Source organism: Streptomyces sp. NPDC057428, assembly GCF_042803195.1.
GTDB lineage: Bacteria > Actinomycetota > Actinomycetes > Streptomycetales > Streptomycetaceae > Streptomyces.
This window is the reverse complement of record NZ_JBHVCT010000058.1, coordinates 1-45,006: the sequence shown is the minus strand read 5'-3', so window position 1 is coordinate 45,006 and position 45,006 is coordinate 1. Positions and strand designations below refer to the sequence as shown.

Annotated in this window: 36 protein-coding genes and 1 riboswitch; of the genes, 13 read left to right on the top strand and 23 right to left on the bottom strand. The window is 72.1% G+C overall.

What is annotated here, in order from left to right; genetic code table 11:
• Nucleotides 1-50: 50 nt before the first annotated feature.
• The 4 genes from ACFU5K_RS21720 to ACFU5K_RS21705 all read right to left on the bottom strand — a co-directional run bounded on the left by ACFU5K_RS21720 (nucleotide 51) and on the right by ACFU5K_RS21705 (nucleotide 4,510).
• Complete coding sequence (locus ACFU5K_RS21720; RefSeq protein ID WP_384064153.1) at nucleotides 51-1,040, bottom strand: malate dehydrogenase; 990 nt, start codon at nucleotides 1,038-1,040, stop codon at nucleotides 51-53.
• Nucleotides 1,041-1,206: 166 nt separating this feature from the next.
• Nucleotides 1,207-2,307 carry a DUF2690 domain-containing protein gene (locus ACFU5K_RS21715; RefSeq protein ID WP_384064151.1) on the bottom strand — a complete coding sequence of 367 codons (1,101 nt, stop codon included), beginning with the start codon at nucleotides 2,305-2,307 and terminating at the stop codon, nucleotides 1,207-1,209.
• Nucleotides 2,308-2,757: 450 nt separating this feature from the next.
• Nucleotides 2,758-3,612 (bottom strand): DUF3017 domain-containing protein, encoded by an 855-nt coding sequence (locus ACFU5K_RS21710; protein ID WP_384064148.1) that lies wholly within the window; start codon nucleotides 3,610-3,612, stop codon nucleotides 2,758-2,760.
• Nucleotides 3,613-3,631: 19 nt separating this feature from the next.
• Nucleotides 3,632-4,510, bottom strand: coding sequence for a bifunctional methylenetetrahydrofolate dehydrogenase/methenyltetrahydrofolate cyclohydrolase (locus tag ACFU5K_RS21705; RefSeq protein WP_384064145.1), 879 nt, complete (start codon nucleotides 4,508-4,510; stop codon nucleotides 3,632-3,634).
• 232 nt (nucleotides 4,511-4,742) lie between these two features.
• Between ACFU5K_RS21705 and ACFU5K_RS21700 the strand changes: the two genes are divergently transcribed.
• Entirely contained in the window at nucleotides 4,743-5,333 is a 591-nt protein-coding gene (locus ACFU5K_RS21700; RefSeq protein ID WP_384064143.1) for a hypothetical protein, read from the top strand.
• Between the two features lie 69 nt (nucleotides 5,334-5,402).
• Here the strand turns inward: ACFU5K_RS21700 and ACFU5K_RS21695 are convergent, their stop codons facing one another.
• From ACFU5K_RS21695 to purN, 3 genes are all read right to left on the bottom strand, one after another.
• The gene (locus ACFU5K_RS21695; RefSeq protein ID WP_384064142.1) at nucleotides 5,403-6,863 is read right to left on the bottom strand and encodes a DUF2079 domain-containing protein; all 1,461 of its coding nucleotides are present in this window, start codon (nucleotides 6,861-6,863) and stop codon (nucleotides 5,403-5,405) included.
• Between the two features lie 217 nt (nucleotides 6,864-7,080).
• A complete protein-coding gene (purH, locus tag ACFU5K_RS21690) occupies nucleotides 7,081-8,634 on the bottom strand; it encodes a bifunctional phosphoribosylaminoimidazolecarboxamide formyltransferase/IMP cyclohydrolase (RefSeq protein WP_384064140.1) in 1,554 nt (517 codons plus the stop codon).
• On the bottom strand, nucleotides 8,621-9,277 hold the full coding sequence (gene purN, locus ACFU5K_RS21685) for a phosphoribosylglycinamide formyltransferase (protein ID WP_384064138.1): 657 nt from the start codon (nucleotides 9,275-9,277) through the stop codon (nucleotides 8,621-8,623). Before purN ends, purH begins: the two co-directional genes overlap by 14 nt.
• 238 nt (nucleotides 9,278-9,515) lie before the next feature.
• Between purN and ACFU5K_RS21680 the strand changes: the two genes are divergently transcribed.
• Nucleotides 9,516-10,409 carry a hypothetical protein gene (locus ACFU5K_RS21680; protein ID WP_384064136.1) on the top strand — a complete coding sequence of 298 codons (894 nt, stop codon included), beginning with the start codon at nucleotides 9,516-9,518 and terminating at the stop codon, nucleotides 10,407-10,409.
• Nucleotides 10,410-10,430: 21 nt separating this feature from the next.
• Here the strand turns inward: ACFU5K_RS21680 and ACFU5K_RS21675 are convergent, their stop codons facing one another.
• A complete protein-coding gene (locus ACFU5K_RS21675) occupies nucleotides 10,431-12,413 on the bottom strand; it encodes a DUF6350 family protein (protein WP_384064155.1) in 1,983 nt (660 codons plus the stop codon).
• Between the two features lie 131 nt (nucleotides 12,414-12,544).
• Here ACFU5K_RS21675 and ACFU5K_RS21670 point away from each other — a divergent pair, with 131 nt between their 5' ends.
• The gene (locus ACFU5K_RS21670; protein WP_384064133.1) at nucleotides 12,545-13,930 is read left to right on the top strand and encodes a sigma factor-like helix-turn-helix DNA-binding protein; all 1,386 of its coding nucleotides are present in this window, start codon (nucleotides 12,545-12,547) and stop codon (nucleotides 13,928-13,930) included.
• 106 nt (nucleotides 13,931-14,036) lie between these two features.
• On the opposite strand, the gene sucD is transcribed toward ACFU5K_RS21670, so the two are convergent.
• The 5 genes from sucD to ACFU5K_RS21645 all read right to left on the bottom strand — a co-directional run bounded on the left by sucD (nucleotide 14,037) and on the right by ACFU5K_RS21645 (nucleotide 21,175).
• Nucleotides 14,037-14,921 (bottom strand): succinate--CoA ligase subunit alpha, encoded by an 885-nt coding sequence (sucD, locus tag ACFU5K_RS21665; protein WP_384064130.1) that lies wholly within the window; start codon nucleotides 14,919-14,921, stop codon nucleotides 14,037-14,039.
• Nucleotides 14,922-14,942: 21 nt separating this feature from the next.
• Nucleotides 14,943-16,124 (bottom strand): ADP-forming succinate--CoA ligase subunit beta, encoded by a 1,182-nt coding sequence (gene sucC / locus ACFU5K_RS21660; protein ID WP_384064129.1) that lies wholly within the window; start codon nucleotides 16,122-16,124, stop codon nucleotides 14,943-14,945.
• A 385-nt stretch (nucleotides 16,125-16,509) separates the two neighbouring features.
• Nucleotides 16,510-17,688 (bottom strand): VWA domain-containing protein, encoded by a 1,179-nt coding sequence (locus tag ACFU5K_RS21655; RefSeq protein ID WP_384064126.1) that lies wholly within the window; start codon nucleotides 17,686-17,688, stop codon nucleotides 16,510-16,512.
• Nucleotides 17,689-17,732: 44 nt separating this feature from the next.
• A complete protein-coding gene (locus tag ACFU5K_RS21650; RefSeq protein WP_384064123.1) occupies nucleotides 17,733-20,066 on the bottom strand; it encodes a DUF5682 family protein in 2,334 nt (777 codons plus the stop codon).
• Nucleotides 20,063-21,175, bottom strand: a complete 1,113-nt coding sequence (locus ACFU5K_RS21645) for an AAA family ATPase (RefSeq protein WP_384064121.1) — start codon at nucleotides 21,173-21,175, stop codon at nucleotides 20,063-20,065. Before ACFU5K_RS21645 ends, ACFU5K_RS21650 begins: the two co-directional genes overlap by 4 nt.
• A gap of 127 nt (nucleotides 21,176-21,302) precedes the next feature.
• Here ACFU5K_RS21645 and ACFU5K_RS21640 point away from each other — a divergent pair, with 127 nt between their 5' ends.
• Nucleotides 21,303-22,718, top strand: coding sequence for an SWIM zinc finger family protein (locus ACFU5K_RS21640; protein ID WP_384064119.1), 1,416 nt, complete (start codon nucleotides 21,303-21,305; stop codon nucleotides 22,716-22,718).
• Between the two features lie 130 nt (nucleotides 22,719-22,848).
• Nucleotides 22,849-24,444 carry a DUF5691 domain-containing protein gene (locus tag ACFU5K_RS21635; protein ID WP_384064116.1) on the top strand — a complete coding sequence of 532 codons (1,596 nt, stop codon included), beginning with the start codon at nucleotides 22,849-22,851 and terminating at the stop codon, nucleotides 24,442-24,444.
• 162 nt (nucleotides 24,445-24,606) lie between these two features.
• Here the strand turns inward: ACFU5K_RS21635 and ACFU5K_RS21630 are convergent, their stop codons facing one another.
• Nucleotides 24,607-25,020 (bottom strand): cobalamin B12-binding domain-containing protein, encoded by a 414-nt coding sequence (locus ACFU5K_RS21630; protein ID WP_384064113.1) that lies wholly within the window; start codon nucleotides 25,018-25,020, stop codon nucleotides 24,607-24,609.
• Nucleotides 25,021-25,369: 349 nt separating this feature from the next.
• Here ACFU5K_RS21630 and ACFU5K_RS21625 point away from each other — a divergent pair, with 349 nt between their 5' ends.
• Complete coding sequence (locus ACFU5K_RS21625; protein WP_384064110.1) at nucleotides 25,370-26,419, top strand: esterase/lipase family protein; 1,050 nt, start codon at nucleotides 25,370-25,372, stop codon at nucleotides 26,417-26,419.
• Between the two features lie 238 nt (nucleotides 26,420-26,657).
• The gene (locus ACFU5K_RS21620) at nucleotides 26,658-28,349 is read left to right on the top strand and encodes a M23 family metallopeptidase (protein ID WP_384064109.1); all 1,692 of its coding nucleotides are present in this window, start codon (nucleotides 26,658-26,660) and stop codon (nucleotides 28,347-28,349) included.
• Nucleotide 28,350: 1 nt separating this feature from the next.
• Here ACFU5K_RS21620 and pcrA read toward each other — a convergent pair whose 3' ends face one another.
• Nucleotides 28,351-30,789 (bottom strand): DNA helicase PcrA, encoded by a 2,439-nt coding sequence (gene pcrA / locus ACFU5K_RS21615; protein ID WP_384064107.1) that lies wholly within the window; start codon nucleotides 30,787-30,789, stop codon nucleotides 28,351-28,353.
• Between the two features lie 260 nt (nucleotides 30,790-31,049).
• A riboswitch (cyclic di-AMP (ydaO/yuaA leader) is annotated at nucleotides 31,050-31,242 on the top strand.
• Here pcrA and ACFU5K_RS21610 point away from each other — a divergent pair.
• Nucleotides 31,241-32,389: an NlpC/P60 family protein gene (locus tag ACFU5K_RS21610; protein ID WP_384064105.1), complete on the top strand. Its 1,149-nt coding sequence runs from the start codon at nucleotides 31,241-31,243 to the stop codon at nucleotides 32,387-32,389. Its footprint overlaps the riboswitch before it by 2 nt.
• A gap of 107 nt (nucleotides 32,390-32,496) precedes the next feature.
• On the opposite strand, the gene ACFU5K_RS21605 is transcribed toward ACFU5K_RS21610, so the two are convergent.
• Entirely contained in the window at nucleotides 32,497-32,850 is a 354-nt protein-coding gene (locus tag ACFU5K_RS21605) for a hypothetical protein (RefSeq protein WP_384064103.1), read from the bottom strand.
• Between the two features lie 357 nt (nucleotides 32,851-33,207).
• On the opposite strand from ACFU5K_RS21605, the gene ACFU5K_RS21600 reads away from it, so the two are divergent.
• The gene (locus tag ACFU5K_RS21600) at nucleotides 33,208-34,278 is read left to right on the top strand and encodes an NlpC/P60 family protein (RefSeq protein WP_384064101.1); all 1,071 of its coding nucleotides are present in this window, start codon (nucleotides 33,208-33,210) and stop codon (nucleotides 34,276-34,278) included.
• Nucleotides 34,279-34,290: 12 nt separating this feature from the next.
• Nucleotides 34,291-35,046 carry a GNAT family N-acetyltransferase gene (locus tag ACFU5K_RS21595; RefSeq protein ID WP_384064099.1) on the top strand — a complete coding sequence of 252 codons (756 nt, stop codon included), beginning with the start codon at nucleotides 34,291-34,293 and terminating at the stop codon, nucleotides 35,044-35,046.
• A 37-nt stretch (nucleotides 35,047-35,083) separates the two neighbouring features.
• Here ACFU5K_RS21595 and ACFU5K_RS21590 read toward each other — a convergent pair whose 3' ends face one another.
• Complete coding sequence (locus ACFU5K_RS21590; protein WP_384064097.1) at nucleotides 35,084-35,779, bottom strand: LuxR C-terminal-related transcriptional regulator; 696 nt, start codon at nucleotides 35,777-35,779, stop codon at nucleotides 35,084-35,086.
• Nucleotides 35,776-37,062 (bottom strand): PspC domain-containing protein, encoded by a 1,287-nt coding sequence (locus ACFU5K_RS21585; protein ID WP_384064094.1) that lies wholly within the window; start codon nucleotides 37,060-37,062, stop codon nucleotides 35,776-35,778. The genes ACFU5K_RS21590 and ACFU5K_RS21585 overlap by 4 nt, the downstream gene beginning before the upstream one ends.
• A 192-nt stretch (nucleotides 37,063-37,254) precedes the next feature.
• Between ACFU5K_RS21585 and ACFU5K_RS21580 the strand changes: the two genes are divergently transcribed.
• A complete protein-coding gene (locus ACFU5K_RS21580) occupies nucleotides 37,255-38,589 on the top strand; it encodes a PspC domain-containing protein (protein ID WP_384064092.1) in 1,335 nt (444 codons plus the stop codon).
• Nucleotides 38,576-38,836, top strand: a complete 261-nt coding sequence (locus ACFU5K_RS21575) for a hypothetical protein (RefSeq protein WP_384064090.1) — start codon at nucleotides 38,576-38,578, stop codon at nucleotides 38,834-38,836. The genes ACFU5K_RS21580 and ACFU5K_RS21575 overlap by 14 nt, the downstream gene beginning before the upstream one ends.
• On the opposite strand, the gene ACFU5K_RS21570 is transcribed toward ACFU5K_RS21575, so the two are convergent.
• The 5 genes from ACFU5K_RS21570 to guaA form a co-directional block, all read right to left on the bottom strand.
• Nucleotides 38,746-39,252: a DoxX family protein gene (locus tag ACFU5K_RS21570; protein WP_384064087.1), complete on the bottom strand. Its 507-nt coding sequence runs from the start codon at nucleotides 39,250-39,252 to the stop codon at nucleotides 38,746-38,748. The genes ACFU5K_RS21575 and ACFU5K_RS21570 overlap by 91 nt on opposite strands.
• Nucleotides 39,253-39,328: 76 nt before the next feature.
• A complete protein-coding gene (locus ACFU5K_RS21565; RefSeq protein ID WP_384064084.1) occupies nucleotides 39,329-40,597 on the bottom strand; it encodes a hypothetical protein in 1,269 nt (422 codons plus the stop codon).
• A gap of 129 nt (nucleotides 40,598-40,726) precedes the next feature.
• Nucleotides 40,727-41,482, bottom strand: a complete 756-nt coding sequence (locus tag ACFU5K_RS21560; RefSeq protein ID WP_384064082.1) for an SAM-dependent methyltransferase — start codon at nucleotides 41,480-41,482, stop codon at nucleotides 40,727-40,729.
• 43 nt (nucleotides 41,483-41,525) lie between these two features.
• Nucleotides 41,526-42,137, bottom strand: a complete 612-nt coding sequence (locus ACFU5K_RS21555; protein ID WP_384064079.1) for a Uma2 family endonuclease — start codon at nucleotides 42,135-42,137, stop codon at nucleotides 41,526-41,528.
• Between the two features lie 116 nt (nucleotides 42,138-42,253).
• Nucleotides 42,254-43,840 carry a glutamine-hydrolyzing GMP synthase gene (gene guaA / locus ACFU5K_RS21550; RefSeq protein ID WP_384064077.1) on the bottom strand — a complete coding sequence of 529 codons (1,587 nt, stop codon included), beginning with the start codon at nucleotides 43,838-43,840 and terminating at the stop codon, nucleotides 42,254-42,256.
• A 314-nt stretch (nucleotides 43,841-44,154) separates the two neighbouring features.
• Here guaA and ACFU5K_RS21545 point away from each other — a divergent pair, with 314 nt between their 5' ends.
• Complete coding sequence (locus ACFU5K_RS21545; RefSeq protein ID WP_384064075.1) at nucleotides 44,155-44,457, top strand: chorismate mutase; 303 nt, start codon at nucleotides 44,155-44,157, stop codon at nucleotides 44,455-44,457.
• Nucleotides 44,458-45,006 lie beyond the last annotated feature (549 nt).

Here is a 45,006-nt window from a genome sequence, read left to right as displayed (position 1 = left end):
CTGCCGGGGGCGCCCCCGTACGGTTCGGTCCGGCCGGTGGCCGGCAGCCGTCAGATCAGGCCGAGCTCGCGGACCGCGTCGCGCTCCTCGGTGAGCTCCTGCACGGACGCGTCGATGCGCGCGCGGGAGAACTCGTTGATGTCCAGACCCTGGACGATCTCGTACTTCCCGTCCTTCGTGGTGACCGGGAAGGAGGAGATGATGCCCTCGGGGACGCCGTAGGAGCCGTCCGACGGGATGCCCATCGAGGTCCAGTCGCCCTCGGCGGTGCCGTTGATCCACGTGTGCACGTGGTCGATGGCGGCGTTGGCGGCCGAGGCGGCCGAGGACGCGCCACGGGCCTCGATGATCGCCGCGCCGCGCTTGGCGACGGTCGGGATGAAGGTGTCGGCCAGCCAGACCTCGTCGTTGACGACCTCGGCGGCGTTCTTGCCGGCGATCTCCGCGTGGAAGATGTCCGGGTACTGCGTCGCCGAGTGGTTGCCCCAGATCGTCAGCCGCTTGATGTCGGAGACGGCGGCACCGGTCTTGGCGGCCAGCTGCGAGATCGCGCGGTTGTGGTCGAGGCGGGTCATCGCGGTGAAGCGCTCGGCCGGTACGTCAGGGGCAGCGGCCTGCGCGATGAGCGCGTTGGTGTTGGCCGGGTTTCCGACGACGAGGACCTTGATGTCGTCCGCGGCGTTGTCGTTGATGGCCTTGCCCTGCGGCTTGAAGATGCCGCCGTTGGCGGACAGCAGGTCGCCGCGCTCCATGCCCTTCGTGCGCGGGCGGGCGCCGACGAGCAGGGCGACGTTGGCACCGGCGAAGCCGACGTTGGCGTCGGCCGTGATCTCGATGTCGCGCAGCAGCGGGAAGGCGCAGTCGTCGAGCTCCATGGCAGTGCCCTCGGCCGCCTTGAGACCCTGGGGGATCTCGAGGAGTCGCAGGTTGACCGGCACGTCCGGGCCGAGCAGGTGGCCGGAGGCGATGCGGAAGAGCAGCGCGTAGCCGATCTGGCCGGCCGCGCCGGTGACGGTGACATTCACGGGAGTGCGGGTCATGGCGATCTCCGTTAGACAGCTGGCGGTGGGGGTCCCTGCCCCTGGTGCGGACATCTCTGAATCTTGATGTGAAGAGATATCCAGCGGTCAGGCTATCCGACCCGCGCCGCACCGACCGCCCGCCCCCCTGTGGGACCGCACACAGCCGGCTACGGACCGCATGCGTCTACTCCGGCGTGGCGCACCCCGTCGTCCCCAACCTGAGCGTCGCGCAGGCCTTGGCGTCGGAGGCCTTCCGTACGGCGACCATCGGGGTGTACGCGTCCGCGCCGACGTCCACGGTTCCGCTCTCCTCGGCCGGCCCGGCGGTGATCGTCACGGTGTCGCCGGTGATGGCCCGGGTGATACGGGCCCACGCCGCCCCGCAGGTCTCGCTGTAGCGGACCTCGACGAGGCCCGCGCCGACCGTGACCCTCGCGACCGTCTCGGCGAACCGGCCGCCGCAGCCCGTCGCTTCGGGGTCCTGCCCGGTGCACGCGGCGCCGCTGCACTCCACCCCTGCGGGCAACCGCGCCGCGGTGGTGGTGGCCGGCCGGGCCGAGGGTGCCGCGGCGACCGCGCGGGGGGTGTCGTCGTCCCCGCCCGGACCGGTGAGCAGCACGGCGGCGGCAATCAGCATGAGCGCTCCGGCCGCCCCCGCGACGATCACGGCCGCGCCGCGGCGTACGCCCCGCTTCTTCCCAGCGTCCGAAGGAACGGCGTCCTGCGGGGCACCGTCCTCGTACGGGCCGCCCGCCAGGGCCTCCCCCGCATCCGGTCCGGATCCGGCCCGCGGCTGCTGCGGGATCCGCGGAAGGGTGCCGCGCTGGATGGGCACGGAGATCGGCCGGCCCGCATCGCGGGATTCCCCCTCCGGTCCGGCGGCGGTGGACACACCGGTGCCGCCCGCAGCGGGGCGCGCGCCTGCCGTACGGGCGGGGGCCACGCCCGCCTCGCCGAGTGCCGCTCGCGCCTGCGAGATCCTGATCGCTTCCATCGTCATGTCGTGGCGCATCTCGGAGCGGCTCCAGGCCCGTTCGGCCAGCTCCCACATGGTGGTCAGATGGTTCTGCTGGGCGCCCGTCACCTCGGCGAGCGCGATGATCGCCCCTCGCGGGGCGAGCAGCCGGCCGTTCAGATACCGCTCCCAGGACGTCTTGCTGTAGCCCGTACGGTCAGCGACCGCGGCCATGCTCAGGCCACCGCGGTCGACGAGCCTGCGCAGCTGACCGGTGAACTCCCGCACCTGCGGGTCGAGTTCTTCCGGCAGCGGCTTCCAACGAGGCATTGCTTCCCCCCAGTCGATTCCCCCCGGACGCGCCTGGCGCGCTCGCCGGCACCTGGTCCGCGCCCCTGTCGCCGGAGCGGCCCGGCCCCGCGTCCCGGGCTCCCCAGAAGGATGCACGGATGCAGGCTGCCAGTTCCGGACGAAGAGGCTTACCTGGGCATTCGGTATGAGCGCGGGATCCGTTGTGCGCCGTAGTACCCGTCGAACCGGTCCACTGTCGTTGCGCGACGATCACAGGGTGGCGGAATGGTCACTTCCGTGCCACAGGGCCCGGGCATCCCTTGAACCGGCACCTCATGTCCATGACGCTTGGATCAGGACAGGGCAAGGCCGCTCAAGTCGCCTCATCTTGGGGTCTCTTGCACTGGGACGCCCGGTCCGGTGTCCGTCCCTTCTCGGGGGTGGGGACGGACACCGCGCAGGTCTTCCCCGCGTCGTACGTACGATCCGCTAGCGGATCGTGAAGTGGACCACGTCCTGCAGGAACGGGACGTTCAGCCAAGGTCTGGGCTGGGCCATCGTCGCGATCAGCACGATGAGGGTGCCCATCAGCCCGTACGTGACGAGGTCGGTGAACCGGGACCGTACGGCCAGCATGCCGACGGACGGAACCACCCAGCGGAGCACCGCGCCGGCGAGGAGTGCGATACCCACCAGCATCGAGCCGTACCGGAAGGCCTCCTTGAAGGGGTCTACACCCACGATCAGCAGTCCGGCCCCTGCGGTGCACAGCACCGTGAGCAGCGGCCACTGCCGGGCGGGAGCGGGCGCGTCTCCCGGCGCCGCCCGGCCGCCCCCCTCGGGGCGTGCGGTGTCCCGGGTCAAGGAGAAACGCCGCGGAGGCACCCAGGTCGAACCACTGCTCCCGCCCGCCACCGCGGTCCCGTCCGTGTCCACGGCCGCGTCCGTACTGGCAGACGCGTCCGCACCGCCGGACGCGGTCGCCTCGGCAGACGGCTCCGCAGACCCGGTCGGCTCGGAAGGCAGGTCCGCCGTGGCGGACGCATCGGTGTCGGGGCCACCGTCCCGGTCAGAAGTCCGGCCCTCGTCGGCGTCCGCGTCGGTACCCCCGTCCCGCGCGGACGCCCCTGCCGCGTCGGGGCGCTCCGGCGACCCGGGACCGTGGGCGCGCGCGCCCGCAGCGGACTCCCCGGCCTCCGCCTGCACCCCGGCCCCGACGGCCTCACCGGATGCGGCTTCCGGATCACGCGTCTTCCCGGTCGGCCCGGCCTGCTCGGACATCACTGCCTCCTCGGCCGGACCCTCGGTGTGCGTACCGCCCGCCGGACTCGTACCAGCACCCATGACGTTCCTCCGGTCCGGGTCAGCCGGCGGATTCGGCGGAGGCCTCGGCGGCGGCGCGTTCGGCCGCCTCGACCACGTTGACGAGCAGTTGGGCGCGGGTCATGGGGCCCACACCGCCGGGGTTCGGGGCGACCCAGGCCGCGACCTCGGCGACACCGGGGTGGACGTCCCCGACGATCTTGCCGTTCTCGTCCCGGCTCACACCGACGTCGAGCACGGCCGCGCCCGGCTTCACGTCCTCGGGCTTGATCAGGTGGGGCACACCGGCGGCTGCGACGATGATGTCTGCCTGCTTGAGGTGCGCCGAGAGGTCACGGGTGCCGGTGTGGCACTGGGTGACGGTGGCGTTCTCGGACTTGCGCGTCAGGAGCAGCGGGAGGGGGCGGCCGATGGTGACACCACGTCCGACGACGACCACGTGGGCGCCGTTGATCTCCACGCCGTGCCGGCGGAGCAGGGTGACGACGCCCTGCGGGGTGCAGGGCAGCGGGCCCGTCTCGTTCAGGACGAGCTTGCCCAGGCTCATCGGGTGCAGCCCGTCGGCGTCCTTGGCCGGATCCATCAGTTCGAGGATGCGGTTGGTGTCGATCCCCTTGGGAAGGGGGAGCTGCACGATGTAACCGGTGCACTCGGGGTTGTCGTTGAGCTCCCGTACGACTGCCTCGATGTCCTCCTGCGTGGCCGTGTCCGGGAGTTCGCGCTGGATGGACCCCATACCGACCTCGGCACAGTCGCGGTGTTTGCCGTTCACGTACCACCGGCTGCCTGGGTCGTCGCCGACGAGCAGGGTTCCCAGGCCGGGTGTGATGCCCTGTGCCTTGAGGGCCGCCACGCGGACGGTCAGGTCGGACTTGATCGCAGCTGCGGTGGCCTTGCCATCGAGAATCTGGGCAGTCATGTCACCCATCCTCGCGGATGACCCCGCCCTCGTACCAATCCTGGTCTGCCACGCGGACACGAGATTGCACTTGCAGAACGCATTGGGCAATCGACTGGACAGAATGACGGCGTCACGGCGACGATAAAGGGCGCATAAGCGCGGACAGTGTCGGGGGGACTCCGTTCAGATCGCATGCCGTTCCTCCGCTCGGGCCGCGTCGTCCCCATTTCCACAACGGAGGAATCCCGCCATGAGCTTCGGCGACCCCAACAACCCCTACGGCCAGCAGCCGGGCGGGCAGCCGGGCTACGGCTACCCCCAGCAGGCCCCGCAGGGTGTTCCCCAGCAGGGCTACGGCTACCCCCAGGCACCGCCGGTTCCGGGCGGCTACGGCTTCCCGAGCGGGCCGGCCGAGATGCCGGGTGGCGTGAAGGCCGCCCGCATCATGCTGTACGTCCTCGGTGGCTTTCAGGTCCTCGGCGCGATCGTCATGGTCATCGGTGGCGCCTGGCTGAGCGACAAGCTGTCCGAGAGCGAGTCCTACGGCTCGACGAGCAACCAGGACATGGCCGACGTCAGCATGGGCGTCTTCGTCGTCGTCGGCATCCTGACACTCGGCATCGCACTCTGGGCGATCCTGACCGCCGTCAAGTTCTCCTCCGGGGGCAACGGCGTCCGCATCTCGGCGATCGTCTACGGCTCCCTCGTGACCCTCTTCAGCGTCATCAGCCTGCTGACGACGAACGTGTTCGCACTCATCAGCATCGCGCTGGGCATCATGATCATCGTCTTCTGCGCCAAGCAGGACGGTGCCCAGTGGTTCCAGCGCCCGCGCCACTGACGGACATCACCACCCGTCCGTGAAGGCCGTAACACCCGCGCCACGGGTTCCTTACGGCCTTCGGCCGTTTCAGGGCGCCTTCGTGGTCCGCTCCATGACCACGAAGGGCCCTGCCTCGCGCGTGATCCGGTACCGCGCCTCGGGGTGGAGCTGCTGCGCGTACTTCACCGGATCGTCGATCGGGCGCGACCAGCCGAAGTCCAGGTTGATCGCGACGACGTCGGGCGCGGTGCCGGGCGCCCCGCCGACCCAGTAGACCGTGCGGTCGGCGGTCAGATGTGCCATCAGCGTGATGTCGGTCTCCACCCGCGCACCCACGGGAATGGCGCGCAGTGCTTCCTCGGCCGCGTGGGTGCGGGCGTCCGCACGGTAGGTCTCCGGGCGCAGCAGGTCACGGAACGGAAGGTGCTGGGTCAGCGCGAGGGCGATCGCGACGGCGACGGGGACGGCGACGTTCGCGTACGAGACGAGCCAGGGCCGCTTCGAGTGCCGGCTGCGCCGGATGCCGTCCGCCATGGCCAGGAAGACGACCGGCATCAGGATCGCGCTGTAGTGCCAGACCATCCCCCAGTGGTTGGAGTCCTGCGAGAGCAGGCGCCAGCCGAGGGTGGGCAGGACGAGAAGGATCAGCGGGGAGCGCAGCGCCATGAAGGCGGTGATGCCGACCAGGAAGACGAGCATCTCCAGCTTGACGGAGGAGTCGAGGACGCCGAGCACGGAGTCCAGCATGGACACCTGCTGCCCGCCGTTCTCCTCGATCTTCTTCCAGTAGTCGTACGTCCCCGCGCTGCTGGCCGCCGGTATGAGCACCAGGACGGTCAGCGCGAACGAGAACACGCCGAAGGCCGCCAGCAGCGCGCCCTGGAGCCTGCGGCCGTAGAAGGCGAGCAGGCCGCCGACGATCGCGACGGTGACTCCGAGGTCCTCCTTCACCAGGACCAGGGGCAGCGCCCACAGGACGGCCGCCCGCCGGCGCCCCGTGAGGAGGGCGCGGCAGACCAGGGCGATCAGCGGGACGGCGAAGGCTATCTCGTGGAAGTCGGCCTTCACCGCTTCCTGGAGGCCCCAGGACAGTCCGTAGGCGGCGGTGGCGCAGAGGCCGGCGCGGCCGCCCAGGATCTGCTGGACGGTGCGCCCGACGACGACGGCGGAGAAGGCGAACAGGGCGGCCTGGGCGAACAGCAGGGCGGCGGCCGACGGCCACACCCAGTAGAGCGGGACGAGGAGGGCCACCACGGGGCTGAAGTGATCGCCCAGGATCAGATAGCCAGGGCCCTTGATGTCGACGACCGGGGCGTCGAACCCGGCGTACGCGCGCACCTCCTGCTCGAAGATGCCCAGGTCCCAGGAGGGCGACTGGAAGTGGCTGAACCGGACGTACGCGTACAGGAAGTAGACCGCGCCCAGCAGGACGGCGGCGATCAGGTACGGGCGCAGCGGTACGGGGTGGAGCGGGGCGACGGCCCTGCCGGCTTCCCCTTCGGAAGCCTCCTCCGGTGCGTCGGTCTCGCTCTTGTTCAGGTCAAGCACGGTGCCCCCGCAACGGAATTGCCCACTGGTCACTGCCGGCCGGACCGGTCCCGCGCGCCGCGGCCCGGCAAGCCATTCATTAGAACAGAGGGACGAGCGGAATCCGCAGGCCGGGAAGCGCCGCAGGCCGCACCCGGGAGGGCGCGGCCTGCGGCGTCGTCACTGCGACCGCGTGCCGTCGGTGCGGCACACCGGGCAGCGGTGTCACGCGGTGGTGTCAGTGGAAGAAGTGGCGGGTGCCCGTGAAGTACATGGTCACCCCGGCCTTCTCCGCGGCCTCGACGACCAGCTCGTCGCGGACCGAGCCGCCCGGCTGCGCCACGGCCCTGATGCCCGCGGCGGTGAGGATCTCCAGGCCGTCGGGGAAGGGGAAGAACGCGTCGGACGCGGCGTACGCACCGCGTGCCCGCTCCTCGCCGGCCCGCTCGACCGCGAGCTTCGCGGAGTCGACGCGGTTGACCTGGCCCATGCCGACACCGACGGAGGCGCCGTCCTTGGCGAGCAGGATCGCGTTCGACTTGACCGCGCGGCATGCCTTCCAGGCGAAGGCGAGCTCCCTGAGCTCCTCGGCGGTGAGGGCCTCGCCGGTGGCGAGGGTCCAGTTGGCCGGGTCGTCGCCCTCGGCCTGCAGCCGGTCGGTGACCTGGAGCAGCGCGCCGCCGTCGATCGGCTTCACCTCGACCTCGGAGGCCGGGGCGTCGGGGCAGCGGAGCACCCGGATGTTCTTCTTGCGGGCGAGGACCTCGACCGCGCCGTCCTCGTACGCCGGGGCGACGATGACCTCGGTGAAGATCTCCGCGACCTGCTCGGCCATCTCGACGGTCACCGGGCGGTTGACCGCGATGACGCCGCCGAACGCGGACAGCGGGTCGCATGCGTGCGCGTTGCGGTGCGCCTCGGCCACGTCGTCCGCGATCGCGATGCCACAGGGGTTGGCGTGCTTGATGATCGCGACGCACGGCTCGGCGTGGTCGTAGGCGGCACGGCGCGCGGCGTCGGTGTCCGTGTAGTTGTTGTAGGACATCTCCTTGCCGTGCAGCTGCTCGGCCTCGGCGAGGCCGCCCTCGCCCGAGGTGTAGAGCGCCGCGGGCTGGTGCGGGTTCTCGCCGTAGCGCAGGACGTTCTTGCGCTCGTAGGTCGCGCCGGAGAAGTCCGGGAAGCCGGAGTCGTCGGCGGCGGCGTAGCCGTCGGCGAACCAGGACGCCACGGCCACGTCGTACGCGGCGGTGTGCTGGAACGCCTCGGCGGCGAGCCGCTTACGGGCGGTCAGGTCGAACCCGCCCGCCTTGACCGCCGCGAGGACGTCGGCGTAGCGCTCCGGGCTGGTGACGACGGCCACGGACGGGTGGTTCTTGGCGGCGGCGCGGACCATCGACGGGCCGCCGATGTCGATCTGCTCGACGCACTCGTCGTCGGAGGCGCCGGAGGCGACGGTCGCCTTGAACGGGTAGAGGTTCACGACCACCAGGTCGAACGGCTCCACGCCGAGCTCGGCGAGCTGCTCGCGGTGGGCGTCCAGCCGCAGGTCGGCGAGGATGCCGGCGTGCACCCGGGGGTGGAGCGTCTTGACGCGGCCGTCCAGGCACTCGGGGAAGCCGGTGAGCTCCTCGACCTTCGTGACCGGCACTCCGGCGGCGGCGATCTTCCCGGCGGTGGAGCCGGTGGAGACCAGCTCGACACCGGCCTCGTGCAGACCGCGGGCGAGGTCTTCGAGCCCCGTCTTGTCGTAGACACTGACCAGGGCGCGGCGGATGGGCTTATTCACCGACATGACCGAGATGAACCTTTCGTCCCTCAATGCGATAGCCGTCGCGGGCGAGCCGCCCTACGGCCTCGACGAGCAGCTTGCGCTCGACTTCCTTGATGCGTTCGTGGAGGGCTGCTTCACCCTCCACCGTTTCCTCTTCGGTCACCTCGACCACGCCCTGCGCGATGATCGGACCGGTGTCGACACCGTCGTCGACGAAGTGGACGGTGCACCCGGTGACCTTGACGCCGTACGCGAGCGCGTCGCGCACGCCGTGAGCACCGGGAAAGCTGGGGAGCAGGGCGGGGTGGGTGTTGACGACGCGGCCGCCGAACTCGGCGAGGAAGGCCTTGCCGACGATCTTCATGAAGCCCGCAGAGACGACCAGGTCGGGGCGGTGCTCGGCCACGGCCGCGGTCAGTGCGGCGTCCCACTCCTCGCGGCTCGCGTACTCGCCGACCTTGCAGACGAAGGTGGGGAGCCCGGCGCGCTCGGCACGTTCGGCGCCGAGGGTGCCATGACGGTCCGCCCCGACCGCGACGACCTGGGCGCCGTAGGCCTCGGGATCGTCACCGATGGCGTCGAGGAGCGCTTGCAGATTCGTGCCTGAACCGGAGACGAGCACGACCAGACGGGCCGGAGCGGCGGAGGAGGGCGGGGAGGCCACAGCAGGGCCCTTTCTCGCGTGATGGAGCGGGTACGCGATGTACGGGAGAGCGTTTGTATGGTCGTACGAAAGAAGCTCGCCCCGCGATACGGGGAACTCTACGAACGGTCCGACCGTCAGCAACGATACCGGCACTCCCGGCGGCCCCCACGGGACGGGGGCGTGACCGGGAGGTAGCGTCAGGGGACAGGGAACCGCCCCCGGGCGGAAATGACGAGATGGGGAAGACGTTCACCACATGCCGGACCGCCTCCGCACCGCCCTTGGCCACCCGCTGCCCGAGCGGGCGGCCTCCATGCTGATGCGGGAACGCCGTTCCTCTTCGCCGGACTCCTCGTCGGGTTCCGGGTCTTCGCCCGGCTCGGGCTCCACGTCGGGCTCGGGCTCGTCCTCCGGGTCCTCCGACGACAATCCGTTCGCCGCCCCGCCCGAGGACAGGCCCGACCGGCCCTGGCAGCCGCGCCATCCCTCCCGGCCGCCGGACCACGGCGGCGACGGGAACGACGGGAACGACGAGGGCACCCCCGACAGCCGCCCCGTCTGGGGAAGCCAGTGGAGCGACCGGCAGCCCGGCCGGGAGAGCGGCGGCTTCGGCGGCCGCCCCGGCAACACACCGAGCGGCCAGGGCGGGGGGCCCGAGGGCGGACCCGGCGGACCGCGCTGGGACCCGACCGACCCCATCCAGCGGCGTGCACGCTATGCGGTGCTGGGCGGCATGTGGGCGTTCTTCTTCGCCCTCTTCAACCTTCCCGAGATCGCGCTGCTGCTCGGGGCACTGGCCGTCTACTGGTCGATCAGCGCCCTGCGCGGAGGCCCGCGCAAGCCCCCGGCGCCGGACGCCCGGGCCGCTGCGGTGTCCGGCGGCACCCCGGACCGGCCGACTGCACCGCCACCGCCGGCCGGTGCGCCCGGAGCCGCGCAGAGCGCAGGCCGCCAGCAGACGACGGCGGCCGTGAGCGGCCTGGTGACGGCCGTCCTGGCGCTGGCGATCGTCGCCACCGGCTACACGGTGCAGCTCGTCTACCGCGACTACTACACCTGCGTGAACGACGCGCTCACCAAGTCCGGCGCCCTGGCGTGCAATGACAAGCTGCCCGATCCGCTGGAACCCTTCTTCGGCGTCAAGAGGTAGAACCGTCCGCTCCAAGGACCACTACGGAGCACTTTCCCGGCCCGGGTCCGGACGCCGATCGGCGTTTGGACCCGGGCCGGACCGCTCGTCCGGCTCGTGCACGGGTGACGTCGCGGATGCCGAAGCCTGCGCCGGAGCCGGTGGGACGTCAAAGACGGATGCGGGGCAGGGCCCGGCAGAGGAATCCGGGGCGTACTCGGCGACGGGAACGTGTTTCGCCGGGGGAACGTGTCCAGGCACGGGAGGACCGTCCCCGGCCGCAGGATCGGATACGGGCGCCGATACGGGCCCGGCCGCAGCTCCCGGGTCCGGAGCCGCCGCCGGGCCTGATGCGGCCGTGGAACCGCCGCCGGCTGCGGCCGGGCGGGCGAGCACGCCATGGCCGGCCGCCTCTGCGCCCGGCTCCGCCGCCCCTGCGCCTGCCTCCGTCTCCGCATCACGGGCACCGGGTGTGGGCGCCCGGCCCGGTGCGGGATCCGGGACAGCGGGGAAGTGCGCCATCAGCCCACCCGAGCTCTCCCTGAGCGCGGCCCAACGGGCTTTCCTCGCCCCGTCCTCGTGCCAGGAACCGGCCGCCAGGAAGCCGTACGGCTCCTCGTCCGCGTTCGCCGCACCGGCCTCCGCGTCCCCCTCCCGTTCCGTAGCGCCCTTCGCGGGCTTCTCCTCCGGCGCGACCGCCGACCCTGCGTCCGCCTCCTGCGGCGCGGCGTCGCGCCGCCATCCCCATCGCTTCTCCCGCAGCCGCCAGGCCCTGAGCAACAGCGCGGACGGAACGCCGATGACTGCCGTCCACACGAGCGAGGCGGGGCCCACCAGCCACCACACCGGGCCGAACTCGGCCAGCGCCCCGGTGCCCAGCGGCCCGCCCGACGCGGCGGCCAGGGCCGCCACGCCTGCTCCGCAGCCCACGGCGGCCAGCCCTGCCACCAGTGTGGTCCGCCCCTGCCCCCACGGCTCCTCGTCGCCGGCGGATGAGGGGGCCGCACTCCGTGCGACGCGGCGGGCGACGGCCAGGGCGGCCGCCGCCGGGACCGCGGCCGCCACCCAGTTCACCGCCGTCCCCGGGCCCTGTGACGGCATCGCCGCGAGGAGCGGGAAGTCCGGCAGAGCGGGGTGGCCGGCGAAGGCGAACGGAGTGACCGTGGACGCCGTGCCGAGGGCGAAGCCGGGCCCCATGCCGTACGCGGCACCCCACATCGCCGCGTTCGGCAGGAGTGCCACGGCCAGCAGGAGTAGGGCGGACCGGCCGGCCCAGTCGCCGGACAGCCCCAGCAGCGACCCCCTCGCGGCCCCCGCGTTCAAGCCCAGTGCCGCGACGACGAGCACCGCCCCGCCGGCGAGCAGCACCAGGACACCGAAGGCCGCCGAGCGCAGCGCGGCTACGGCACCCGCCCGGAACCTGCTGCGGGCCGCGGCCTCCTGGAGACTGAGCGGCGCCCAGACCAGGAGTGAGGTCACCGGACGCCCCCGCGCCGCCCAGACGCCCGCGGCAGCGGAGCCGGTCACCACGAGCAGGACGGGGAAGGCGAGCGTGGTGCGGTCGACGGGCAGTCCACCGCCCCTCCCGTAGGCCGCCGCCGCGAGTACGACCAGCAGGTAGCCGGCGCTCACCGCGCAGAGGGCCCCGACCGCCGAATGCCTGTCCGTGGTCTTGCCTCCGGTCTCCGCGGAGTCCCGTGCCGCCCGGTGCACGAGCCAGACGGGCAGCACCACGAGCAGCAGGGGCACGGTGCCCACGGGCGCCGGATGACCGCCGAGTGTGTCGGTCCTGATGAGTTCGGCGCCGTGGGCGAGAAGCCAGAGACCGGTCGCGACATGGAAGGCCCCGTCCGGCCCGCTGTCGGGGTACGGCGAGCTGATCCACAGCACCATGACCAGGACGGCCAGCGAGCCGAGTCCGAGCCCCGCGGCGATGGCCCCGCGCGCGAACGCGGAGGCGAGCGCGGCGGACCTGCTCCGCTCGGCAGGCAACTCAGCAGGCAACATCGGGCTGCGTTCGGTCACTTGGGTCACGTCGCCATGCTGCCAACGACACGCGCTTATTTCGTGTAACGGGCTAATGGCCGCTGTGTCGCTCAATATACGCTTATGTACTTTTTCACCCAGTGCAGTGCCACCGAGGACGGAGGCCGTACATGACACGGAGCGCCACCGGCCCGCCCCCCGCCTCCCCGTTGCCCTCCCCCAAGGAGCTCCGCCGGCTGCGCGAGGCCAGGTCACTGAGTGAGGAACAGGTCGCGGCGGCCACGGGTGTCACGCCCGCCACCGTCCGCTCCTGGGAGACGGGGCGCACCACGCCGCGGGGGCGCCGTCGCACGGCGTACGCCAGGCTGATCGGCTCCGCCGACCCTCGCGCCACGCCGCACCCCTCAGTCGTCGAAGCCACCGGGAGCAGCACGATCTCCCCGACGGAGCCCGGTACCTGTGCCACCGCGGACGCCCGGGCAGATCCCGGCACGGTCGTGGCGCCTGACGCGACAACATCTGAGGTGACGTCACCGGCCCCCGCGACGCCGTCGAGCGGTCCGGCGGCGGACGGCACCACATCGAGGGTCGCCGCGCCGGACATTCAGGGTGCCACCGTGCGGGTCGCCCCGGCGCGCCCCTCGTCCGGACATCCCGCCCCGGCGGCCACCGCGCAGGGGACGACCGCGCCCGACGACGGCGCCCCCTGCCCTGCACACACCCCGACGCCGCCCGGACTCACGGCCGAGGCCGCGTTCGACGGCCTGTACGACCTCACGGCACCCGGGCTGACACGTCAGATGTATCTCCTGACCGGTCGCCGCCTGCTGTCCCGGGAGGCCGTCGAGCACGCCTTCCGGATCGCCTGGCAGCGCTGGCCGGAGGTGGCCAGGGACCGCGATCCCGCAGGCTGGACGCGGGCGGCGGCGTACGAGTACGCGATGTCACCCTGGCACCGCGTGCGCCGCACCCACCGCCGCCCCGACGCGTTGCCCGACGAGCCAGGGAGGAAGGCGCTGCTGGCCGCGCTGCTCGCGCTGCCCCCGTCGTACCGTCGCACGCTGCTGCTCCACGACGGCGTCGGGCTGGGGCTGCCGGATACGGCGGCCGAGACCGAGGCCAGCACGCCCGCCGCGGCCAACCGCCTGTTGAACGCCCGGGCCGCCCTCGCCGAGGCGCTGCCCGAACTGGCCGGCCCCGCCGATCCCGGCGGGCAGACCGCCCTCTTCCAGGAGCGGCTCGGCGCTCTCGCGCTGGCCGAGGACCTGCCGGAACCACCCCCGGCCCCGTCGGTGCGCAGGGGCAGCGAGCGCGTCGCGGAACTCTGGACGCGGGCGGCGCTCTGTTTCGGTGTGCTGCTCATCGGGGCGACGGGCTTCACACTGCACACGGCCCCCACACAGTACGAGCAACCGCTCTCGCCTCCCCAGCGGGTCGGCGGGGTTCCGCCGAGGGGCGGGCCGGAGCGGCTGACGCCCCAGGACCTGAAGCTGCAGAAGGCGCTGCGGGAGAAGCTCGTGCACGGTCCGGAGCGCCTGGTTCCACGGATCCCCTGACCGGGCTGCCCGCCGGACGCGGAAACGGCGCGGGCCCGCACCCTGCAGAGGACAGGATGCGGGCCCGCGCCGTTTCCGCGTGAAGCGGTGACGCCGCTGCGGGCGGTCAGCCGCCGAGGATCTCGCGAGCCAGCTTGGCGGTCTCGGTCGGCGTCTTGCCGACCTTGACACCGGCGGCCTCGAGGGCCTCCTTCTTGGCCGCAGCCGTGCCGGAGGAACCGGAGACAATGGCGCCGGCGTGGCCCATGGTCTTGCCCTCCGGAGCGGTGAAGCCCGCGACGTAGCCGACGACCGGCTTCGTGACGCTCGATGCGATGTAGTCGGCGGCACGCTCCTCGGCGTCGCCACCGATCTCGCCGATCATCACGATGAGGTCGGTGTCGGGGTCCGCCTCGAACGCCGCGAGGGCGTCGATGTGCGTGGTGCCGATGACCGGGTCGCCACCGATGCCGACGGCGGACGAGAAGCCGATGTCACGCAGCTCGTACATCATCTGGTAGGTCAGCGTGCCGGACTTGGACACGAGACCGATGCGGCCGGGCTTGGTGATGTCGCCCGGGATGATGCCGGCGTTGGACTGGCCGGGGGTGATCAGGCCGGGGCAGTTCGGACCGATGATCCGGGTCTTGTTGCCCTTCGACCCGGCGTACGCCCAGAAGGCGGCCGAGTCGTGGACGGCGATGCCCTCGGTGATGACGACGGCCAGCGGGATCTCGGCGTCGATCGCCTCGACGACGGCGGCCTTCGCGAAGGCCGGCGGCACGAAGAGGACCGACACGTCGGCGCCGGTCTTCTCCATCGCCTCGGCGACGGAGCCGAACACGGGTACCTCGGTGCCGTCGAAGTCGACGGAGGTGCCCGCCTTGCGCGGGTTGACGCCACCGACGATGTTGGTGCCGTCGGCCAGCATGAGCTTGGTGTGCTTCATGCCCGTGGCGCCGGTCATCCCCTGGACGATGACCTTGCTGTCCTTGGTGAGGAAGATAGCCATGGTGTTGGAGTCCCTCGTCCCTTACTTCGCAGCCGCGGCGAGTTCGGCGGCCTTGTCGGCCGCGCCGTCCATGGTGTCCACGCGCTGAACCAGCGGGTGGTTGGCGTCGGAGAGGATCTTGCGACCCAGCTCCGCGTTGTTGCCGTCGAGGCGCACGACCAGCGGCTTGGTGACGTCCTCGCCCTTGGACTTGAGCAGCTCCAGGGCCTGGACGATGCCGTTGGCGACCTCGTCGCACGCGGTGATGCCACCGAAGACGTTGACGAAGACGGACTTGACGTCCGGGTCGCCGAGGATGATCTCGAGGCCGTTCGCCATGACCTCGGCGGAGGCGCCGCCACCGATGTCGAGGAAGTTGGCGGGCTTCACGTTGCCGTGGTTCTCACCGGCGTACGCGACGACGTCCAGGGTCGACATGACCAGGCCGGCGCCGTTACCGATGATGCCGACCTCGCCCTCGAGCTTGACGTAGTTGAGGTTCTTGGCCTTGGCGGCCGCCTCGAGCGGGTTGGCCGCGGCCTTGTCCTCGAGGGCCTCGTGGTCCGGCTGACGGAAGTCGGCGTTCTCGTCGAGAGACACCTTGCCGTCCAGCGCCAGGATGCGGCCGTCCTTGGTCTTCACCAGCGGGTTGACCTCGACGAGGAGCGCGTCCTCGGCGACGAAGGTGTCCCACAGGGTCACCATGGCCTCGGCGACACCCTCGGCCACCTCGGCCGGGAACTTCGCCTGGGCCACGATCTCGCGGGCCTTCTCGATGTCAACGCCGTCGACGGCGTTGACCGGGACCTTCGCGAGGGCCTCGGGGGTCTTCTCCGCGACCTCCTCGATGTCCATCCCGCCCTGCACCGACGCCATGGCGAGGAAGGTGCGGTTGGTGCGGTCGAGGAGGTACGAGACGTAGTACTCCGCCTCGATCTCCGGGGACAGCTCGGCGATCATCACCTTGTGGACCGTGTGGCCCTTGATGTCCATGCCGAGAATGTCGGTCGCGCGAGCGACCGCCTCATCCGGGTCTGCGGCCAGCTTCACGCCGCCGGCCTTGCCTCGGCCACCGACCTTCACCTGCGCCTTGACGACGGACTTGCCGCCCAGCCGCTCGGTCGCCTCGCGGGCTGCCTCAGGCGTGTCGATCACTTCACCGGCCAGCACCGGTACACCGTGCTTGGCGAAGAGGTCCCTCGCCTGGTACTCGAACAGGTCCACGCGCGTCCGTCCCTTTTAGTGGTCTCGCGGTTCGTTATCTGCGTGGGCGTGCCGCGAGGGCAACGTGACTGCGCAGTCACTAGGGAGGCGCACACGGTCACCGAGTACGCGGCATGTCCATCCGGCAGGTTATCCCCGCGCCACGTCGGACCCTAAATTGCAGATCACACCTGAGCGGTGATAACGGTCACAGGTCCCGCTGGTGACCGGAGTACGAGGGACGAAACGCCTCGTCCGCCAGGGCGTCCGGCACGGCCCCGCGCGAGGGAGCGCGGCCGGGTGCACCGCCGGGCTGACGCGCCGGGGCCGTGCCCCTTCCGCACGGGATCCCCTCCCGCACGGGATCAGGCGAGCAGGCGGCCGTGTCGAACCGCACCGGGCAACCTCACCCGCCGGCCTCCGGGATCGGCAGGGGGCGCTTCTCGATCGCCGCGGCCATGACCTCGGGAAAGAGGTCCGGGGTGCACGCGAAGGCCGGGGTGCCGAGCGCACTCATGGCGGCCGCGTGCTCGCGGTCGTAGGAGGGCGCGCCCTCGTCCGAGAGCGCGAGCAGGGTCACGAACTGCACCCCCGACGCCTTCATCGCGGCGGCCCGCCGGACCATCTCGTCCTTGATGCCTCCCTCGTGGAGGTCGCTGATGAGGACGACGACCGTGTCCGCGGGGCGGGTGATCCTCGACTGGCAGTACGCGAGGGCGCGGTTGATGTCCGTACCGCCGCCGAGCCGCGTCCCGAACAGGACGTCGACCGGGTCGTCGAGCTGGTCCGTGAGGTCTACGACGGACGTGTCGAACACGACGAGCCTCGTCGCCACGCTGCGCATGGAGGCGAGGACCGCGCCGAAGACCGAGGCGTGGACGACGGAGGACGCCATGGAACCCGACTGGTCGACGCAGAGGATGACCTCCTTCTTCACCGACCGGTCGGTGCGGCCGTATCCGACCAGGCGTTCGGGGATCACCGTGCCGGCCCCTCCCGGCCCGGGAAGCGGGACGTGGTTCTTGAGGTTGGCCCGGATCGTACGGTCCCAGTCGATGTCCCGGTGGCGTGGCCGGCGGGCCCTCGCCGAGCGGTCCAGCGCGCCGGTGAGCGCGGTCCGCGTCCTCGTGGCCAGCCGGCGCTCCAAGTCCTCGGTGACCTTGCGGACGACGGCCCGGGCTGTCTCCCTCGTCGTCTCGGGCATGGCCTTGCCCAGGGAGAGCAGGGTGCCGACGAGGTGGACGTCGGGTTCGACGGCCTCCAGCATCTCCGGTTCCAGCAGCAGCGCGGACAGCCCGAGCCGTTCGATCGCGTCGCGCTGCATGACCTGCACGACGGGGACGGGGAAGTACGTACGGATGTCACCGAGCCAGCGGGCCACGGACGGGGCGGATGCCCCGAGCCCCGCGGAGCGCTCGGATCCGCCACGGCCGCCGGGCTTCCCGCCGCCGTAGAGCGAGGTCAGCGCGCCGTCCATGGCCGCGTCGCGGCCCGTGAGCACGCGTCCCGTGCCCTCGGCGCCTTCCGCGCCGAGCACCATGCGCCAGCGCCGCAGCCTCTCGTCCTCCTCCGGTACCGCCGTCATCGCCTGCTCCTTCTCCTTTGGTCCGGTGCCCGTGCGGTGTCCGGTCATCCCGCTGCCACCCGCCCCGCCGGGGTGTCGAGGCCGAGGAGCAGCCGCACCACAGGCGTCACGGCGTCCGCCCTGTCCTCGTCGGGTGAGTGACCGAAGCCGGGCACGAACGCACCGCCGTCCCCACCCGCTCCCCCGCGCTCCGGCCCCCGCCGGACGAGTTCGCCCAGGGTGCGCCGGACGGCGGGCTCGTACGCCGCGAACGTACGGCGCACCAGGGGGAGTACGCCGACGAACGTCCGGGCCGGTATGCCCGTCAGCCAGGCGTCGACGAGGGAGAGGAGCCGTTCGTCGTGGACGAGCAGCATCCCGCCGCCCGACGCTCCCCCGGCGAAGCCCTCGATCCATGCCGCCGCTTCGGCCGGCTGGGTGCCCGGGGACAGGGCCAGGCCCATCAGCCGTGCCGTTCCGTCCTCGGTGGCCCGCCCTTCGTCGAGGAGCAGCCGGGCGGCGCGGCCGCGGACCCGGCCCGCGACCGCGTCCCTCGACGAGAGCCTGCGCAGCGTTTCGGTCCAGCGGTCCTTCAGCCCGGCCGTCCGCGCGGCGTCGGTGAGCAGGCCGATCGCACCGTGCACGGCGTCCAGCCGGCTCTGCGCCTGAGCCGCCCCCTCCGGGTCGAGGCCGGTACAGGCGGGCGGCAGGCCCACGCAGACGCGCTCGGCGATGCCGGTCGCGACCGCCGCCAGGGCCGCGGTGCCGGTGGACCGGACATCCCCGTACCGCAGGGCGCGGGCCAGTGCGGGCAGGGCGTCGGCGAGGTGGCCGGCATCGGCGTCGAGTGCGGCCCGGTCGGCGAGCGCCCGCATCACCACCGACAGCGCCTCGGACAGCCCGGCCGACAGGCACTGCTCGGCGAGCGTGGTGACCGCCGCGAGCGAGGGCGCGGACACGGCGTCCGACTCGGCCCTCGCCGTCGCGGCGGCGAGCACGGTGGTACCCCACACCCCGGCCTCGGCGACCCGTACGAAGAGCTCGGGTTCCCAGCTCAGCCGCCAGGTCTCCCGGAACGTCCCGGTACTGCCGCGGCCCGCGACGGGCTCGCCCCAGGGCACTTCGAGGAGGCCCAGCCTGTGGAGCAGCCGGCTGCGGGCCGCGTCGTTGTCCTTGCGCAGATCGAGCTCGAGGTCGCGCGGCTCAGCCTCGGGTCGGAGCCTGAGCGTGCGCTGCAGCCCGGCCAGGTCGCGCTGGAGGGGGACGGCGGGGGCGCCGTCCGGCACCTCGCCGAGGATCTCACCGACGACCAGGCGGTCACGCACCAGGGCGAGCGGCACGTCGGAGCCCTCGCACATGACGGCCCTCACCGCGTCGGTGGCTTCCGCCAGTCCCACGGCGGGCCTGCCCCGCAGGGCGGCCAGTGTCTCCGCGAGCCGCACGGCCTCGATGACGTGGCCCGGCGAGACGGGCCGGTCCTCACCGCGCAGGAGGCCGGCGACCTTCGTCATCCAGCGTTCGACGGGCCGGTCGGGGGAACCGAAGAGGTGCCCGTACCAGCCGGGCGACTCGATGCCCGCGCCGTATCCGCTGCGCCGGGCGAGTCTGCGGTGGGTCCACGGCACCCAGGTCAGCTCGGTCCTGACCTTGGGAATCCCCCTGAGAAGGGACCGGTCGGCGGCGACCGTCGTCCTCGCGGCGAGCGCGGGGACGTGCCAGGCACCGCACACCACCGCGATGTCGTCGCCGAACTCCTTGCGGGCGGCCCGCAACCGCAGGCGCATACAGGCCTCCCGGACGGCGTCCTGAGGATGTCCCCCGTCGCCGTACGCCTCGCGCAGCGCCGTCATCGCCTCGGCCAGCGCGGCGAACGGGGCACACGCGTCCGACTGCGCGCCGGTGCGCCCGCGGTGCTCGACGACGTCCTCCCACCAGCGCTCGGGGTCGTCGTAGCCCGCGGTCCTGGCCAGGATCCCGATGGGGTCGATCCCCCGGTCGCCCCCGTCCTGCGCCTCCGGCACGTCGTGCCCCTGCTCCGGACGCTCGCTCATGGCCAGGGAGTTGGCCGCGGGCAGGTCCACGAAACGCACCGGGACGCCGTGCGCCAGTGCCCAGCGGATCGCCACCCACTCGGGCGAGAAGTCGGCCAGCGGCCAGAACGCGGCACGCCCCGGGTCGTCGACGGCGTGGGCCAGCAGCGCGACGGGCGGGCGCATCGCGTCGTCGGCGGCGAGCGGCAGCAGCGCGTCGCCCTCCGGGGGGCCTTCCACGAGCACCGCCCGTGGGCTCGCGGACTCCAGGGCGGCGAGCACCGCGCGTGCGGAGCCCGGCCCGTGGTGGCGCACTCCGAGGAGCAGCGGCCCCCGGGATGTGGCGGGCACCGGCGCGCGGGGTGTCATGCCGAGGCCTCCCGGCAGGCGCGGTAGAAGTCCGCCCAGCCTTCCCTCTCCCGGACCACCGTCTCGACGTACTCCTGCCAGATCACGCGGTCGGCGGTGGAGTCGCGGACGACGGCGCCGAGGATCCCGGCCGCCACGTCGTGGGGGCGCAGCACACCGTCGCCGAAGTGGGCGGCCAGCGCGAGGCCACCGGTCACGACGGAGATGGCCTCGGCGGTGGACAACGTGCCGGAGGGCGACTTGAGCCTGGTGCGGCCGTCCGTGGTGATGCCGTCGCGCAGTTCGCGGAAGACGGTGACGACGCGCCGGATCTCGGCCATGCCGTCCGGTGCCGCCGGCAGGTCGAGCGAGCGTCCGATCTGGGCGACGCGCCGCGACACGATGTCCACCTCGGCCTCGGCGGTCGCGGGCAGCGGCAGGACGACTGTGTTGAACCGGCGGCGAAGGGCCCCTGACAGCTCGTTGACCCCACGGTCGCGCTCGTTGGCCGTGGCGATGAGGTTGAACCCCTGGACCGCCTGGACCTCCTGCCCGAGCTCGGGTACGGGAAGCGTCTTCTCCGACAGGATCGTGATGAGCGCGTCCTGTACGTCGGCCGGGATGCGGGTGAGTTCCTCGATCCTGGCGGTCATGCCGTCGGCCATCGCCCGCATGACCGGGCTGGGCACCATGGCCTCGCGGCTCGGCCCGCCCGCCAGCAGTTGTGCGTAGTTCCACCCGTAGCGGACGGCTTCCTCGGGGGTGCCGGCGGTGCCCTGGACGAGCAGGGTCGAGTCCCCGCTGACGGCGGCGGCGAGATGCTCGGAGACCCAGGTCTTGGCGGTGCCCGGCACTCCGAGGAGCAGCAGGGCGCGGTCGGTGGCGAGGGTGGTCACGGCGACCTCGACGAGGCGGCGCGGACCCACGTACTTCGGCGTGATCAGTGTGCCGCCGGGAAGCGTCCCGCCGAGCAGATAGGTGGAGACGGCCCAGGGCGAGAGCTGCCAACGCGCGGGCCTGGGACGGTCGTCGGCGGCCGCCAGCGCCTTCAGCTCGTCGGCGAAGTGATGTTCGGCATGCGGTCTCAGTACTTGGCCGCCGGCTGCGCCGGACTGTGCGGACACGGTCATGGGTCCCCCTCCGAATCGGTCGAACCGATGCGGTTTCCACCGTGCACCATGGCACTGACAATCGGCCCGTCCGGCCGGAACCGCAGGTCGGGGACCATTGTCAGTGGCGCGTTCTACCGTCGTTCGCATGCTGCTTTCACAGGGGGAGGAACCCGCACGCTCCGCAGGTCCCGGGGCGCGCTGGACCGTGGACGACGTGCTGGCGCTGGCTCCTGACGAGGCGTCGCGCGACGCCCTGCACGGCCTCGGTCCGGAGCGTGCGTGGTCCGGTGCGGGCTGCGCCGGTCCGGGGATCGTGTGGGGGCTGCGGGCGACGGGCGGCGGCACATCGCACCGCACGGCGGCCGATATGAACGAGGTTTCGTTCACCTGCAGTTGCATGCATCCGCAGTCTCCCTGCCCGCACGCGCTGGAGCTCCTGCTCCTCCATGTCGGCGACGCCCCCGCGCTGCGGCAGAGCGCGGAACCGCCCGCCTGGGCCGCGGAGTGGCTGACGGGCCTCCGCGGGCGGACGGCGGCCGCCGAGGCCGCCGGCTCCGCGGTGGGCAAGGGACCCACGGGGGCGGACGGGGCCGCTGCCCGGGCGCTCGCGGCGCAGCGGCGCGCCTCCCGAAGGGCAGAGCGCATCACGGGCGGGGCTCAGGAGCTGGAGCAGCGCCTCGCGGACCTGCTGCGCGGCGGTCTCGCGGCGGCGGAACAACCGGGTCACGCACTGTGGGAGGAGACGGCGGCCCGCATGGTCGACGCCCAGGCACCCGGACTCGCTCATCGGGTGCGGGAGTTGGGCGAGGTGCCGGCATCGGGGGCCGGCTGGCCGGCACGGTTCCTCGAGGAGTGCGCCCTGCTGCACCTGCTGGACTCCGCCTGGCTCGGCCTCGACCGGCTGCCCGCACCGCTGGCAGCCACCGTGCGTATGAGAGTGGGGCTGACGGCCGCGGCCGAGGGGCCGGCCGTCCGCGACCACTGGCTGGTCCTCGCCCAGTACGACGTGCCGGACGGCCGGATCGTCACCCGCCGCATCTGGTTGCACGGCAGGGGGTCCGGGCGCACGGCGCTGCTGCTGTCCTACGGCGCGGCGGGACGTGCCCCGGACCGCGCCCTGCCGGTGGGCACCGTGATCGACGCGGAGGTCACGCCCCACCCCGGCGGTGGGCTGAGAGGCGAGCTCGGGCGGCAGTTCGGGGAACCCGACGCCACGCCGGCACCTCCGCCGGGTGGTACGACGGCTGACGCGCTCGGCGCGTACGGCCGGGCGCTGCTCGACGATCCCTGGCTGAATGCCTGGCCCGCCGTGCTGCGCGACGTGGTACCCGCGCGGTCCGGGGAGGGCTGGCGGCTGGCCGGCGCCGCTGACGGTGCCGCGGTGCCGATCACCGCCTCGGCACTGTCCCGGCCCGGCCTGTGGAAGCTCGTCGCGCTCTCCGGCGGCCGGCCGCTGACGGTCTTCGGCGAGTGCGGGCACCGGGGCTTCGAGCCGCTCGCTGCATGGTCCCCGGACACCTCGGACCGCTCCGGCGCAGGGGGACCTGTGGCGCTCCTCTGACCCCCTGCCGCCCGGGACCCTACGGGCACCGAACCCGGTGGCACCACGTGCTCCCGATCCGCGATTCCCGGACAACTGGACTGGAGGGACCTCGATGTCCACCACCACACGGACGACGGCAGGTGCACCGATGAGCGTTTCCTGGGAAGACCTCGTCACCTCGGCGCTGCTCGGCACCGACCGTCGCCCGCTGCGGGCGGAGAACGGGGATCCGGCCGGACCGGCCGCCCTGCTGGACGTGGCCGCCCTGCACACCGTGCGGCGCCGGGCCGCTCTGCGTCCGGCCACCGGAGCCGCCCCGCCCGCTCCCGCTCCCCCCGATCCCCGGCCCTCTCTCCCCGCGGCGGCCCGACGCCGGCTCGCCCAGCTGCTCGCCGACCGTTCGACACCGCCGGGCAGCGGACGGCGGGGGACGGCTCCCGATCTCACCGAACTCATCCCCCAGTGGCTGGCCTCGGCAGGGGCACACGGCTACCGCGCACCGGCCGAACTGCTGCCCGCACTGCTGGACGCGGCCCGGGCGCGCACCGACCTGCGGCCCCATGTGCTGGCGTTCGCGGGGCCGCGCGGGCTCTGGCTGGCCGGGCTGAACCCGGAGTGGAGGTTCGCCCTGCGCGCCACGTCCCGAGGTGCGCACCGGCCGGACACGGCGGATCCGGAAGCAGTGCGCAGACTCTGGGCGGACGGGCTCTTCGCGGAGCGGGTGGCGCTGCTCGGAGCCGTACGGGCGCGGGATCCGGACGGGGCCCGGTCCCTGCTCGCGGGCACGTGGTCCACGGAACGGGCCGAGGACCGGCTGTTGTTCCTCGACTCCTTGCGGGCCGGGCTCTCAGGTGCCGACGAGGCATTCCTTGAGGCGGCCCTGACGGACCGCAGCCGCAACGTCCGCGCCACGGCTGCGGAGCTGCTGTCAGCCCTTCCCGGCTCGGCACTGGCCGGCCGGATGGCAGCCCGCGCCACGTCCTGCGTGAACCCCGACCGCACGGGCGACGACCTGTCCATAGCCGTGGAGGCACCCCACGAGTGCGACGCGGGGATGGAGCGCGACGGCGTCGTCCCGGTGCCTCCCTCGGGACGCGGCGAACGGTCGTGGTGGCTCGGCCAGTTGGTCGAGGCGACGCCGCTGGGGACCTGGCGCGAGAGGTTCGGCGGCCGCGGGGCGCACGAGCTCGTGGCGCTCCCGGTGGCCGACGACTGGAGCGGGGAGCTGCACGCGGCCTGGTGCCGGGCGGCCGTCAGGCAGCGGGACCCCGAGTGGGCGCGAGCGTTGCTCGGCACCCCGGCGACACCTCCGGCGCACGGCCCGGGGACGGCGTCGCTGGCTCTGCGATCGACGCTGCTCGCCACCCTGCCGCCGGTCGAACGATCGCTCTGGGTGGCGGACTTCATAGCCGCGCACGGCCTGTCCGAGGCGTTCCAACTGCTCGGTGTCTGTCCGGTGCCCTGGGACGGCCCGCTCGGCCGTTCGGTGGTCGACGCGCTCGACATCGCCCGGGACGCGGGGAGTTACCCGTGGAGTTTCAGCGGGGTGATGGGCCTCGCCGAGCGCTGCCTGAACCCCGCTGAGGCGGGCCGGCTCGAAGTGCTCACCACCACCCCGGACGAACCGGAAGGTGCGTCACCGGGCGCGGGCGGCTACTGGTCGGAGGCGTTCCAGCGCCTGGTGTCCACGCTGCGTCTGCGCGCAGCCATGGACGCCGAGCTGGCGCCGGGGAACGCGGGCTGAGCCGAGGGACCCGGATCGGCGGGATGCCCGGAGCAGCGCGGGCGCGCCCTGAACGCGGCCCGGCCGGCTCCCGGTGCGCCCCGTACCCGGGACGCACCGGCCTTCGGGATCTGGCGCCGGTCTCCGCGACGCACTCCCGGTCCCGGTGCTCCGGCGGCGTGATCAGGCCTCCGCGGGCTGGCGGACGTGGCCGTTCACCCAGTCGACGATCGAGGTCGTCGTCGCACCCGGTGTGAAGATCTCCGCGACGCCCTGTTCCTTCAGCGGCGCGATGTCCGCCTCGGGGATGATGCCGCCACCGAAGACCTTGATGTCCTCCGCGTCCCGTTCCTTCAGCAGCTCGATGACCTTGGCGAACAGCGTGTTGTGCGCGCCCGAGAGGATCGAGAGCCCGATGGCGTCCGCGTCCTCCTGGATCGCCGTGTCCACGATCTGCTCGGGGGTCTGGTGGAGCCCCGTGTAGATGACCTCCATGCCCGCGTCCCGCAGGGCGCGCGCGATCACCTTCGCGCCTCGGTCATGGCCGTCGAGGCCCGGTTTGGCAACCACCACACGGATCGGACCGGTCACACCCATCAATGCCTCCACATGCGTCTCCCGTGCCTGAAGGGCCGGAGATGTGAACGAACGTTATCCACAGCATCCCGCACGGCGCCGTTTCGCGGTGGGCCGGGAGGGGGAAATCACACATGGGACATGTTCGCCAGGCGTCGTTCCACATATCTAGCGGCTCACGGGCCGCGCGGGGCACGGCGCCGGGGGAGCCGCTTCGAGGTCGCCGTACCACCGCGCCGTCAGCCGCACGGCACGGTGGTACGGCCCCCCGGCACCGTCACAGGACCGCCGGGCACCTCGGCCGCGGTCCCCGTGAGGGCGTACGGGGCAGGGAGCCGCCTCCCCGCACGCCAGTGCAGGAGGTCGGCCGATGCAGGTCCTGTCCTTCCTACCCCTACTGTCGCGAAGGCCGTGCCCGCGCCCCGCCTGGCTGTCCTCGGCGCTGGTCAGAGCCACCGCGCTGGAGCTGGTGATCCTGGCCGGGCACGTGCTCATCTACCCCTCGGGCCTCACCCCCGAGCGCAGGACGCCCACGGACCGGTCCGGCACGGGCTCCGGCCGCGCCGTCTCCACAGCCTCCGAAGCCGGCCCCGCCGAAGTCGTCCCGGCCGGTACGGGAACCGGCCTCGTCCCAGGCGCCACGGCGAGCCCGGACGAAGCCCTCCGCTCCCTCGCCGGGCCGAACACCGGACCGGATCCGTGCACCACCGGAGCAGATCTCGGCCCCACCCCTGACGAAATCACCCGTCCGGCCGACACGCCCGCCCTGCCCTCGACGATCGGTGAGCGCCCGCCGGTGGTCCTGCTGCACGGCTTCATCGACAACCGCTCCGTGTTCGTGCTGCTCCGCCGCTCCCTGGCCAGGCACGGCTGGCACCATCTGGAATCCCTCAACTACTCGCCCCTGACCTGCGACATCCGCACCGCGGCCGAGCTGCTCGACCGTCACGTCGAGGAGATCTGCGCCCGCACCGGGCACCACGAGGTCGACATAGTCGGCCACAGCCTCGGCGGCCTGATCGCGCGGTACTACGTGCAACGACTGGGCGGTGACCGTCGGGTGCGCACACTCGTCACCCTCGGCACCCCGCACGGCGGCACCGCCGTCGCCCCGCTGGCCGGCGCGCACCCCATCGTGCGGCAGATGCGCAGCGGATCGGACCTGATCGAGGAGCTGCGTCGCCCCGCCCCCGGTTGCCGTACACGGTTCGTCAGCTTCTGGAGCGAACTCGACAGGGTGATCCTTCCCGTGGAGACAGCCTGTGTGGACCACCCGGACCTCGACGCCGTGAACGTGCGCGTCACCGGCATCGGCCATCTCGCGCTGCCCGTGCACCCGGCGGTCGCTTCTGCGATCCGTCAGGCACTGGAGTCCGACGGAACGGTCATCAGCGCCCCGGGAACCACCTCCGCCGCGTGACCGGGAGTGACGAAAGGTCACGAACCGCCCCATTGAATAGAACAGATTTCGAACGTAGGGCCAAACATGGGGCTTCGGCCCGCCGAAAGGCGGCCGATTGCCCGTTTCCTGTGCGGCTGGAGGCCGCCGAAGATTGTCGTCCCCGCGTACCGCCGGGTACAGTCGCGGCCACTGCTCCCCCGGGGTCCCCTCAACAACCCCCGGAACAGGTCCTGCTGCCGAGGCGAGAGAGAAGTTGGTGAACGACCAGCACCCCCACGCCGGGTACGTCGATTACGACACCCCTACCGGCAGCTTCGACACCGACCCGCTCTTCGGGAACCTGCCCGGCCCGCACGACGGCGGCCATGAGACGTACGAGAGCGGTTACCCGGTCCACGACGTCGGCTACGGCGGCACCGACTCCAGCGCCTGGGACACCGGGGCGCACCAACAGGCCCCGTACGACGCCTACGGCGTCCAGGGCCATCCGCAGGCACCCCAGGGTTACGACACCACCGGCGCCTGGGCGCCGGAAGCCACGGCCCCCGCCCAGTACGGCACCGCCGACACGACGGGTCAGTGGGACACCACAGGTTGGGACCACACCGGCAGGGCCGACCAGTGGGCCGCGGGAGACACCGGCGCCTTCGCCACCACGACCTTCGACAGCACGGCCTACACGACCGGGACGTATACCGCCCCCGCCTTCGAGACCGCGGGGTACGAGAGTTACACGGCACCCGAGACCGGCACGTACGACGCCACCGCCTGGAACACCGGCGGCACGCCCGAGAGCACCGCGTACGCACCCGAACAGACGTCGTATCCCGCGTACGAACACCAGCCGTCCGCCTACGAGACGGGCGAGTTCACGGCTCACGACGTCGCCGGATCGCACGACACCCCCGTCTCCTGCGACGCCCCCGGGCCGCACGACGAGACCCCGGCCGTGCACGACGGGCAGGACGACCCGTACGCCTCGGAGCACGTCGGGCCCGACACCTACGACGAGTCCCTGACCTACGACGACGAACTCGCGCGGACCGCCGCCGCCCACGACACGGCCTCCGCGCACACCGACGACTACGACGAGGCTCCCGGAGCACGGGCTGCCGCGCAGATCCCGGATTTCGTCGAACTGACCACCGACTCGGGGGCCGCCGCCCTACGCCCCGTCACCCGCTCCGCCACGCGCGGCGGCAGCCGGGGACGTCGTCGCACTCCCGCGAAGCGCTCCGCGCTCCTCACCGTCGCCGTGCCCTCCGCCTGCGTCATGAGCGTCGCGGGCATCGCCGCCGCCTCCGTGGGCGGCATGGGCGGGGCCGACGAGACGAAGGACGACACCACGTCGATGGCTGCGGCCGACGCCGCCACCACCAGGACGGCCGTCGCCAACAACGAGCTGGACACCCAGCTGGCCGCTCTCAACGCCGACGCCGCGAACTTCGCCGACCGCGCCAGCCGCACCCAGGAGCGCCTCGACCTGAAGGAGCGCCAGGCGGCCGACAAGAAGAAGCGCGAGGAGGAGGCCGCCCGCCGGGAGGCCCTGCGCCCCAAGTTCGTCCTGCCCGTCTCGCAGCACGGCCTCAGCGCCACCTACGGCCAGGCCGGGGTGAACTGGATGTCGGTCCACACCGGTATCGACTTCCCGGTGACCTTCGGCACGCCCGTGATGGCGGCCACCGACGGCACCGTGCGCACCCAGTGGAACAGCGCCTACGGCAACATGGCCATCGTCACCGCGGCCGACGGCACGGAGACCTGGTACTGCCACCTCAGCACGACCAAGATCCGGTCGGGTTCGGTCAAGGCGGGCGACGTCATCGCCTACTCGGGAAGCTCCGGCAACTCCACCGGCCCGCACCTGCACTTCGAGGTACGGCCCGGTGGCGGCTCGGCGATCGACCCGATGCCGTGGCTCCGCAGCCACGGCCTCAACCCGAACTGAGTCAGAGCTTCTCGACCGGCGCGTAGCGCAGCAGTAGCTTCTTCGGACGCTCGTCGCCGAAGTCGACCGTCGCCTTGGCCTGGTCGCCGAACCCCTCGACCGCGGTCACCGTGCCCAGACCGAACTGGTCGTGCGTGACCCGGTCCCCCGCCACCAGGGTGACCACGGGCTTCTCGGACGTGCGCCGGGTCGCGAATCCCGAAGGACCGGACTTCGAGCGCGACGAGGACAGGGACGACGTGATCCCTGAGGTCGGTCCCGCCACAGCGGCCATCGGCCCCTTGCGCTTCCACTCCAGGTGCTGGTCGGGGATCTCCTCCAGGAAGCGCGAGGGCGGGTTGTACGAGGGCTGGCCCCAGGCACTCCGCATCGCCGCCCGGGTGAGGAACAGCCGCTCGCGGGCACGGGTGATGCCCACGTAGGCGAGCCGGCGCTCCTCCTCCAGCTCCTTCACCTGCCCCAGCGCGCGCATGTGCGGGAAGACGCCGTCCTCCATGCCGGTCAGGAACACCACCGGGAATTCCAGGCCCTTGGCGGTGTGCAGCGTCATCAGAGTGACGACACCGGAGCCGTCCTCGTCCTCGTCGGGGATCTGGTCGGCGTCGGCGACCAGCGCGACCTTCTCCAGGAACTCGGCGAGCGTCCCGGAGCCCTCGTCCGCCGCGCGCTCCTGCTCGAACTCGAGAGCGACGGAGGCGAGCTCCTGGAGGTTCTCGATACGGGTCTCGTCCTGCGGGTCGGTGGAGGCCTGGAGCTCGGCGAGGTAGCCGGTACGCTCCATGACCGCCTCCAGCACGACCGCCGGTCCCGCACCGGACTCCACGATCGTGCGGAGCTCCTCCATGAGCGTGTTGAACCGCTTCACGGCGTTGGCCGAGCGCGCCGCCATCCCGTACGCCTCGTCGACCCGGCGCAGCGCCTGCGGGAAGGAGATCTTCTCGCGCATCGACAGCGCGTCGATCATCGCCTCGGCCCGGTCGCCGATACCGCGCTTCGGCACGTTGAGGATACGGCGCAGCGGGACGGTGTCCTCGGGGTTGGAGAGGACCCGGAGGTAGGCCAGGACGTCCCTGACCTCCTTGCGCTCGTAGAAGCGCACGCCGCCGACGACCTTGTAGGGCAGCCCGACGCGGATGAAGATCTCTTCGAAGACACGGGACTGGGCGTTCGTGCGGTAGAAGACGGCGACGTCGCCCGCCTTCGCCTCCCCCGCGTCCGTCAGCCGGTCGATCTCGTCGGCGACGAACTGCGCCTCGTCGTGCTCGGTGTCGGCGACGTAGCCCGCGATCCGGGTGCCGGTGCCGGCGTTCGTCCAGAGGTTCTTGGGGCGACGGCTCTCGTTGCGCTCGATGACGGCGTTGGCTGCGGAGAGGATGGTCTGGGTGGAGCGGTAGTTCTGCTCCAGCATGATCGTCTTCGCGTCCGGGTAGTCCTCCTCGAACTGGAGGATGTTGCGGATGGTCGCGCCGCGGAAGGCGTAGATCGACTGGTCCGCGTCACCCACGACGCAGAGCTCGCCCGGGGCGTCGGCCTCACCGGCGGGGCCGACCAGCTCGCGGACCAGCGTGTACTGGGCGTGGTTGGTGTCCTGGTACTCGTCGACCATGACGTGGCGGAAGCGCCGGCGGTAGTGCTCGGCGACGTCGGGGAAAGCCTGGAGCAGGTGCACCGTCGTCATGATGATGTCGTCGAAGTCCAGCGCGTTGGCCTCACGGAGCCGCGCCTGGTAGAGCGCGTAGGCCTGCGCGAGCGTCTTCTCGAAGCCGTCGGCGGCCTGGCCCGCGAAGGTCTCCTCGTCGATCAGCTCGTTCTTCAGGTTCGAGACCTTCGCCGTGAACGACTTCGGCGGGTATCGCTTCGGGTCAAGGTCCAGATCACGGCAGACCAGCGCCATGAGCCGCTTGGAGTCGGCGGCATCGTAGATCGAGAACGACGAGGTGAATCCGAGGAGCTTGGACTCGCGGCGCAGGATGCGCACGCAGGCGCTGTGGAACGTCATGACCCACATGGCGTTCGCGCGCGGACCCACGAGGTCCTCGACGCGCTCCTTCATCTCGCCCGCGGCCTTGTTGGTGAAGGTGATCGCGAGGATCTGGCCCGGGTGGACCCCGCGCTCGGCGAGCAGGTGCGCGATGCGGTGCGTGAGCACCCTGGTCTTGCCGGACCCGGCTCCCGCGACGATGAGCAGTGGAGATCCGGCGTGCACGACCGCGGCGCGCTGTTCGGTGTTCAGCCCGTCGAGCAGAGCCGCGGAGTCGACGACGGGACGCGGGGCGCCGTCGCGGTAGTACGCGTCACGGGGCGGCGGCGGGGCGTCGAAGACGTCCTTGAACAGGCCCTCCGGCACCGCCTCGGGCGCGTGCTCCTCGGGGGGCGGCGGGGGGCCTTCCTCAGCTTGCTGGAGGCCGGTCAGGAAACTGTCGTCAAAGAGGCTGCTCATCGCTTAACGAGTCTAGGCGGCCGCACCGACAGCCCGGGACGGATCGGCCACACGGACCCGCACCGTGCGCCCGCCGGGACGGATCGGCCACGGTGCGTGAGATCGGGCGGCCTGCACAGGCCGGCCGGACGGACCGGCTCCCGCGGAAGGTCACGGAAATGTATCGGGCATATCGGCCACCATCCTTCACAGGAGCACCACGGGTTGGTTAGCGTGCTCCGACGGGTGTCCCGTACCCACTTGAGGCGAACCACGCCGCGCGGGCACCCCCGCCGAATCCGTACTCCTGTGAGGAGCCCGGAACCGGGGACCCACAAGCAGCACCGGGGTGAATCGGTCAGTCTTCACCGGACCGTAGGGCAGCCTTCCGTTCCGCCCGAACCCTCCCCCCAGTGCCTGAAGGGCCTGGGGGACCCCCATCGCTAACCTGGTAGGCGGTCCACGGAAGGAGATGCCGGCCTTGGCGTCGCATCGCAAGCAGCGCACCCGGGTGCGCACGACCACCCCTGCCTTCGGTCTCACGACGGCGGCGCTCGCCTCCGTCACCCTGCTCTCCGCGCAGAGCGCGACGGCGGCCCCGGCACAGCCCAAGCCCAGCATCGAGGAAGTGCAGAAGAAGGTCGACGCCCTCTACCGGCAGGCCGGTGCCGCGACCCAGGAGTACAACCAGGCGAAGTCCGCGTCCGCCGAGCAGCGCTCCAAGGTCGACGCGCTCCTGGAGGCGGCGGCCCAGCGGGCCGACAAGCTGAACGAGACGCGCCGCGAGCTGGGCAGTTACGCCGCCGCCCAGTACCGCAGCGGCGCGATCGCCCCGACTGCGACGTTCTTCCTGGCGGACGACCCGCAGTCGTACTTCGACCAGGACCAGCTGATGGCCCGGATGACCAGCCGGCAGCAGAAGACGGTCACCGAGTTCCGTACGCAGCAGAAGGAAGCCGCGGCGAAGCGCGTCGAGGCGACGAAGAGCCTGGAGACGCTGACCGAGTCGCAGGCCACGCTCCGCACCAGCAAGCAGCACGTGCAGACGAAGCTCACCGAGGCGCGTTCGCTGCTGTCGGAGCTGACCGCCGAGGAGAAGGCGCGGCTCGCCGAGCTGGAGCGCAAGAAGGAGGCGGAGGCGAAGCGCAAGGCCGAGGATCTGGCCCGGCAGCAGGCCGCCGCCGACAAGACGGAGGCCGAGCGCGCCCCGGAGAACGCCGGGCAGGACACGGGCTCGGGGACCGGCGGCACGGACTCCGGCAGCGGCTACGCCACGAAGGCCGAGAAGGTCCTGGCCTTCGCGCGCGCCCAGATCGGCAAGCCGTACGTGTGGGGTGCGACGGGCCCGTCCTCGTACGACTGCTCCGGGCTGACCCAGGCGGCCTGGAAGGCTGCCGGCGTCGACCTGCCGCGCACGACGTGGGACCAGGTCAAGGTCGGCACGCGGGTGGCGACGGCGGACCTGAAACCCGGTGACCTGGTCTTCTTCTACGACGACATCAGTCACGTCGGCATCTACAAGGGGGACGGCATGATGATCCACGCGCCCAAGCCGGGTGCGAGCGTCCGCGAGGAGTCGATCTACTACATGCCGATATACGGGAGCGTCCGCCCGGCATGACGGCATGGGGTTCTCCGTACGCGGCGGCACGGCCCACGACGGAGGCTGGACACGCAGGAGGGGCCCGGGGATCGTCCCCGGGCCCCTCCTGCGTCCGCGCGGGACGCTCAGGTCCAGAGCGTGGCGATGAAGATGTTGGCGACGGTGAGTGCGCCGACCGCGGCGAAGGCACCTTTGCCGGCCTTCTCGTCGTCGCGCTTCACGTAGACCAGCGCGAGGATCACGACGAGGAGCAGGAGCTTGATCCCGATCTTGACATTGTTCACCGACTGGTCGTCGGCCTGGTTCAGTCCGACGAGGGCGATTCCGGTGACGAGCATGGTGAGCGCGCCGTGGAGCATGGCGGGGACGAAGCGGGCCGTGCCCGCCCCCATGGCCTTCACCTGGGTGAGGAAACCGCCCAGCAGGGAGGCGATTCCGATGATGTGCAAGGCCACGACGACATTGATGAGTACGTCCATGGCCGCAGCCTAGCCCCGGCCATATCAGCACTCTTCGGCCAGGTATGACTTACCGATGAACTGACGCGAGGACTGTGCGAATTGCCGGGCTCCGGCTGAATTTCCCGGTCACTCGACGGAAACGAAACTACATCTGAGGGCAATAGCTGTCATTACACCTCTTCCCCGTGCCCCGGGTTTAGCGTCACGTCCCAGGTGACCGATTCGTTACCGCCGCCCCCGTACCGGGCGGCACCCCGGTCGCCCCGCCAGGAAAGCCGGCGGCGGGCCGCTCCCCCTGTGGTGGCCCGCCGGCGGACCCGGGCGGGCCCGCCGGTCTCCCCGGCGGGCAGTCGAACGGAAGGACGCACCACGCCCGTGGCCGCCCATCGCACCGCCGCTCACCGCAAGCCCAAGCAGCGCCTGTTCACCGGGCCTGCTGCCCGCACCGCAGCCACCCTCGCACTTGCCGGCGCGGCGTCCGCCGCGGCTTTCGAGGGTGCGGCCCAGGCCGACCCCCAGCTCACCGCGGCCCAGGTCAGGAGCAAGGTCGACCGGCTCTACCACGACGCCGAGGTCGCCACCGAGCGGTACAACGGCGCGAAGGAGAAGGCCGCGGCCTCGGAGAAGTCCCTCGACACCCTGCGCGACGAGGCGGCCCGCAGGACCGGGCGCCTCAACGCCGCCCGCGACGCACTGGGCGCGTTCGCCACCGCCCAGTACCGCAGTGCCGGTGTCGACCCAGCCGTCCGGCTGGCCCTCTCGTCGCACCCCGACGAGTACCTGGAACGCGCCTCGTTCGAGGACCGGGCGGGAGACCGCCAGGCAGGCGCGATCAACGGTGTACGCCGGCAGATGAACGACATCGCGCAGCTGCGGGCCGAGGCGGAGGACGAGCTCACGGTCCTCGCCTCCCGTCGGGCGGACCTGGAGAAGCACAAGAACGCGGTCCGCACCAAGCTGTCCGAGGCCCGCAAGCTCCTCGCCACCCTCACCGCCCCGCAGCGCGCCGACTACGAGCGTGCCGCCGACGCCTCGCACGGCGGTGGCGCCGTCCGCACGGACCGCAGCACGCCGCGCGGCTCGGTGAGCGCCCCCAACGCCCGCGCGGCGCAGGCCGTCGACTTCGCCTACGGTGCGCTGGGCAAGCCGTACGTCTGGGGGGCGACGGGTCCGTCCTCCTACGACTGTTCCGGCCTCACCCAGGCCGCCTGGCGTGCCGCGGGCGTGTCCCTGCCGCGCACGACGTACACCCAGATCAACGCGGGACAGCGCGTCTCCCGCTCCGAACTCGCTCCGGGAGACCTGGTGTTCTTCTACTCCGGGGTCACCCATGTGGGTCTCTACATCGGCGGCGGCCAGATGATCCACGCCCCACGCCCCGGCGCACCCGTACGTATCGCGCCGATCTCGGAAATGCCCTTCGCCGGAGCGACGCGCGTCGCATAGGCTCCCCGGCTCATGGACACAGCCATCCAGAACTACGCGCGTACGAACACCCTCCGCTCCCCCGGCCACTACCGGGTCGGGCCCTTCACGGTGCGGCACAACCCGGACTGGGAACTGAAGTTCGCCAACTACGCCATTCCCGACCAGGGTGCCGAACCCACCGCCCGGGAGATCGCGGACCTGGTCGCGGCGTTCCGCGAGCGCGACCGGCTGCCCCGGCTGGAGTTCCTTCCCGCGTGGGCGCCGGCCGTCGAACCGGCGCTGCTGGCAGCCGGATTCACCGTGGAGAGCCGTGCCCCGGTCATGGCCTGCGCCGCCGGGGGACTGCTCGCCCACAAGCCGGTGGACGGACTCCGCGTCGCGGAACCCGCCACCGGCGCCGAGTTCACCGCGGCCGCGGCCGTCCAGCACGCGGGCTTCGGCGGCGAGGGCGGCCCGGACGACGGCGAGATCGCCTGGCTGCGCGCGGCGGTGGAAGGCGGCGGCGTCTCGGCTCTCGCCACCGTGGACGGTGTGCCGGCGGGTGCGGGCGGCTGCTCGGCCCCGGCCGCCGGCATCGGTGAACTGGCCGGACTGGCCGTCGCCGAGGCCTTCCGCCGCCGTGGTGTCGGCGCCGCGCTCTCCGCCTGGCTGACCCGCACCGCGTTCGACCGTGGCTTCGGCACCGTCTGGCTGGAGCCGGGCGGCCCCGACGTCGAGCGGATCTACGCGGGCATCGGTTACCGCAGGGTCGGCGAGAAGCTCAACATCTCGCTCGATCCCGCCTGAGGGCCCCGAGCACGCGCGCCCAGGGCCGGACCGGCCGTCAGACCAGCCGTCGCGCCGTGGCCCACCGGGTCAGCTCGTGCCGGTTGGAAAGCTGGAGCTTGCGCAGCACCGCCGAGACGTGGGACTCGACCGTCTTCACCGAGATGAAGAGCTGCTTCGCGATCTCCTTGTAGGCGTAGCCGCGGGCGATCAGCCGCAGCACCTCGCGCTCGCGTTGGGTGAGCCGGTCCAGGTCCTCGTCGACCGGCGGCGCGTCCGTCGAGGCGAACGCGTCGAGGACGAAGCCGGCCAGCCTCGGCGAGAACACCGCGTCGCCGTCCTGTACCCGGAAGACGGAGTCGACCAGGTCGGTGCCGGTGATCGTCTTGGTGACGTAGCCACGGGCGCCGCCGCGGATGACCCCGATGACGTCCTCGGCGGCGTCCGACACGGACAGCGCCAGGAAACGCACCGGGTTCTCCACCGCACCCATCATCGGGGCGCAGCGCCGCAGCACCTCGACGCCGCCGCCGCCGGGGAGGTGGACGTCGAGGAGGACGACCTCGGGGCGGGTCGCGGTGATCACCGTGACCGCCTGTTCGACGTCGGCGGCCTCGCCGACGACCTCGACGCCGGTCTCCTCGGTGCGGCCGATCTCGGCCTGGACCCCGGTGCGGAACATCCGGTGGTCGTCGACGAGCACGACCCGTACCCGGCGCTCCGGGACCCCCGTCGCTTCGGTGTTCTCGGTCATTCGCTCGCCCTCTCCATCTCCAGCTCCACTTCCGTGCCCCCGCCGGGCACCGAACGCAGGCGCGCCGTACCGCCGTTGCGCTGCATCCGGCCGATGATCGACTCCCGTACGCCCATCCTGTCGTCCGGAACGGCGTCCGGGTCGAATCCCGGCCCCCTGTCCCGTACCGAGACGAAGACCGTGCGGCCCTCGACCTCCGCGTAGACCTGGACAGCGCCGCCCTCGCCACCGTACTTGGCGGCGTTGACCATCGCCTCGCGTGCGGCCTGCATCTGTGCCGCCAGCTTCTCGTCCAGCGGGCAGTCGCCCACGACGACGACCTCCAGCGGGACGCCGTGCTTGTCCTCGACCTCGGCGGCGGCGCGCTTGACCGCCTCGGCCAGGTTCGTGGGCTCGTCGTCCTCGTCCCTGCCGGTGCCCGACGGGTCGTACAGCCAGTTGCGCAGCTCGCGTTCCTGGGCGCGGGCGAGTCTGCGGACCTCGCCTGCGTCGTCGGCGTTGCGCTGGATCAGGGTGAGCGTGTGCAGGACGGAGTCGTGGACGTGGGCGGCCACCTCCGCCCTCTCCTGTGCCCTGATGCGCATCAGGCGTTCCTCGGAGAGGTCCTGCATCATGCGGGCCAGATAGGGGCCGGCGAGCAGGGCGATGCCGGTGAGCACGGCGACGGCGGCGGTCAGGGCGTTGCCGAGCTGGGCGGCGGAGCCGCGCACGACCAGGAACACGGCGAGGCCGAGGCCGACCAGGGCGACACCCGCGAGTCCCCGGGCCAGGTGCAGGACGCGGCGGCGGCGGCCGACCTCGATCCAGCGGGCCCGCCGCGCGTTGTCGGCCTGGCGCCACACCAGGACGGAGCCGGCGCCGATCAGCAGGGCGGGCCAGACGTAGCGGTCCGCCTTGCTGCCCATGTCGACGTTGCCGACGAAGATCACCGCGCCGACGAGCAGCGCGATCAGGGCGAAGACCTGGCCCTTGTCGGGCTTGCGGAGCCTGCGGCGGCCGTCCGGGGCCGTCTCGAAGACGGACCGGGTGGACTCGACCCCGCCGACGCCGAGGGGCACGACGATCCAGAACACGGCGTAGAGCAGGGCGCCGAGGCCGTCGGCGAAGAACAGTCCGAGGAAGACGAACCGGACCCAGGCGACGGGCAGACCGAGGTGTCCGGCGAGCCCGCGTGCGACACCGCCGAGCATCCGGCCGTCGGCGCTGCGGTAGAGCTTGCGCGGCGCCGGCCCCTCCTGGTCCGGGGCGTGCGTGCCCGGGGCTCGGGTCGTGGCTGCTGGCATGGACCGATCGTCACACGTTCCGGTGGGTCGTGGCATCAGGGTCGGCCCCGGACTCGACCCTGATGCCTCGCTGGTCCAGGTCCACGGCACGGCCCTGTGGACGGGCCCTCAGGGGCCTCGGCATCCAATATCAGGGATCGGCCAGGGTCGTCACGGGCCCCACGAGGGCGTACGGGCCGTCACCATGGAGCCATGACCGTTCCCCAGGACGCCCCGCCGGGCGTGACTCCGCCTCCCGAGCCGGTGCCGCGGCTGGAGCGCAGCCCGCGCCAGAAAGTGGTGGCCGGGGTGTGCGGCGGGCTCGGCCGGTACTGCGATGTGGACCCGGTCATCTTCCGGATCGTGCTCGGCGTCCTCGCGGTGACGGGCGGTATCGGCCTGATCTTCTACGGCTTCGCGTGGCTGCTGCTCCCCCTGGAGGGCGAGGACGAGAACGAGGCGCGTCGGCTGCTGTCGGGCCGGGTCGAGGGCCCGTCGCTGGTCGCGCTGCTGCTGGCGCTGGTGGGCTGCGGCCTGCTGCTGTCGATGCTGCACAACGGCGGCATGCTCGCCTTCGCCGCGATGCTGACGGTGACCACGATCGGCTTCGCGGTCTGGACCCAGCACCGCAGGACGGCTCCCCCCGAGGACCTGCCCGGTGCCGCTCCGCACGCTCCCGCAGGCGCCACGCACGCCTCGGGCCACGGGGCACCACCCGAGGTGAAGGCGCCTCCGACGCCCGCCGGCCCGTCCTGGTGGCGGGACCCGATCGTCAAGGACGGGACGACGGGCCCGGCCGGCACCGGCTATCTGTGGGGCCCGGCGAGCGCGGCGACCGACGCGGCGGAGCTGGGCAGGTACCGGGCGACGCCGGACGCCCCCTACCGCGCGCCCTACCGCGCGCCGGGGACCCGGGGGCCGCGTTCGATCGGCGGCCTCGTCTTCCTCCTCGCCCTGATCGCGGGCGGACTGGGTACGGGGCTGAGCTGGGAGAGCCACCCGCTCGGGCCGAGCCTCCAGATCGGGCTCGCCGCCGCACTCGGGGTGTTCGGCCTCGGCCTGCTGGCCGCCTCGGTCATCGGCAGGACCGGCTTCGGCACGATCGTGCTGGCGATGGTGACGGCGGGGCTCCTGGCCGGCGCCTCCGCCGTGCCGCACGACATCGGCACCGACTGGGTGCACAAGAAGTGGAGCCCCGCCTCGGTCGCCGAGGTCCGGCCGACCTACAAGGTGGGCACCGGGGTGGCGACGCTGGATCTGTCGGACGTGACCGTTCCGAAGAGCGGCACCCTGGAGACCCGTGTCGAGGTCGGGGCGGGCCGCGCGCACGTCGTCGTACCCGCCGGAGTGACCGTGAAGGTGGACGCCGAGGCGGGCCTGGGCGACATCACGTTCCCCTCCGACCCGCACAAGCAGGTGGACGTCGCCCCCGACCGGCACGTGCGGCGGACCCTCGCGCCGCCCGGGGACGTCAAGCCAGCGGGCACCCTGGAGCTGGGCATGGGAGTCGGCATCGGACAACTGGAGGTCACCCGTGCTGCGTCATGATTTCCGGCCCGGCCGCGCGGTGGCGGGCCTGGTCATGCTGGCTCTGGCCGGCGGTTACGCGGCGGACGCGGCGGGCGTGTGGGACGCCCCGTGGACGTTCTTCGCGCCCGTGTTCGTCGGCGGGCTGTGGCTGGCGGCCACGGCGGCCTGGGTCAACTACCGGCTGCGCCGGCGCCGCGAGGCGCGGAAGGCGTCGGCGGAGAACTCGGCGGCGCCGCCGAGCAGCGGCAGCCAGGCCACGAGGTAGACCAGGTCGTTGCCGTAGTAGTACGGCTCCGTCTGCCAGCTGACGGTGAGCCACAGGCTCAGGGAGATCAGGGCACCGCCGAGGGCCGCGAGCCGGGACCACAACCCGACGAGCGTGCCGAGGCCGACGAGGAGTTCGCCGATCGCGATGGCGTAGCCGAAGCCCTCGGGACTCTTCAGGGCGAGGTCGACGAGGCCCGGGATCGCCGCGCTGCCGCGCACGGCGTCCAACGTCGCGCCGATGGACCCGGTCCCGCTCGCCGACAGGAAGGCGCTGTCGGTCAGCTTGTCGAGCCCCGCGTAGACGAAGGTGACGCCGAGGAAGATCCGCAGGGGCAGCAGGGCGTACCGCCGTGCCCGGTCCCTGAGACTTCGCGGCTCGTCGAGCCCGTACGATCCGCCCCTGTACCCGTGCATCACTGCCCCGCCTTCCGTTCGGATCTTCGACAGACCATACGTACGCCGGTCCGGCGCCGCTCACCAGGTCCGGGGCTCAGTCCGTGACATCGATGCGGCAGGGGTTGGTCTCCACGCCGGCCGCGGTGATCACCTGCACCTCGACGGTGCCGGGTTCGACCTCCACGGGCACGGGCACGGTGAGCACGGTGTCCGACGGGTTGGCGAAGCCGCCGGTGACCGGGATCAGGGGTACGTGGACGTGGACGCGCCCGATCCTGACCACCACCCGCGCCAGCCGGTCGGGGCTGCCGGCCCCGGGCGGGACGAAGCCGGCCCCGCGGATCTCGATGTCGTCGCCGGTGCGGATCGGGGCGTCGAGGTCCCCGGCCTCCCTGGCACGGACGACCGACAGGATGACCGGCCGGCCGCCCTCCGCGTACTTCCCGGCGAAGTACGTCGCGGCCGAGACGGCCACCAGGACCGCCAGCCCCCACGGGAGGTCGGGCAGCTGCTCGGGCCGGCGGGCCAGCCGGACCGCGGCGAACAGCACCGCGACGGCGCTGACCAGCACATACTGCACGTCGGTGAAGCTGCCGCGCCCGGAGTCGTCCGTCAGCAGATCGGCGGCGCGCGGCCGGTCGGCGCGCAGCTTCTGCAGCCGCTGGGCCAGCACCCGTACGGTCACCACCCGGCGCACGAGGACCGCGACGGCGCAGACCAGAGCGAGCACGGTCAGCACACCGGCCGAGCGGACCAGGTCGAGACCGTCGATGAGCGTGTCACGGTCGGCGTGCTCGGACGCCCCGGCGAGCTGGAGCGCGAGGACGAGCACGGCGAAGACGGCGAGCAGCACCCAGGAGGCGGCGACCGTGCGGGAGGTGGAGAGCCGGTTGTCCTCACCGATGAGCGGGGCCAGGAGGCCGCCGCGGGCCCGGTGGACGCGGGCCGCCCCGGTCAGCAGCCCCGCGGTGACGAGGGCCGCGATCAGTCCGGCGGTACGGGCGGTGGACCAGCCCGCGCCGATGGCGGTGACCGCCTCGGCGAGTACCAGCACGACGACTCCGCCCCAGACCACTGCGAGGGTGCGCGTCCACAGTGTGTGGAGCCAGGCGTCACCCGCTTCGCGGCTGCGTTCGGCGACCGCGCGGGCCGACTCGGTCAGCTCGTCCGAGACCCATTGGCGGGACGCCGACACGGACTGGGCGACCCCGGTGGGCAGGCCCTGCCCTGCGGCCAGTTCGTCCCGTTTCGTGAGGAAGGCCGCCACCGCGCGCCGGTGCCCTTCGTTCGCTCCGTGCGGGCAGTCGCCGCACGTACAGCCACCGCCGTGCGTGCTGCTCGCCCTCGCCTCGTCCAACGCCACGGAGAACGCCGCCCTTTCCCGCACTGGTACAACCAACTCGCCTGTGATTTCTGCGAATTGTGCCGTACGGAGCGGGCCCGTCCCACATCGGGGCAGGCTGCGCGTACATGTCGTCCACATGTGCGAATGTCAGGAGTCGAGTACGAGGTAGGCGAGACCCAGCGTGCCGCGGTATCCCCCGTAGTAGCCGGTGCGGCGGGCGTCCACGGCCGCGGTCACCCCCGGGTGCAGTGGATGCCCCGGATTGGCCAGCGCCCACCGCTCGCCGCGCCCGATATTGGCGGCCGACTCGAAGAGGTCCCATTCGCGCTGATCGGCGACGGTGACCTGGAGCGGGCGCAGACCGGCGGCCTCCGCCTGCCGGATCAGCCCCAGGAGCGAGCCGAAATCGCCCGGCTCCGCGCCCAGTCCCTCCAGGGCGGCGGCCGAGGGCTCCTTCTCCCAGAACCCGCCCCCGAACAGCACCCGGCCGCCGGGGCGCACGGCGGAACGCAGCGCCTTGAGCGCCTCCCGGGTGCCGCCCTGCCACGCGTGCGCGGAGCCGATGGAGACGGCGAGGTCGTAACCGTCACCGGAGTACTCGGCCGCTGACACCTCGTGGAACCGCACCCGGGCGCCGAGCCCCCGCTCCTGCGCCAGCCGTGAGCCCCGCGCGACGGCTTCCGGGTCGGTCTCGACGCCGTCCCCCACGGCGCCGGGTGCGGCTTCGACCAGGCGCATCAGCAGCTCGCCCCAGCCACTGCCGAAATCCGCGATCCGGGCCCCGGGGGCGGGCGCGCAGGCGGCAACCAGCTGGGCCGCGTGTTCCTCGGAGAGCGGGGTGTTCCAGGTGAGGCGGTCGTTGCCGGGGGCGGACATGAGGGCACGGATCTCTTCGGCGGACATGGTGAGGCACCCTGGCACGGGCGACCGGACCGTGCCAGTGGTTTCAGGGGCGGCGCCGGTTGATCGCCGTCAGATCAACGTCCAGAGGGAACGGAACCGTGAGGGCGAGCTTGTCGTGATGGATGCCTGTGGGCACATAGACCTCCAGCGCGGGGTCCAGTTCGTAGACATACACGATCGGCAGCCCTCCGTCGTCCGCCTCGACCCGCCAGAAGTGACGCACTCCGGCGGCGGCATACTTCCGGGGCTTGACGTCACGATCACGCTCCACCGAATCCTCCGAGACCACCTCGATGGCGAGCACGACGTCCTCAGGCCGGAACCAGGTCTGACGAGGACCGGTGTTCGCCTCGACAGGGAACACGAGCACGTCCGGCTCGGGTCTGTTCTTCTCGTCCAGCTTGATCGTCATCTCGCGCAGCACATCCAGGTGAGCCGGCGCCTGGTCCAGAAGCGCATTCTCGAACAAACGCATGGCACGCCCGTGAAAGGCGGTCTGCGGACTCATGAAGACGAGACTCCCGTCGATCAGCTCGGTATGGGGCGGGAGGCCCGGAATCCGGTCGAGGTCGTCCGCCGTCCAGCCGCCCTCCGGCGGGACGGGCCACCGGTACGGCTGCTGCTGCTCAAGCCTGGGCTCGGGTGCGGCGCTCATGATTGCTCCCATACGCCGAAGTCTCGTCTCTTCACTCAGCGTACCCAGTGGATACGCCACTGCCGCCGCCCAAACGAATGGGCGACGGCAGTGGCGTTGACCTCAGGGTGTGGGGGTCACTCCCACTCGATCGTCCCCGGCGGCTTGCTCGTCACGTCGAGCACCACGCGGTTGACCTCGGAGACCTCGTTGGTGATGCGGGTGGAGATCTTCGCCAGGGTCTCGTACGGCAGGCGCGACCAGTCGGCCGTCATGGCGTCCTCGGAGGAGACCGGACGCAGCACGATCGGGTGGCCGTAGGTGCGGCCGTCGCCCTGGACGCCGACGCTGCGGACATCCGCGAGCAGGACGACGGGGCACTGCCAGATGTCGCGGTCCAGGCCGGCCGCGGTCAGCTCCTCGCGGGCGATGGCGTCGGCCTCGCGCAGCAGGTCGAGCCGCTCCTTGGTGACGTCGCCGACGATCCGGATCCCGAGGCCGGGGCCGGGGAACGGCTGCCGCTGGACGATCTCCTCCGGCAGGCCGAGCTCCTGGCCGACCATCCGGACCTCGTCCTTGAACAGCTGGCGCAGCGGCTCGACGAGCTGGAACTCGATGTCGTCCGGGAGCCCGCCCACGTTGTGGTGGGACTTGATGTTGGCGGTGCCGGTGCCGCCGCCGGACTCGACGACGTCCGGGTACAGGGTGCCCTGGACGAGGAAGGCGACCTCGGGGCCGTCCTCCTGGAGGATCTCCAGCTGGGCCTGCTCGAAGACGCGGATGAACTCGCGGCCGATGATCTTCCGCTTCTGCTCCGGGTCGGACACGCCGGCCAGGGCGTCGAGGAAGCGCTTCTCCGCGTCGACGACCTTCAGCTTCGCGCCGGTCGCGGCGACGAAGTCCTTCTCGACCTGCTCGGTCTCGCCCTTGCGCATCAGGCCGTGGTCGACGTACACGCAGGTGAGCTGGGAGCCGATGGCCTTCTGGACGAGGGCCGCGGCGACCGCGGAGTCCACACCGCCGGAGAGGCCGCAGATGGCGCGCTTGTCGCCGACCTGCTCGCGGATCAGGGCGATCTGCTCCTCGACGACGTTGGTGGTCGTCCAGGTCGGCTCGATGCCCGCGCCACGGTAGAGGAAGTGCTCCAGGACCTGCTGGCCGTAGGTCGAGTGCATGACCTCCGGGTGGTACTGGACGCCGTACAGCTTCTTCTCGTCGTTCTCGAAGGCGGCGACCGGCACGACGTCCGTGGACGCGGTCACGGTGAAGCCTTCGGGGGCGGCGGAGCAGGCGTCGCCGTGGGACATCCACACCGGCTGCTCGGAGGGCGTGCCCTCGAACAGGGTGGAGCCCGCCTTGGACACGGCCAGCGGAGTACGGCCGTACTCGCGCGCGCCGTTGTCGTCGACCGTGCCGCCGAGCGTCGTGGCCATCAGCTGGAAGCCGTAGCACATGCCGAAGACCGGGATCCCGGCCTCGAAGAGCGAGCGGTCGATGCCGGGCGCACCCTCCGCGTACACCGACGACGGACCGCCGGACAGGATGATCGCCCGGGGGTTCTTGGCCAGCATCTCCGCGACCGGCATCGTGGACGGGACGATCTCGCTGTAGACCCGGGCCTCACGGACACGGCGGGCGATGAGCTGGGCGTACTGGGCGCCGAAGTCGACAACCAGGACGACGTCGGTCGCGGTGTCGGGGGCGGCGGGGGGTGCTGCTGGCACGGGGCGGCCTTCCGGCGGTGGAGAGGGGGTCGGTCCTCCCCAATTCTACCGGCCGTGGAGCACCGCCCCGCCGGGCTCCCGTCTCACCATCCGGGCCCGGCGTGAACCCGGCCTCCGCCGCGGTCCATACTTGCGGCATGCGTCAGCACACGACCTTCGTCTTTACCTATGGCACCCGGCCCGCCGGCTGCCATGGTCGTGCTGCTTGAGCAACTGACGAGCAAGCTTTCCAAGGCGCCCCGGGCCACAGGCCCGGGGCGCCTTGGCGTTCCTGACCTGCGGAACCGGGGCGACGGACCCACCGGGAGTCACGGATGAACAGCACCGCACCCACGAAGACGGCCGCCGAGCGCACCGGCGCGCACACCGACGAGGCCGCGTCCCTGATCGGGGGCGCCCGGTCGCGCATCGACGCGCTGGACGACCGGATCATCGGCCTCGTGCAGGAACGGATGGCCGTCTCGGCGGTCATCCAGGAGGCCAGGATCACCTCGGGGGGCCGCAGGGTGAACCTCTCCCGGGAGATGGACGTCATCGGCCACTACAGCGACGCCCTGGGCAAGCCGGGTACGGCTCTCGCCATGACGCTGCTGGAGCTGTGCCGCGGCCGGGTGTGACGTCCGGGAAGGCTGTACGGCCGCACCGGCGTTCGGGCCCGGTCTCACCCGTACGGCGCGTGACCGGTCCCCCGGCGGCTTCGTTGGTCCGTGTGTCCGCGTCGGCCAGGCGCGGCGTCGGTGGGAATCCATCTGTGGCTCCGCCCGAACGCGTGACGCACCGCAGGTGCGTCGTGGGACCGCGTTCCGGCGCGCGTGACCGGTCGGCAGGGGACAGCAGCCCGGTCACGATGTGCGGCCGGCCCCGGGGACGCTCGGGGCCGGCCGCCCTCGACCTTCGCACCCGGTCTCCCGCCGGGGTGGGTCAGCCCGGCCCGGCGCCGGGGCGTGACGAACAGCAGCCCGCCCGCGAGCAACGCGGCCCCCGCGACGGACGCGGCCGCCGGCGGTACCGGCAGAGGCGGGGGTGACACCCGTCGGACCAGACGCGGATCCCGCACCCGGGTGTGACGAGTGCCACACGAAGAGGGTGCGGAGTCGGGGGCAACCGTTATCCGGACTCGCGGGTCATGCATGGCGAACACACCGGCTCGTTCCGTGACCGCGACG

What these genes read in the sequence shown, in the direction of transcription:
- ACFU5K_RS21720 (WP_384064153.1), bottom strand. Translation starts at nt 1,040, where the DNA reads ATGACCCGCACTCCCGTGAATGTCACCGTCACCGGCGCGGCCGGCCAG.
- ACFU5K_RS21715 (WP_384064151.1), bottom strand. Translation starts at nt 2,307, where the DNA reads ATGCCTCGTTGGAAGCCGCTGCCGGAAGAACTCGACCCGCAGGTGCGG.
- ACFU5K_RS21710 (WP_384064148.1), bottom strand. Translation starts at nt 3,612, where the DNA reads ATGGGTGCTGGTACGAGTCCGGCGGGCGGTACGCACACCGAGGGTCCG.
- ACFU5K_RS21705 (WP_384064145.1), bottom strand. Translation starts at nt 4,510, where the DNA reads ATGACTGCCCAGATTCTCGATGGCAAGGCCACCGCAGCTGCGATCAAG.
- ACFU5K_RS21700 (WP_384064143.1), top strand. Translation starts at nt 4,743, where the DNA reads ATGAGCTTCGGCGACCCCAACAACCCCTACGGCCAGCAGCCGGGCGGG.
- purH (WP_384064140.1), bottom strand. Translation starts at nt 8,634, where the DNA reads ATGTCGGTGAATAAGCCCATCCGCCGCGCCCTGGTCAGTGTCTACGAC.
- ACFU5K_RS21680 (WP_384064136.1), top strand. Translation starts at nt 9,516, where the DNA reads ATGCCGGACCGCCTCCGCACCGCCCTTGGCCACCCGCTGCCCGAGCGG.
- ACFU5K_RS21670 (WP_384064133.1), top strand. Translation starts at nt 12,545, where the DNA reads ATGACACGGAGCGCCACCGGCCCGCCCCCCGCCTCCCCGTTGCCCTCC.
- sucD (WP_384064130.1), bottom strand. Translation starts at nt 14,921, where the DNA reads ATGGCTATCTTCCTCACCAAGGACAGCAAGGTCATCGTCCAGGGGATG.
- ACFU5K_RS21655 (WP_384064126.1), bottom strand. Translation starts at nt 17,688, where the DNA reads ATGACGGCGGTACCGGAGGAGGACGAGAGGCTGCGGCGCTGGCGCATG.
- ACFU5K_RS21650 (WP_384064123.1), bottom strand. Translation starts at nt 20,066, where the DNA reads ATGACACCCCGCGCGCCGGTGCCCGCCACATCCCGGGGGCCGCTGCTC.
- ACFU5K_RS21645 (WP_384064121.1), bottom strand. Translation starts at nt 21,175, where the DNA reads ATGACCGTGTCCGCACAGTCCGGCGCAGCCGGCGGCCAAGTACTGAGA.
- ACFU5K_RS21640 (WP_384064119.1), top strand. Translation starts at nt 21,303, where the DNA reads ATGCTGCTTTCACAGGGGGAGGAACCCGCACGCTCCGCAGGTCCCGGG.
- ACFU5K_RS21635 (WP_384064116.1), top strand. Translation starts at nt 22,849, where the DNA reads ATGAGCGTTTCCTGGGAAGACCTCGTCACCTCGGCGCTGCTCGGCACC.
- ACFU5K_RS21630 (WP_384064113.1), bottom strand. Translation starts at nt 25,020, where the DNA reads ATGGGTGTGACCGGTCCGATCCGTGTGGTGGTTGCCAAACCGGGCCTC.
- ACFU5K_RS21625 (WP_384064110.1), top strand. Translation starts at nt 25,370, where the DNA reads ATGCAGGTCCTGTCCTTCCTACCCCTACTGTCGCGAAGGCCGTGCCCG.
- pcrA (WP_384064107.1), bottom strand. Translation starts at nt 30,789, where the DNA reads ATGAGCAGCCTCTTTGACGACAGTTTCCTGACCGGCCTCCAGCAAGCT.
- ACFU5K_RS21610 (WP_384064105.1), top strand. Translation starts at nt 31,241, where the DNA reads ATGCCGGCCTTGGCGTCGCATCGCAAGCAGCGCACCCGGGTGCGCACG.
- ACFU5K_RS21605 (WP_384064103.1), bottom strand. Translation starts at nt 32,850, where the DNA reads ATGGACGTACTCATCAATGTCGTCGTGGCCTTGCACATCATCGGAATC.
- ACFU5K_RS21595 (WP_384064099.1), top strand. Translation starts at nt 34,291, where the DNA reads ATGGACACAGCCATCCAGAACTACGCGCGTACGAACACCCTCCGCTCC.
- ACFU5K_RS21590 (WP_384064097.1), bottom strand. Translation starts at nt 35,779, where the DNA reads ATGACCGAGAACACCGAAGCGACGGGGGTCCCGGAGCGCCGGGTACGG.
- ACFU5K_RS21585 (WP_384064094.1), bottom strand. Translation starts at nt 37,062, where the DNA reads ATGCCAGCAGCCACGACCCGAGCCCCGGGCACGCACGCCCCGGACCAG.
- ACFU5K_RS21580 (WP_384064092.1), top strand. Translation starts at nt 37,255, where the DNA reads ATGACCGTTCCCCAGGACGCCCCGCCGGGCGTGACTCCGCCTCCCGAG.
- ACFU5K_RS21570 (WP_384064087.1), bottom strand. Translation starts at nt 39,252, where the DNA reads ATGCACGGGTACAGGGGCGGATCGTACGGGCTCGACGAGCCGCGAAGT.
- ACFU5K_RS21560 (WP_384064082.1), bottom strand. Translation starts at nt 41,482, where the DNA reads ATGTCCGCCGAAGAGATCCGTGCCCTCATGTCCGCCCCCGGCAACGAC.
- ACFU5K_RS21555 (WP_384064079.1), bottom strand. Translation starts at nt 42,137, where the DNA reads ATGAGCGCCGCACCCGAGCCCAGGCTTGAGCAGCAGCAGCCGTACCGG.
- ACFU5K_RS21545 (WP_384064075.1), top strand. Translation starts at nt 44,155, where the DNA reads ATGAACAGCACCGCACCCACGAAGACGGCCGCCGAGCGCACCGGCGCG.